Annotated in this window: 53 protein-coding genes, 2 pseudogenes and 1 riboswitch (2 of these 56 cut by a window edge); of the genes and pseudogenes, 37 read left to right on the plus strand and 18 right to left on the minus strand. The window is 51.3% G+C overall.

The genetic code is table 11. The annotated features are described in order from the left end of the window. The 6 genes from thiD to VK70_RS08350 all read right to left on the minus strand — a co-directional run. Nucleotides 1-764: the 5' portion of a bifunctional hydroxymethylpyrimidine kinase/phosphomethylpyrimidine kinase gene (gene thiD / locus VK70_RS08325; RefSeq protein WP_046723123.1), read on the minus strand. Its footprint begins 61 nt before the window's first position; 764 of the gene's 825 nt are visible here — the first part of the coding sequence; the start codon lies at nucleotides 762-764; the stop codon falls past the left edge of the window. A gap of 32 nt (nucleotides 765-796) precedes the next feature. After that, entirely contained in the window at nucleotides 797-1,588 is a 792-nt protein-coding gene (thiM, locus tag VK70_RS08330) for a hydroxyethylthiazole kinase (RefSeq protein WP_046723126.1), read from the minus strand. A 17-nt stretch (nucleotides 1,589-1,605) separates the two neighbouring features. Further along, complete coding sequence (locus VK70_RS08335; protein WP_046723128.1) at nucleotides 1,606-2,661, minus strand: ABC transporter substrate-binding protein; 1,056 nt, start codon at nucleotides 2,659-2,661, stop codon at nucleotides 1,606-1,608. Further along, nucleotides 2,661-3,434 (minus strand): ABC transporter permease, encoded by a 774-nt coding sequence (locus VK70_RS08340; RefSeq protein ID WP_046723129.1) that lies wholly within the window; start codon nucleotides 3,432-3,434, stop codon nucleotides 2,661-2,663. Before VK70_RS08340 ends, VK70_RS08335 begins: the two co-directional genes overlap by 1 nt. After that, nucleotides 3,415-4,176, minus strand: coding sequence for an ABC transporter ATP-binding protein (locus VK70_RS08345; protein WP_025700558.1), 762 nt, complete (start codon nucleotides 4,174-4,176; stop codon nucleotides 3,415-3,417). The genes VK70_RS08340 and VK70_RS08345 overlap by 20 nt, the downstream gene beginning before the upstream one ends. Nucleotides 4,177-4,291: 115 nt before the next feature. After that, a riboswitch (TPP riboswitch) is annotated at nucleotides 4,292-4,395 on the minus strand. Nucleotides 4,396-4,481: 86 nt separating this feature from the next. Next, the gene (locus VK70_RS08350; RefSeq protein WP_025700556.1) at nucleotides 4,482-5,333 is read right to left on the minus strand and encodes a pentapeptide repeat-containing protein; all 852 of its coding nucleotides are present in this window, start codon (nucleotides 5,331-5,333) and stop codon (nucleotides 4,482-4,484) included. 413 nt (nucleotides 5,334-5,746) lie between these two features. On the opposite strand from VK70_RS08350, the gene VK70_RS08355 reads away from it, so the two are divergent. The 4 genes from VK70_RS08355 to VK70_RS08370 all read left to right on the plus strand — a co-directional run bounded on the left by VK70_RS08355 (nucleotide 5,747) and on the right by VK70_RS08370 (nucleotide 10,231). Continuing rightward, nucleotides 5,747-6,697, plus strand: a complete 951-nt coding sequence (locus tag VK70_RS08355) for an alpha/beta hydrolase (protein ID WP_025700554.1) — start codon at nucleotides 5,747-5,749, stop codon at nucleotides 6,695-6,697. A gap of 155 nt (nucleotides 6,698-6,852) precedes the next feature. Beyond that, nucleotides 6,853-7,095 carry a transposase gene (locus VK70_RS29480; RefSeq protein WP_411431701.1) on the plus strand — a complete coding sequence of 81 codons (243 nt, stop codon included), beginning with the start codon at nucleotides 6,853-6,855 and terminating at the stop codon, nucleotides 7,093-7,095. 218 nt (nucleotides 7,096-7,313) lie between these two features. Then, entirely contained in the window at nucleotides 7,314-8,852 is a 1,539-nt protein-coding gene (locus tag VK70_RS08365) for a nitrogenase component 1 (RefSeq protein ID WP_025700551.1), read from the plus strand. A gap of 14 nt (nucleotides 8,853-8,866) precedes the next feature. Continuing rightward, nucleotides 8,867-10,231 carry a nitrogenase component 1 gene (locus VK70_RS08370; protein WP_025700548.1) on the plus strand — a complete coding sequence of 455 codons (1,365 nt, stop codon included), beginning with the start codon at nucleotides 8,867-8,869 and terminating at the stop codon, nucleotides 10,229-10,231. Between the two features lie 220 nt (nucleotides 10,232-10,451). On the opposite strand, the gene VK70_RS08375 is transcribed toward VK70_RS08370, so the two are convergent. The 3 genes from VK70_RS08375 to VK70_RS08385 all read right to left on the minus strand — a co-directional run bounded on the left by VK70_RS08375 (nucleotide 10,452) and on the right by VK70_RS08385 (nucleotide 12,741). Further along, the gene (locus VK70_RS08375; RefSeq protein ID WP_025700547.1) at nucleotides 10,452-11,123 is read right to left on the minus strand and encodes an S-layer homology domain-containing protein; all 672 of its coding nucleotides are present in this window, start codon (nucleotides 11,121-11,123) and stop codon (nucleotides 10,452-10,454) included. A gap of 100 nt (nucleotides 11,124-11,223) precedes the next feature. Then, complete coding sequence (locus tag VK70_RS08380) at nucleotides 11,224-11,796, minus strand: hypothetical protein (RefSeq protein WP_025700546.1); 573 nt, start codon at nucleotides 11,794-11,796, stop codon at nucleotides 11,224-11,226. A gap of 75 nt (nucleotides 11,797-11,871) precedes the next feature. After that, nucleotides 11,872-12,741, minus strand: a complete 870-nt coding sequence (locus tag VK70_RS08385; protein ID WP_025700545.1) for an AraC family transcriptional regulator — start codon at nucleotides 12,739-12,741, stop codon at nucleotides 11,872-11,874. 263 nt (nucleotides 12,742-13,004) lie between these two features. On the opposite strand from VK70_RS08385, the gene VK70_RS08390 reads away from it, so the two are divergent. Further along, nucleotides 13,005-13,478 (plus strand): Fur family transcriptional regulator, encoded by a 474-nt coding sequence (locus VK70_RS08390; RefSeq protein ID WP_025700541.1) that lies wholly within the window; start codon nucleotides 13,005-13,007, stop codon nucleotides 13,476-13,478. A 223-nt stretch (nucleotides 13,479-13,701) separates the two neighbouring features. Here the strand turns inward: VK70_RS08390 and VK70_RS08395 are convergent, their stop codons facing one another. Continuing rightward, nucleotides 13,702-14,535, minus strand: a complete 834-nt coding sequence (locus VK70_RS08395) for an AraC family transcriptional regulator (protein WP_025700539.1) — start codon at nucleotides 14,533-14,535, stop codon at nucleotides 13,702-13,704. Nucleotides 14,536-14,810: 275 nt separating this feature from the next. Between VK70_RS08395 and VK70_RS08400 the strand changes: the two genes are divergently transcribed. The 4 genes and pseudogenes from VK70_RS08400 to VK70_RS08415 all read left to right on the plus strand — a co-directional run bounded on the left by VK70_RS08400 (nucleotide 14,811) and on the right by VK70_RS08415 (nucleotide 19,448). Continuing rightward, a complete protein-coding gene (locus VK70_RS08400) occupies nucleotides 14,811-15,581 on the plus strand; it encodes a sugar phosphate isomerase/epimerase family protein (protein WP_046723132.1) in 771 nt (256 codons plus the stop codon). Continuing rightward, nucleotides 15,574-16,707, plus strand: a complete 1,134-nt coding sequence (locus VK70_RS08405) for a Gfo/Idh/MocA family protein (protein ID WP_025699985.1) — start codon at nucleotides 15,574-15,576, stop codon at nucleotides 16,705-16,707. The genes VK70_RS08400 and VK70_RS08405 overlap by 8 nt, the downstream gene beginning before the upstream one ends. Before the next feature lie 30 nt (nucleotides 16,708-16,737). Continuing rightward, nucleotides 16,738-17,706 carry a sugar phosphate isomerase/epimerase family protein gene (locus VK70_RS08410; RefSeq protein ID WP_025699983.1) on the plus strand — a complete coding sequence of 323 codons (969 nt, stop codon included), beginning with the start codon at nucleotides 16,738-16,740 and terminating at the stop codon, nucleotides 17,704-17,706. A 120-nt stretch (nucleotides 17,707-17,826) separates the two neighbouring features. After that, nucleotides 17,827-19,448, plus strand: a pseudogene (locus tag VK70_RS08415) (glycoside hydrolase family 13 protein). A 77-nt stretch (nucleotides 19,449-19,525) separates the two neighbouring features. Here the strand turns inward: VK70_RS08415 and VK70_RS08420 are convergent. Further along, on the minus strand, nucleotides 19,526-20,410 hold the full coding sequence (locus VK70_RS08420) for an ornithine carbamoyltransferase (RefSeq protein WP_233277789.1): 885 nt from the start codon (nucleotides 20,408-20,410) through the stop codon (nucleotides 19,526-19,528). A gap of 376 nt (nucleotides 20,411-20,786) precedes the next feature. On the opposite strand from VK70_RS08420, the gene VK70_RS08425 reads away from it, so the two are divergent. The 6 genes from VK70_RS08425 (at nucleotide 20,787) to mtnN (ending at nucleotide 29,245) form a co-directional block, all read left to right on the plus strand. Continuing rightward, nucleotides 20,787-21,797: a LacI family DNA-binding transcriptional regulator gene (locus VK70_RS08425; protein WP_025699980.1), complete on the plus strand. Its 1,011-nt coding sequence runs from the start codon at nucleotides 20,787-20,789 to the stop codon at nucleotides 21,795-21,797. 41 nt (nucleotides 21,798-21,838) lie between these two features. Further along, complete coding sequence (locus VK70_RS08430) at nucleotides 21,839-23,119, plus strand: sugar ABC transporter substrate-binding protein (RefSeq protein ID WP_025699979.1); 1,281 nt, start codon at nucleotides 21,839-21,841, stop codon at nucleotides 23,117-23,119. A 74-nt stretch (nucleotides 23,120-23,193) separates the two neighbouring features. Beyond that, the gene (locus VK70_RS08435; protein WP_025699977.1) at nucleotides 23,194-24,540 is read left to right on the plus strand and encodes a sugar ABC transporter permease; all 1,347 of its coding nucleotides are present in this window, start codon (nucleotides 23,194-23,196) and stop codon (nucleotides 24,538-24,540) included. Beyond that, the gene (locus VK70_RS08440; RefSeq protein WP_025699976.1) at nucleotides 24,537-25,376 is read left to right on the plus strand and encodes a sugar ABC transporter permease; all 840 of its coding nucleotides are present in this window, start codon (nucleotides 24,537-24,539) and stop codon (nucleotides 25,374-25,376) included. The genes VK70_RS08435 and VK70_RS08440 overlap by 4 nt, the downstream gene beginning before the upstream one ends. 78 nt (nucleotides 25,377-25,454) lie before the next feature. Next, a complete protein-coding gene (locus VK70_RS08445; protein WP_025699974.1) occupies nucleotides 25,455-27,917 on the plus strand; it encodes a glycoside hydrolase family 31 protein in 2,463 nt (820 codons plus the stop codon). A gap of 242 nt (nucleotides 27,918-28,159) precedes the next feature. Continuing rightward, the gene (mtnN, locus tag VK70_RS08450; protein ID WP_036642952.1) at nucleotides 28,160-29,245 is read left to right on the plus strand and encodes a 5'-methylthioadenosine/S-adenosylhomocysteine nucleosidase; all 1,086 of its coding nucleotides are present in this window, start codon (nucleotides 28,160-28,162) and stop codon (nucleotides 29,243-29,245) included. Between the two features lie 61 nt (nucleotides 29,246-29,306). Here mtnN and VK70_RS08455 read toward each other — a convergent pair whose 3' ends face one another. Beyond that, nucleotides 29,307-29,978: a DNA alkylation repair protein gene (locus tag VK70_RS08455; protein ID WP_025699970.1), complete on the minus strand. Its 672-nt coding sequence runs from the start codon at nucleotides 29,976-29,978 to the stop codon at nucleotides 29,307-29,309. A 162-nt stretch (nucleotides 29,979-30,140) separates the two neighbouring features. Here VK70_RS08455 and VK70_RS08460 point away from each other — a divergent pair, with 162 nt between their 5' ends. The 9 genes and pseudogenes from VK70_RS08460 to VK70_RS08500 all read left to right on the plus strand — a co-directional run bounded on the left by VK70_RS08460 (nucleotide 30,141) and on the right by VK70_RS08500 (nucleotide 39,036). Beyond that, a complete protein-coding gene (locus VK70_RS08460) occupies nucleotides 30,141-30,749 on the plus strand; it encodes a DUF1349 domain-containing protein (RefSeq protein WP_025699968.1) in 609 nt (202 codons plus the stop codon). Nucleotides 30,750-30,772: 23 nt separating this feature from the next. After that, the gene (locus tag VK70_RS08465) at nucleotides 30,773-31,531 is read left to right on the plus strand and encodes an exodeoxyribonuclease III (RefSeq protein WP_025699966.1); all 759 of its coding nucleotides are present in this window, start codon (nucleotides 30,773-30,775) and stop codon (nucleotides 31,529-31,531) included. Between the two features lie 44 nt (nucleotides 31,532-31,575). Further along, on the plus strand, nucleotides 31,576-32,808 hold the full coding sequence (locus VK70_RS08470; protein ID WP_046723134.1) for an aminopeptidase: 1,233 nt from the start codon (nucleotides 31,576-31,578) through the stop codon (nucleotides 32,806-32,808). 244 nt (nucleotides 32,809-33,052) lie between these two features. Continuing rightward, nucleotides 33,053-33,481, plus strand: coding sequence for a chemotaxis protein CheW (locus tag VK70_RS08475; RefSeq protein ID WP_025698693.1), 429 nt, complete (start codon nucleotides 33,053-33,055; stop codon nucleotides 33,479-33,481). 247 nt (nucleotides 33,482-33,728) lie between these two features. Beyond that, nucleotides 33,729-35,054, plus strand: a pseudogene (locus VK70_RS08480) (methyl-accepting chemotaxis protein); the annotation flags it as partial. A gap of 234 nt (nucleotides 35,055-35,288) precedes the next feature. Continuing rightward, nucleotides 35,289-35,876: a TetR/AcrR family transcriptional regulator gene (locus VK70_RS08485; protein ID WP_036642248.1), complete on the plus strand. Its 588-nt coding sequence runs from the start codon at nucleotides 35,289-35,291 to the stop codon at nucleotides 35,874-35,876. A gap of 64 nt (nucleotides 35,877-35,940) precedes the next feature. Next, nucleotides 35,941-37,074 carry a glycosyltransferase family 2 protein gene (locus VK70_RS08490; protein ID WP_036642242.1) on the plus strand — a complete coding sequence of 378 codons (1,134 nt, stop codon included), beginning with the start codon at nucleotides 35,941-35,943 and terminating at the stop codon, nucleotides 37,072-37,074. Nucleotides 37,075-37,267: 193 nt separating this feature from the next. After that, nucleotides 37,268-38,470 (plus strand): ABC transporter substrate-binding protein, encoded by a 1,203-nt coding sequence (locus VK70_RS08495; protein WP_025698687.1) that lies wholly within the window; start codon nucleotides 37,268-37,270, stop codon nucleotides 38,468-38,470. 11 nt (nucleotides 38,471-38,481) lie between these two features. Further along, entirely contained in the window at nucleotides 38,482-39,036 is a 555-nt protein-coding gene (locus VK70_RS08500; RefSeq protein WP_025698685.1) for a GNAT family N-acetyltransferase, read from the plus strand. A 69-nt stretch (nucleotides 39,037-39,105) separates the two neighbouring features. Here the strand turns inward: VK70_RS08500 and VK70_RS08505 are convergent, their stop codons facing one another. The 3 genes from VK70_RS08505 to VK70_RS08515 form a co-directional block, all read right to left on the minus strand. Continuing rightward, the gene (locus VK70_RS08505; RefSeq protein ID WP_025698683.1) at nucleotides 39,106-39,525 is read right to left on the minus strand and encodes a GNAT family N-acetyltransferase; all 420 of its coding nucleotides are present in this window, start codon (nucleotides 39,523-39,525) and stop codon (nucleotides 39,106-39,108) included. A 108-nt stretch (nucleotides 39,526-39,633) separates the two neighbouring features. Further along, nucleotides 39,634-41,319, minus strand: coding sequence for a methyl-accepting chemotaxis protein (locus tag VK70_RS08510; protein ID WP_046723136.1), 1,686 nt, complete (start codon nucleotides 41,317-41,319; stop codon nucleotides 39,634-39,636). 121 nt (nucleotides 41,320-41,440) lie between these two features. Then, nucleotides 41,441-41,992, minus strand: a complete 552-nt coding sequence (locus tag VK70_RS08515; protein ID WP_025699045.1) for a helix-turn-helix domain-containing protein — start codon at nucleotides 41,990-41,992, stop codon at nucleotides 41,441-41,443. Nucleotides 41,993-42,211: 219 nt separating this feature from the next. On the opposite strand from VK70_RS08515, the gene VK70_RS08520 reads away from it, so the two are divergent. The 3 genes from VK70_RS08520 to VK70_RS08530 all read left to right on the plus strand — a co-directional run bounded on the left by VK70_RS08520 (nucleotide 42,212) and on the right by VK70_RS08530 (nucleotide 43,934). Continuing rightward, entirely contained in the window at nucleotides 42,212-42,613 is a 402-nt protein-coding gene (locus VK70_RS08520; protein ID WP_025699044.1) for a DoxX family protein, read from the plus strand. 29 nt (nucleotides 42,614-42,642) lie between these two features. Further along, complete coding sequence (locus VK70_RS08525; RefSeq protein WP_025699042.1) at nucleotides 42,643-43,422, plus strand: DODA-type extradiol aromatic ring-opening family dioxygenase; 780 nt, start codon at nucleotides 42,643-42,645, stop codon at nucleotides 43,420-43,422. Nucleotides 43,423-43,580: 158 nt separating this feature from the next. Then, nucleotides 43,581-43,934: a YrdB family protein gene (locus VK70_RS08530; protein WP_051505200.1), complete on the plus strand. Its 354-nt coding sequence runs from the start codon at nucleotides 43,581-43,583 to the stop codon at nucleotides 43,932-43,934. Nucleotides 43,935-44,107: 173 nt separating this feature from the next. Here the strand turns inward: VK70_RS08530 and yiaY are convergent, their stop codons facing one another. Then, complete coding sequence (gene yiaY, locus VK70_RS08535) at nucleotides 44,108-45,262, minus strand: L-threonine dehydrogenase (protein ID WP_025699040.1); 1,155 nt, start codon at nucleotides 45,260-45,262, stop codon at nucleotides 44,108-44,110. A gap of 127 nt (nucleotides 45,263-45,389) precedes the next feature. Between yiaY and VK70_RS08540 the strand changes: the two genes are divergently transcribed. From VK70_RS08540 to nifH, 8 genes are all read left to right on the plus strand, one after another. Further along, on the plus strand, nucleotides 45,390-46,265 hold the full coding sequence (locus VK70_RS08540) for a helix-turn-helix transcriptional regulator (protein ID WP_025699038.1): 876 nt from the start codon (nucleotides 45,390-45,392) through the stop codon (nucleotides 46,263-46,265). Between the two features lie 239 nt (nucleotides 46,266-46,504). After that, nucleotides 46,505-46,771 (plus strand): CD3324 family protein, encoded by a 267-nt coding sequence (locus VK70_RS08545; RefSeq protein WP_025699036.1) that lies wholly within the window; start codon nucleotides 46,505-46,507, stop codon nucleotides 46,769-46,771. Nucleotides 46,772-46,903: 132 nt separating this feature from the next. Further along, nucleotides 46,904-47,809, plus strand: coding sequence for a GNAT family N-acetyltransferase (locus tag VK70_RS28885; protein ID WP_025699035.1), 906 nt, complete (start codon nucleotides 46,904-46,906; stop codon nucleotides 47,807-47,809). A gap of 415 nt (nucleotides 47,810-48,224) precedes the next feature. Then, nucleotides 48,225-49,181 (plus strand): cysteine synthase A, encoded by a 957-nt coding sequence (gene cysK / locus VK70_RS08555; RefSeq protein WP_025699033.1) that lies wholly within the window; start codon nucleotides 48,225-48,227, stop codon nucleotides 49,179-49,181. Further along, a complete protein-coding gene (locus VK70_RS08560) occupies nucleotides 49,178-50,518 on the plus strand; it encodes a nitrogenase component 1 (protein ID WP_025699031.1) in 1,341 nt (446 codons plus the stop codon). The genes cysK and VK70_RS08560 overlap by 4 nt, the downstream gene beginning before the upstream one ends. A gap of 42 nt (nucleotides 50,519-50,560) precedes the next feature. Continuing rightward, the gene (locus VK70_RS08565) at nucleotides 50,561-52,099 is read left to right on the plus strand and encodes a nitrogenase component 1 (RefSeq protein WP_025699029.1); all 1,539 of its coding nucleotides are present in this window, start codon (nucleotides 50,561-50,563) and stop codon (nucleotides 52,097-52,099) included. Nucleotides 52,100-52,117: 18 nt separating this feature from the next. Further along, a complete protein-coding gene (locus tag VK70_RS08570) occupies nucleotides 52,118-52,990 on the plus strand; it encodes an ABC transporter ATP-binding protein (RefSeq protein WP_052755988.1) in 873 nt (290 codons plus the stop codon). Between the two features lie 79 nt (nucleotides 52,991-53,069). Then, entirely contained in the window at nucleotides 53,070-53,948 is an 879-nt protein-coding gene (gene nifH / locus VK70_RS08575) for a nitrogenase iron protein (RefSeq protein WP_025697960.1), read from the plus strand. Nucleotides 53,949-53,999: 51 nt separating this feature from the next. On the opposite strand, the gene VK70_RS27795 is transcribed toward nifH, so the two are convergent. Then, nucleotides 54,000-54,164 carry a hypothetical protein gene (locus VK70_RS27795; protein WP_155986950.1) on the minus strand — a complete coding sequence of 55 codons (165 nt, stop codon included), beginning with the start codon at nucleotides 54,162-54,164 and terminating at the stop codon, nucleotides 54,000-54,002. Between the two features lie 276 nt (nucleotides 54,165-54,440). Here VK70_RS27795 and VK70_RS28890 point away from each other — a divergent pair, with 276 nt between their 5' ends. Continuing rightward, nucleotides 54,441-55,109, plus strand: a complete 669-nt coding sequence (locus tag VK70_RS28890; protein WP_233277790.1) for a GNAT family N-acetyltransferase — start codon at nucleotides 54,441-54,443, stop codon at nucleotides 55,107-55,109. Beyond that, nucleotides 55,090-55,659 (plus strand): tetratricopeptide repeat protein, encoded by a 570-nt coding sequence (locus VK70_RS28895; protein ID WP_233277791.1) that lies wholly within the window; start codon nucleotides 55,090-55,092, stop codon nucleotides 55,657-55,659. The genes VK70_RS28890 and VK70_RS28895 overlap by 20 nt, the downstream gene beginning before the upstream one ends. Before the next feature lie 244 nt (nucleotides 55,660-55,903). Here the strand turns inward: VK70_RS28895 and VK70_RS08590 are convergent, their stop codons facing one another. Next, nucleotides 55,904-57,251, minus strand: partial view of a hypothetical protein gene (locus VK70_RS08590; RefSeq protein ID WP_025697959.1) — the 3' portion only. 314 nt of this gene lie beyond the right edge of the window; the window shows 1,348 of its 1,662 coding nt (coding positions 315-1,662); the start codon falls outside the window, past its right edge; the stop codon is at nucleotides 55,904-55,906.

The following is a 57,251-nucleotide window of genomic DNA, read 5'->3' on the forward strand; positions in this document are numbered from 1 at the left end:
CCGTGTCCCGCCCCGATGCCAAGGCCGTCCTCGATCGCCGCCCGGATAAACGCCTTGGCAGTTCGGGCGGCTTCCTCCGCCGAATGGCCCTTCGCCAGCTCCGCCGTCAGCGCGGCTGAATAGGTGCAGCCCGTTCCGTGCGTATGCCGGGTATCGATGCGGGGACTTTCCAAGTAAATAAAATTCTTGCCGTCATACAACACATCCGTGACGATGCCGTCCCCGCTGCCGTGGCCTCCTTTAACGACAACATAACGCGAACCCATCTGCGCGATTCTTCTTGCCGCTTCCTCGCAGTCTGCCAGGCTGGCGATTGTCATATCGGCAATGATTTCCGCTTCCGGAATATTCGGCGTCGTTACAAGCGCGAGTGGAAGTAGATGCCGGATCAGAGACTGCACCGCTTCCTGTTGAAGAAGAGAGGAACCTCCTTTGGCTACCATCACCGGATCTACCACCAGATTGCCCCATTCGTATTGGCGGATTTTCTCGGCGGCGGTCCGAATAATTTCCCCGCTGAACAGCATGCCGGTCTTAACGGCATCCGGGGTCAGATCCTCGCCAATGGAATCGAGCTGCCGGGCCACGGCTTCCGGATCGAGCGGATACACGCCCTGAACCCCGAGCGTATTCTGTGCCGTCACCGCGGTCAGCGCCGACATACCGTAAACGCCCAGCTCCTGAAACGTCTTAAGGTCGGCCTGAATGCCCGCGCCTCCGCCGCTGTCCGAGCCGGCGATTGTTAGCGCCTTGTGTACGTTCATATTTTTCATCTCCCTTGCTGGAAAATTCCTGTTTAAACTTCCCGGATTCTCGACAACTTTCCGTATTCCTCCGGCGTCAGAAGCGCCAGCTGATTCAGGAGTTCGATCTGGAAGCTGCCTGGACCCTGCTCAGTCGTCTTGGCTGCGGCGATTTCGGCGGCAACTCCGTAGAAGGAGAGGGCTTCGGCCGCCGCTTCCAGCGGGGAATCCCCGGCAACCGCCAGAAAAGCGGCTACGACAGAGCTGAGCAGGCAGCCGGTTCCGGTTACTTTGGTCAGAATGGGGTGACCGTTCGCTGCGATATACGTTTTATTACCGTCGGTGATAATATCCTCTTTACCGGTAACAATGGCGATGCATCCGAGCTTTTTTGCCGCTTTTTGGGCCACAGCAACATGGTCGCCGTCGCCTGCGCCCGCGTCAACGCCTTTAATGGACCATTTCTCCCCGATGACATTGGCAACCTCGGCCACATTGCCCCGCAGCGCCGTAATCTTCATTTCGGAAACAAGCCGATGCGTCACTTCCGTCCGGTAAGCGGTAGCGCCCGCTCCCACCGGATCGAGCACGACCGGGACTCCATGCTTGTTGGCCGACTGGCCTGCCAGCAGCATGGCCTTGATGGCGTGTTCGTTTAGCGTGCCGATGTTGATCAGGACCGCGCCGGACATTGCGGCGACATCCGCCACTTCTTCATGCGCATCCGCCATAAACGGCGAAGCTCCCAGCGCCAGCAGGCCGTTGGCGGTAAAGTTGGTGACAACAATATTTGTGATGTTGTGGATGAGCGGGTTATTTTCCCGAAGCTTGGTTATGAAAGACATTTGGAATTCCTCCTGAATTATAAATTTATAAAAGCGTCCCCAGCCTTAATATCCGCAGGCAGCAGTCCGTTCTCCGACAGCCATTGACGTACTTTATCCCAGCTTTCCGCATCCTGAACTCCGAAATCCTTGTCACCCGCGTCCATCAGCGGCAGCAGAACCTTCAGGCTCTGCTTCTCAATCACCTGGTCGAGCGGAGCAGTTCCGTCCTCATGCGCCAGCAGGATGGACAGCGCCTCATCGGGATGCTCTTTTACATAGGCTTGGCCTTCCCGCATCGCCGCCAGAAACTTGATGAAATCGTCTTTATGCTGGCCAATTCCCTCGTCGCTGGCAACAAGCACAAGCTCGGAATAATCGGGCACGCCATATTTCGCCGGGTCGATGGAGTTGACGGGATGGCCTTCTTTTTGCAAAATAAGCTGCTCATGGTTGATGAAACCGCCCATTATGGCATCGGTCTGTCCGGTCGATATGGCCGGAATCAAGTCATAACCCACATCCACGAAATTAACTTTCTCCGGATCTCCGCCGTCGGCCTTGACCATTGTCTTAACCATCGCCTCATACAGCGGAATGGAGGAATAGCCCACCGATTTACCGGCCAAATCCTTGGGGGTATGTACGGAACTGTCCGCAGGCACCATCAGGTGAGTCAGCGGATGACGGACAATGGAGGCCAGCGATTTCACGGGGATTTTTTCCCCCCGGGCCATCAGCACCTGCGGCTGGTAGCTCAAAGCTAAGTTGACTTTTCCTGCCGCGACGAGCTTCAGCGCGTCATTTGTGTCTGCCGGCATCTGGATTTCCACATCGAGTCCCTGCTTGGCGAAAAAGCCCTTTTCCTGAGCGGTATACAAAAAAGAATGCACGGCGTTCGGGTACCAGTCGAGCATGAGCGTCAGCTTGTGCGCAGGCTCCGCCGGACTTGCGGTTTGCGAGGCAGCGGGCGAAGGAGAGGCGGGAGCCGTGGAATCGCCGGATGACGCGGAGCCGCCGCAAGCGGCCGTTAACAGAAGAAGCGAGATGGAAGGGAGAAGCAATAAAGTTTTAATACGGGTGAAAAATTTCATTAATAAGTACCTCTTTTCTTAAGAATCTGATGCTCCAGCAGCCGGACGGTCAGGAATAGCGCGATACCGAGCGCCGAGAGCAGTGCAATCGCGGCGAACATCTCTGCGCTGTGCAGGTTTCCTGCCATCCGGCGGCTGTAATAACCAAGTCCGCGTGTTCCCCCAAGCCATTCTCCGATAGTTGCGCCGATGACGCAGTACACCACCGACAGCTTGAGTCCCGAGAAAAAGGAGGGGAGCGCTAGCGGAATGCCGATCTTGACCAGCAGCTGCCTGCGGCTTGCGCCCATGGTCAGCAGCAGCTCCTTATACGCGCCGCCGCTTTTGGCGAGTCCGTCGTACACGCCGACGACGACCGGAAAGAACGCGGTCAGAAAGACGACGGCGACCTTGCTCCACAAGGAATAACCGAACCACATAATAAAAATGGGGGAGAGCGCAATCAGCGGAATCGTCTGGCTGATGATAATAAAGGGATAGAGCGCCTTCTCCAGTGCCTTGGACAGATGCATTCCGATCCCGAGCAGGATGCCGCCAGCCAGCGACATCAGGCAGCCTACCGCTACTTCTTCGAGGGTGGCGGGTAGATGCGTACCCAGCAGCAGTCCGGCGTTCTCTACCAGTGCGGTCCAGATTGAAGAGGGCGCTGGGAGGATAAAGGACGGAACATATCCTAAACGGACGGCGGCTTCCCACACGGCGAGAATGAGCAGCAGCAGAAGGAGGAAGGCCCCGTAGCGGCGCGATCCTTCCTTAAACAATGCGCGTTTCATACAACCTCCGCTCCAGCTCGGCCCGCAGAGAGACAAAGCCGGGCTCGTAATTCATTTGCAGCCGCCGGGGTCTCGGCAATCCCACGTTCAGCTCCTGAAGGGGCCCGACGCTGCAAGGCGGCATCAGAAAGATGCGGTCACTGAGCAGAATGGCCTCCTCCAGATCATGCGTGATGAACATAACGGTTCGCCCCAGCTCTCCCCACAACTCCAGCAGCCAGCGGTGCATCTCCCGCTTCGTCATGGCGTCAAGCGCGCCGAACGGCTCATCGAGCAGCATGAGCTGTCCACCGGTCATCAGTGTCCGGAGAAAGGCGGCCCGCTGCCGCATCCCGCCAGACAGCTCATGCGGATAGGCAAACTCATACCCGGCGAGTCCGAAGCGCTCCAGCATGTCTAGGGCCGAAGCCGCTTTGTCCTTGCCGGCCCGGCCCTTGATCTCCAGCGGCAGCAGACAATTGTCCAGCACCGTCCGCCAGGGCAGCAGCAGGTCCTGCTGAGGCATGTAGGCGATTTGGCCAAGCCGGTTTTTACCCGGGGCGCAGCCTTGCAGCGAGATTTCCCCCTGAATCGGCGCAAGCAGTCCGGCTATCGCTTTGAACAGCGTGCTTTTGCCGCAGCCGCTGGCGCCGATAACGCTGACGAATTCACCCTTGTGGACCGTAAGTGATAGATCTGCAAATACAGGCTTTTGCCGCGGAAATGAGAAAGTAAGTCGGCGGAGAGATAAAAGCTCTTCGATAGTCGGTCAACCCTCCTTAACATGAATAAAAGACCCGTCCATTTCCGTCAGAGAAATGAACGGGCCTCCAAGATATCCGCCGTACAAGCGCTGGCCTTGCGCGGCGTAGATAGGTAAGCTCCAGGTTCCACTTCCCTCCGCTGGTATAATCCAGATCAGGTTCCAAGGGTCCGAAGCTCGCGGCTTCGTCTCAGTCGAATGACTCCCCTAGTGAAATTGCGGTCTTTATTCGGTTATAAGCTTATTTACTATATCATATTCCGGGCCAATCCCTCAATGTACCATTTGGGTCTTACGACTCGAAGTCACCAATGATCGGGAATGCGTACAGAAGGCGGCAGCTTGGTATTCCTATCGCCTTTAGCCGAATTAACTTGCGCCTGAGTGAGAAAAATGCTTCCTGTGAGATCGGCGCCGCTTAAATCGGTATCTCTGAAGTCGGCGCCAATCAGATCAGTCATTCTCAGGTCTGAATTTCTCAGGTCGGATGCAATGAGCAAAGCGCCTCTCAAGTTAGCTCCTCTAAGGTCGGCTCCTCTTAGATTTGCGCCTATAAGATCGCTTCCCTTGCGGATTTTGTTCTGTAATTTTTGATTTTTATTAGGCATTGGCGCAGCTTTGGCCCGTACCTGTTCACTTGCTTGCAGAAGCAGGTCATTGACAATCGCCCGGTGGGCGGGGACGTTAAGCTCCAGAATCGAGCGCGGATTCAGACGGGTGAGCTCTTCCGTTTGTTCAAGAACATTCTGCAAATCTTTATGAATCGGCCGAGTCTCTTCGAAACCAAGCGCTTCATCCAAGTAATTTAGCATTTCATGCAGCTGCTGCATAATCGGGAATACCTCAAACATTTCCTGTGTCAACGCCGGATGATCCCGCCAGTTGTTTCCCGCGTAGGTGATTTGGGACACCTTTTGACCTGCACCAAAGCATTCATATACGGCGCACCCCCGAAAGCCTTTTGTTCGAAGGTCTTTATGAATGCTGCAGCGAAAATCAGTCTGCAAGTTTGGGCAGGGAGTACCCCCGGCTTTATCCATGGCAAAGTCGGCTGATTTGGCATACGGCAAAGCTGCGCAGCACAAACCGAAGCATTGCTCGCAGTCCGCGCTGAATGGATTAATCCCGCTGTCATTGTTGATTCCTGGATTGGACATTTTCTGCACTTCCTTTATGTAAAACTACTTCTATATTCTATAAAGGAATCATGCAGGAAGTAAACCTTCTGTCAATTATTCTCTTAACAACTCCGTACTTGTACGTTTCTGATGGTCTGATTCAAAAAAAGAAAGGAAGTTTAAACATGAACAGTAACAGATACAAGGGATTAGCGTTAATCCTGCCCGCTGTTTCCGAGTTAATGTGGCACTTGATCATACGATCATTTTTGTCGCATTGCCTTCGCTCGCGGAAGACCTCGGATCAGTACACTGTACTTTCTCTCTTGCCTCCATTGGGTTCGCAAAATGACAGCCACCGGAATGGGACTTGGTGCCATTGGGATTGGCTCGGAACATCCATCAAGAAGTCAGTTAGCCCAAATAAAATGATAGAGGGAGAATGAAAAAACATGGAGAAAAAACTTATTCTTGAACCGGAAGCACAAAATTTTGTTGAGGCTACAGCCAATCCGCCATTCTTATTTGATCTAGGACCGGAACAGGGGCGGATTGCGGTCGACGAAGCCCAGGCGGGCGAGGTACAAAAGCCGGATGTGGACATTGAAGATATCAGTATTACAGGTGGTCCAAGCGGCCGCGTATCCATTCGGATTTTACGTCCGAAGCACGTTGCTGAGAAGAATCTGGCTGTCATTTTGTATATACACGGTGCAGGTTGGGTCTTTGGCAACGCACACACCCATGATCGGTTGATCCGTGAACTGGCCGTGAAGAGTGGAGCTGCTCTTGTATTTCCAAATTACAGTCTGTCCCCTGAAGCGAAGTATCCTACGGCCATTGAAGAAATCTATGCTGTGCTGCTGTGGATCGCAGAGTACGGCAAAGAACACGGGCTTGACGCGGATCACTTGGCTGTAGCCGGTGATAGTGTTGGCGGCAACATGACTGCGGCAATCACGCTGATGGCCAAAGAGCGCAGTGGTCCTGCTATTGGACAACAGCTCCTTTTCTACCCGGTTACGGATGCTTCATTTGATACGGAATCCTATCATCAATTCGCGGAAGGATATTTTTTGCGCCGGGACGGGATGAAGTGGTTCTGGGATCAGTATACAAGCGATTCTGAGGAAAGAAACCAGATTACGGCCTCCCCGCTGAGGGCAACTACCGAGCAGCTTCGCGGTCTTCCGCCGGCTTTGATCATTACAGCCGAAGCTGATGTCCTGCGGGACGAGGGTGAAGCTTATGCGAATAAACTTCGAGAGGCTGGTGTTGATGTCACTGCGGTACGTTATCAAGGAATAATCCATGACTTTGTTATGTTGAATGCATTATCGGACACTGCCGCGGCCAAAAGTGCAATATCTCTGGCCAGCGCTTGGCTAAAAGCCGGGTTTTAACACAGTGTTATTTGGGTGCGCAGGTAAACTATGATTCTTAAAAATCTGTGATAACCATGTGATAACCAATGGGAAAAAATCAAGGACCTGCTGCACCGGAACGAAAACCCCAAGGAGGGAGCATCCCCAAAGACCATCACCAGATGCTGAATGCCATGCTGTGGGCGGGGCAAACGGGTGCTCCTTGGCGAGATTTACTGGAAACCTACGGCTCCTGGTCCACCGTCTACAGCCGGTTTCGCCGTTGGCAAATCGCTGGCGTGCAACAGAGCCCGGTATTTTTCCGCTGCCCGTTTGAAGGTCAGGGGGAATTTGGCTGTCACGCCGAAAACCTTCACCGCCTGGATGCCCCGCACATACTCCATGCCCGTCGCGTTCATTTCCTCCAGAAAAGATGAACTTCTCCATTTTCCTGATACTGACCCTCGATAATTTTCTTCAATTCGCTTGTCGCCAGCAGCTTGTTGGCGGCGATTTTGCTTTACAAAATAAGCCATAGAATATATTGACAGAATATGAACGTAAATATATACTTTGGTCATTGTATATAATTCCTAGCTATTTAGTATGAAATATTGCTGTGACGTCATATGGGATAAGAGAGGATGGGTAGCGAATGGGCAAGATCAATTTGAGGATGGTTGAAGTTCAGAATCGCGAGCGGCGGCTCGGCACAATTATCGCCTGGAACGGAACAGCATCGGATCTGCACACGCAATCAGGCTATCAACGAAGAGGAAGCGGATGTAAAAGTAATAAGGATGGATGCCGGCTGTGTGAAGCCAAAGGACCTTTCACTCAAGGCTCGGTGTGCAGTGAGCAAATGGTTGAATGTCAGGCAGGCAATGTCAGAGATGCGGTGCTGATCCAGCATTCACCGATCGGCTGCGGCGCCGGACAAGTTCCCTACAATTCAATCTACCGGAATGGATTGGCCATGAGAGGCCATAAAGTCGAGAATATTAGAATTATCAATACGAACCTGCAGGAGACGGATATGGTGTTTGGCGCGCTTGGCAAACTCAAGCAATCCATTGACGATGCTTGGGAAAGGTATTCACCCAAAGCCATTTTTATAGGAACCTCTTGCCCTACCGGGATCATTGGCGAAGATATTGAAAGTGTTGCAAGGAAGAAAGAAGAGGAGCTGGGGATTCCCGTAATTCCTCTTTTCTGTGAAGGATTCAGATCGAAGCATTGGAGTACCGGTTTTGACGCGACCCAGCATGGCATTTTGCGACAGATTGTGAAAAAAAGCACGAAAAAGCAAGAGGATCTCGTTAATGTCATCAGTCTTTGGGGTTCGGATATCTTTACCCCTATGTTCAAAGAGTTTAACTTAAGAGTCAATTATGTTGTGGATATGGCATCCGTCTCCGATCTCGAGCAATTGTCTGAAGCGGCGGCAACCGTGGGCTTCTGCTATACGCTCTCTTCGTATATGGCAGCGGCGCTGGAGCAGGAATTTGGCGTGCCCGAAGTCAAAGCTCCGATGCCCTACGGATTCGCCGGAACCGATGCATGGCTTCGTGAGCTCGGCAAAGTCACCCATCGGGAAGAGCTTGTAGAGCAGTACATCGCGAAGGAACACGCCAGAGTGAAGCCGAAGATCGCCGAGCTCAAAAAGAAGCTTCAGGGCTTAAAAGGATACGTTGCTACAGGCTCCGCTTACGCCCACGGACTGATTCAAGTACTAAGAGAACTGGATATTCAGGTAGACGGCTCGCTGGTGTTCCACCATGATCCCGTTTATGACAGCGGCGATGCCAGGGAGGATTCGTTGGGGCACCTGATTGAAAATTACGGCGAGGTCCCGTCGTTTAATGTGAGCAACAGGCAGCAGTATCAATTTTACGGTTTGCTGCAGGAGGTCAAGCCGGATTTTATCCTGATCAGACATAACGGTCTTGCGCCGCTGGCTTCCAAGCTCGGCATCCCCGCAGCCCCGCTGGGCGATGAGCATATCGCGATCGGCTACGAAGGCATCGTTAATCTGGGTGAAGCTATTCTGGACATTCTCGCCCATAAAAAATTTCACGATGATCTGAAAAAGCACGCAAAGCTCCCCTACAAGCAGTGGTGGCTTGAACAAAAAGACCCCTACATTCTCGCCAAACACCCGGAATTGATCGATGCGCAACCAACGATTTCATAAAAAAGGAGACTACCATGGCTGTTACTAAAAATGAGCACGGGCAGACCAATTCAATCAATCAAGTGCGCTACGGCTGTGCCGTCGGAGCCCTGTACAGCGTCGTATCCATTCCGGGCGCCGTTCCCATCGGCCACTGCGGACCGGGCTGCATGGACAAGCAATATACCAGCCTGGCCTTTTACAACGGCTTTCAGGGCAGCGGGTATTCGGGAGGCTCGGTCTCTCCAAGCGTCAATGCCGGTGAGAAAGAAGTGGTGTTCGGCGGCGAGAAGCGCTTGGACGAATTAATTAAATCCACTCTCAAGATCATAGAGGGCGATTTGTTTGTTGTACTGAACGGGTGCATCGGAGAATTGGTCGGGGATGATGTCGGAGCGGTCGTCAGTAAATATCAGAAGCAGGGAGTTCCTATTGTGTATGCCGAAACCGGCGGCTTTAAGGGTAATAACTTCGTCGGCCATGAGATCATAACGACAGCCATCATTGATCAATACGTTGATAAATATGCGCTTAACAAGGACCACAGGGAAAAAGGGCTGATTAATGTCTGGTCGGAACTGCCGTATCAGAATACATTCTGGCGCGGGGACCTGTCCGAGCTGAAGCGAATTCTTGAGGGCGCCGGTTTCAGGGTCAATATTTTGTTTGGCGGCAAATCGGCCGGAGTCGAGGAATGGAAGACGATCCCTCATGCCCAGTTTAATCTGGTCGTCTCGCCATGGCTCGGGCTGAAAACGGCCAAGCATTTGGAAGAAAAGTACAATCAGCCGTATTTGCACATCCCTGTGTTACCGATCGGCGCGCAGCAAACCGCTGCATTTATTAGACAGGTCGTTGAGTACGCGGGCATTGACCCTGCAACAGCCGAGTCGTTTATCGAGCAGGAAGAACAAGAATACTACTATTACCTGGAGCATTTCAATGATTTCTACTCCGAATATTGGTGGGGGCTGCCGGCAACCTATGCCGTAGTCGGGGACAGCACGTATAATCTGGCCTTAAACAAGTTTCTGGTGAATCAGCTCGGGTTAATTCCTAAACGACAAATCATCACCGATAATGCGCCGGAAAAATATAGAGAAGCCATCGCTCAAGAATATCAAAAGCTCGCTCATGATGTCGCCACCACTGTCGATTTTGTTGAGGATGGCTATATCGTTGGCAAATTATTGAAAGAGACTGATTTCGGGCACAAGCCTCCGATTATTTTTGGAACAACATGGGAAAGAGACACGGTCAAGGAACTGAAGGGCAAAATTGTCGAAGTCGGATTTCCGGCGTCCTATGAAGTGGTTCTGAACAAAAGCTACATCGGATATAGAGGCGCACTGCAGCTTATTGAGAAAATATTCACTGCCGCTATAAGCGCCAGCGCATAGCTCTCGTCATGGCGCTGCTGATGGAACCAGCCAGGCAATGCTTGCGGAGTGTTCGGTTCTCCCGAAGCCCGCAGGCTCTTACGCTTATTGACTTGCATCATTCATAAAACAATAGACCTGATGAGGAAACTCCTTATCAGGTCTATTTGTATCCGTTTTTTTGCATCCTAATTGAACTATTACAAATGACCCGTTTTCACGGTTCCCCGAACCGTAATGGCTATGAGGGTAACTCACTTCCGTGAGCCTTTAAATATTCCAGCGCATTATACAGCATTACGGCCGCCTCGGCCCGTGTCAGCTTGCTTCGCGGATTGAAATTCCCATCCTTGTCCAACGTGTTGATCTTATATATGAGGGATCGCTGAATAGCGCCTTGGCTCGCAGGGTTGATTTGGGCCTCATCGGCGATATTCGCCGGAGCAATCTTGATCATCGGCAGAATGTTACCTTTTTCGAGCCCTTGAACGAGAAGAACAGTGAACTGCTCTTTGGTCATCGGTTCCTTGGGATCGATATCCGGAGGGATTTCAACGCCGTTATAGTACGCGTTAATAAAAGCCTCGGCGTACCACGCATCATCCTTGACCTTGCTAAAAATATCGCTTGCCACGGGAGCCTTAACGAATCTAATGGCGTCAAGATTAAGCTCCAGACCGCCCGAAATAAACTGGATGCCTTCCGCCGAGCTTATGACGGACTTCGGCATAAAACGCGATCCGTATACTCCCTTAACGAGTCCGCGCTCTTTCAGACTTACGATCTTCTCCTTACCCTGAACGGAACCGATATCAGTGAATTCGCTGCCGGCGGCAAAGCTTAGGCTTCCTGCCGAGAGCATCATTACTGCGCTGATTGAAAAGGCTGCCAAAGACTTTTTAGTTGATATCATACTGCTGCACCTCCTGCTGAGTACGGCTTGGGAAACCGCCATATTCTTTTAAACGGAGGACAGGCTGGAAAGGTTGCGGGAGGGAGGACGGAAAGGTTAATTAATCCAATTCACGGAACAATAGATTACGGTAAGGATAAGGGGAATCGCTGTATTTGAACAGGAGAGCAATTCCCGACTCCTCAATCTTTACCGATCGCAGCCCTCGGGCCCGGACCAAGTCGCGGACCATGGATGCAACTGCCTTGCGGTCACCCCGGCGAATGCCCCGGGCAAGAGCATCGGCGAAATTCCGGTTAAAGGCAAGCTCACGGTACAGCGGCAGAACAGCGCGGGCAATCCGGCGGTGTACCTGCGTACTGAACGTAAACTGCACCAATCCCGGCGGGATGGTAGTACCGTTGGTATAGGACGCAACAGGCAGCGGAAATGTATAGGTAATAAAATAACCGATGGCGTTCGTGCCGTATCCTTGCCGGGCGGCCTGAGGGGCCGCGAGCTTCAGCAGGGAACGCATTAGCTCCAGGTCGGCAACGACGACCGCACGGGACCAAGCGCTCGCATAGCTCTGGCTTCCGGCGATTGCCCGGTAGAACGGCAGCATGCCTCTCGCTACTTTGACCAGCACGTCCGCTGTAACGACTGCATCACTTTTGTTAGACTTCTTAAGCATCCGGTAATCCTCCTTACAGATAAGGTATCTGTTATAAGGTATGGGCTCCGGGCACATATTCGTATGGGTGTTTGCTTAAGCAAGCGGAATAAATATTTTGATCCTCATGTCGTCTGGGAACGTGGAATTCCGCACATCGGTCACTTCAAAATCTGGCCCTTCCCCGCGATCGTAATTTGAATGGGGGAGCCATACGCCGTAAATGAAATCCCGTATCTTCTGAATATGCCTCGCTGGGCCATAGGCTTTGAATTCGGCGTATTTTCCTTCCGGCAGATCGAATTTAATGTACTGACCGTCCGGCGCTTCCGCGCATTCCCCTGCTTCCTCACCTACGATAAAGGAGAATCCGCCATCATCCTGAAAGCGGCAGGAAACGCCGTAGACCATATCTGGCGCCAGTCTATGCGGGATATGCAGATAGCGGCCGTTCCTTCCGAATTCGTCGTAAAAACCGGGAATTTCCCGGTAATGCCGCCCTTCATTCAGATTTGTCTGATATTCACAGCCGATGATCCGTATACGGTTCAAATAGACAATTTCCGGTTTGCCCATCTCGAATTCCTGGTCATTCCTTTCCCGAGCATCGAGGAAACTGATCGGAGGCTGCCCCTCAAAGGCCGGATTCATCTTCCGGTATTTCCCTGGCGTCATCCCGGCGTAACTCTCGAAGGCGCGTGTAAAGGCCTCCTGGGAATGATACTGATAGGCCAGGGCAACCTTGAGAATGCCTTCATCCGAACCCGATAGAAGACGGGCCGCTTCGGTGAGCCTGCGTTTGCGGATGTACTCCTGCACGGTAAAGCCCGATATAGCGAGAAACAGCCGCTGAAAGTGGAAAGGGGAGAAGGAGGCGGATGCAGCGATGTCGCGCATTCCGATCTCCTTTTGTAAATTCCCCTCAATATAATCCACGGCTTTTTGAATCTGCTGATAATATTGCATGGCGGCAGTCCTTTCTGCGATTTTATAGGTCCATTATAAGCGGATCGCTTCCGGTTTTTTTGACTTGAAATGCGGTCCTTCGGCGCGGCGGTCACGGCTTGCCTCTTTCTTTTTTGCTGTGCATTTGATATGCTTATTATAATAATTCTTATCTAGGAAGCTTTACGATTAATCATCCGGTAATCATCCGGGTATTGAACTAGAGAAAGACATGCTTCGCCGGGAGCGAGCAAGACTTTACGTCCGAAAGGGAGGAATTTGGCATGAATCCTATGGATACGATCACCCAGCAGTTTGCCGCGCATAACTATAAGCTGACCTCGCAGCGCGAAGCCATTGTCAAGGTGCTTCTCGACAACGAGAAGGATCACTTAAGTGTCGAAGAGGTATATATGCTCGTCAAGGGAAGCTTCCCGCAGCTTGGACTAGCGACAGTATACCGGACGCTTGAACTGTTATGCGAACTTCATCTTGTTGAGAAAATGAACTTCGGCGACGGTGTATCCCGTTACGACCTGCGCAGCGAAGAGCATGAACATATGCATCATCATCTGATCTGCGATTCCTGCGGCAAAGTGGCTGAAATCAAGGACGACTGGCTTGCGGAGCTGGAGGAGAAACTGGAGAAGGAATACGGCTTCACTGTAACTGACCACCGTCTTGATTTCAAAGGCTCTTACCGGATCTGCACGGGGAGCGGGTGCAAACGGGCGAAGGAAGGCCAGGCGATATCGTAAGCAGGCATAACCGGGAGAAGCCATCATTCGATATTTGGACATTACAAGAAGAAACGGCTGCGCCGTCCTGTTAGGGACGGTATCGTTTCTCGTAGAAATATAAGGCAAATGATAAGCGCGAAGCTTATACTTTCTTATATTTTAAGAAAAAGGGAGTGTTCCGCCGGAATGGCAGGACGCTCCCTTTTTGCCCTATTTTTAAAATCCGCTGGCCCGTCCTGACCTATATAAGCGCAGGCGCGTCCATCTCCCTGCTGTGCGTGCGGAACTGTTTTGGCGACATGCCGTACCGTTTGCGGAACTGCCGGTGGAAATACGTATAGTTCACGAAGCCGCAGGCTTCCGCGATATGCTCTAATGGCATCGGACTGTATACGATCCGCTCACGGGCCATTTCCAGGCGGACTTCATTTACATATTTGACGATGGTTGTGCCAAAGGCCTCCTTGAACAGATGGACGGCGCGCGAGACGGAGATGCCGACATAGGCCGCGACGTCTTCCAGACGGAAAGAAAGCGCCGCATTTTCCTCTACAAACTGCTTCATCCGGTAAGCCAAATATCCCCTCGTAGAGACGGAGGGACGATCCACGGTAAGACGGTCGATTTCCATGCACAGAATCTGCAGGTAGCAGCTTGAAATTTCCGGGGAAAAATCGGACAGGCGGCGCTGCTCCAGCACGAGCTGGCGAAATAGACCGACTAATGCGTCATTAAGCGGGATATGCATTAGCGACGGCCGCAGACGGCTGTTCCACCACCGGTCAATCCACTCCCCCCGGCAAAAAATATGATAATCCCCGCTTTCGACGCGCGGCTCGCCCAGCGGATATTTTTCCTTGTCAATAATAAGGTTGTATGGAACGCCCGGAGCAATGAGCATCAGGCCGCCGCTCTCGACACGCGTGATCTCGCCGTCTATCAAAGCGCTGCAGCTTCCTTCGGTCTGCAGGCGAATGAGATAGTGGGGGAAGCCTTCCGTTTCAGACATTTGGAAAGGTTTATGATGGAAGGAGAATCCGGCGGTTAAAATAGTACAAGGCGCTTCGCTTGGCATATGTCCTCCTCAGGTAGCTAAAAGATAAGCAGATTGTTCATGTTTTAATCATATTATTCATTTTATTATATTTGCTTTCAGATTACGATGATACTAGTTCTCGGGCAGCGAAAAAAAATCAAAAAACGCAAAAACTGCCCAAAAATTCAAGGGAACTTGCGTACATTGGCGTTCTAATCCCGGGAGGATCAAGGTGCAGCTGATGTATAGATAAGCTCTTTTTGTTCAGGTAGACAACAATGCTCAATTCCATGCTGCGGGAGGGATTACAAAAAATGGTGAAGATCGGTTTGCAGCTCTACACGCTTAGAGAAGAACTGGAAAGGGACTTCGAAGGGACTCTGCGCAAGGTGGCTGAACTCGGCTATAGCGGCGTTGAATTTTTTAATTATTTCGGCCGGAGCGCCGAAGAAGTTATGGCGTTGCTTGAAGAAACCGGGTTAACCGCTATAGGAGCGCACAGACCCTATGATGTTCTGCTGGAGAATGCCGATGCCGAGATCGACTACATACTGAAGATCGGCAGTCCATATCTGATCGTGCCTTATCTCACTGAGGAGCAGCGGAGCGATTGGAGCAGCGTTGCGGCCAATTTACGGATTCTTGGAGAGAAATGCCGGGAGAAAGGCGCCGTGCTGCTCTATCACAACCATGATTTTGAGCTTCGGGAGAAGAGCGGCGGGCTGACGGCATTCGACTATCTGTACCGGGAGGTTCCGGCAGATCTTCTCCAGGTTGAAATGGATACCTGCTGGGTGTATTACGGCGGTTATGATCCCGTGCAGTATATCGGCAGTTACGCGGGACGTCTGCCGCTGATTCATCTGAAAGATATGAAGCGCTTGGTGGACGGCTCGGCGGAAACGGTGGTGCTTGGCGAAGGTGAAGTGGATCTAGCCGCCATTCTGAAGGCGGCGGAACAGGCAGGCGTCAAGTGGGCCATTGTGGAGCAGGACTATTGCAGCCGGCCGCCGCTGGACAGCGTGGCGGATAGTATAAAGTGGCTTGAAACAAACTATAAACAAGGAGGCAATATTCATGTTTAAGACACTTAAAATCGCAATTATCGGCTGCGGGGGCATCGCAAACGGCAAGCACCTGCCAAGTCTCTCGCGTCAAAAGAACGCCGAATTGGTCGCTTTCTGCGATATTAACGAAGAACGGGCGCAGGAAGCCGCGGAAAAATATGGCGCAGAAGGCGCTAAGGTATATACGGACTACCAGAAGCTGCTGAAAGACGGCGGCATCGACGTGGTGCATGTATGTACGCCGAATGACAGCCACTCGGCAATTACGGTTGCCGCGCTCGAAGCCGATTGCCACGTAATGTGCGAGAAACCGATGGCGAAGACGACGGCTCAGGCGCAGGAAATGCTGGACGCTGCCCGCCGGACCGGCAAGAAGCTGTCCATCGCCTACCAGAACCGTTTCCGCAACGATAGCCAGTATTTGAAGGAATTGTGCGAGAAGGGAGAGCTGGGCGAAGTTTACTATGCCAAAGCGATCGCGCTGCGCCGCCGCGCGGTGCCGACTTGGGGCGTATTCCTGGACGAAGAGAAGCAGGGCGGAGGTCCGCTGATCGACATCGGTACGCATGCGCTGGATTTAACGCTGTGGATGATGGACAACTACAAGCCGCGCAGCGTAACCGGCTCGGTGTTCCATAAGCTCGGACAGCGGGAGAATGCCGCCAACGCGTTCGGTCCATGGGACCCGGAACAGTTCAAGGTGGAGGATTCCGCATTCGGCTTCATTACGATGGAGAACGGAGCGACGATTGCGCTGGAATCGAGCTGGGCGCTGAACGTCGCCGAGTACGGCGAAGCGAAGACGCTGCTGTGCGGAACGGAAGCCGGTGCCGATATGACCAGCGGACTTCGCATTAACGGTGAACGCTATGGCCGTCTGTATGAGACGAATATCGAGCTTACTCCGGGCGGAGTCGCCTTCTATTCGGGAGATGAAGAGAGCGAGGCGGACCGTGAAGCGCGTCTGTGGCTTGAGGCGGTGAGCGAAGACAAGGAACCGCTGGTCAAACCGGAGCAGGCGCTTGTGGTTACGCAGATTCTGGAGGCCATTTACGAATCCGCACGTACCGGCAAGACGATTTATTTTGACGGAACACAAGATAGCGCAACCAAAGACTCGGCTCAAGCGGTACTGAATAAATAAGACGATAAACGGAGAGGGGAAACACAATCCATGAAACTTGGCGTATTTATGGTATTGTTCGGCGGCCGCAAGCTGGAGGATGCGCTGGACTATGTGGCGGAAAAAGGAGTTAAAGCGGTGGAGATCGGCACGGGAGGTAATCCTGGAAAAAGCCACTGCGATCCGCAGCTGCTGCTTGAAGACGAGCGCGCGCTGAAAGAGTTCAAGCATGCGGTAGAGTCGAGAGGGCTGATTATCAGTGCGCTCAGCTGCCACGGCAACCCGCTGCACCCGCAAAAGGCGCTGGCGCAGAAGGACCACGAGGACTTCCAAAATTCGGTCAGATTAGCGGAGAAGCTGGGCGTTTCGGTTGTCAATACGTTCTCCGGCTGCCCTGGAGACCATGAGGATGCGAAGTACCCGAACTGGCCGGTCGCTCCCTGGCCGAATGATTTTCAGGAAGTGCTGAAATGGCAGTGGGAGAATAAAGTCATTCCTTACTGGATAGAGGCGGGAGCTTTTGCGGCGGATCATGGCGTCAAGGTGGGACTTGAGCTGCATGGCGGCTTCTCGGTGCATACACCGGCAACGCTGCTCCGTCTGAGAGAAGCGGCGGGCGAAGTCATCGGCGCCAATCTGGACCCCAGCCATATGTGGTGGCAGGGAATCGACCCAGTGCAGGCTATTCATATCCTGGGCCGGGCCGGAGCGATTCATCACTTCCATGCCAAGGATACGGTCATAGATCCGGTTAACGTGAACAAGTATGGCCTGACCGATATGCAGACCTATGACAACATGCTGGACCGCGCCTGGCAGTTCCGCACCGTCGGCTACGGCCATGACCTGAAGACCTGGGCGGATATTGTCAGCGCGCTTCGCCTGGTTGGTTATGATTATGTCGTCAGCATTGAGCATGAAGACGGGCTGATGTCGATCAATGAAGGCTTCTCCAAAGCGGTCGACAATCTGAATCAGGTGCTGATCCAAGAGCAGCTTGGCGAAATGTGGTGGCTGTAAGGAGTAAATCCTGACAGTGCTGATTTAGCCGGGAGGCGTAGACGAGCACACCGGGGCCAGGAAGAGTCGGCACCGGTGTGCTTTTTGTTTCGTGAGCTTCAGGTGAAGAGGAGGATTACAATGGAAAATAATAAATGGTGGAAAGAAACGGTAGTCTATCAAATCTATCCCCGCAGCTTTCAGGATACGAACGGAGACGGCATCGGGGACTTGAAGGGAATTATCTCCAGACTGGATTATTTGGCGGAGCTTGGAATCGGGGCTATCTGGCTTTCTCCGGTATGCAAATCGCCCCAGGATGACAATGGCTACGATATTTCCGATTACCGGGACATCGATCCGATGTTCGGCTCTTTGGAGGACATGGAGCTGCTGATTGAGGAAGCCCGCAAGCGGAACATTCGCATTGTCATGGATCTGGTGCTGAACCACTCATCCGACGAGCACCCTTGGTTTCTGGAAGGAAAGAAAGGTAAAGACAATCCATATTATGATTACTACGTATGGAGAGATGGTGTGGAGGGATCGCCTCCCAACGATTTGCGAAGCTGCTTTGGCGGGTCCGCGTGGGAGTGGGTGCCGGAGCTGGGGCAATATTATTTGCATCTGTTCTCTGTGAGGCAGCCGGACCTCAACTGGGATAATCCCAAAGTCCGGCAGGAGATTTACGACATGATCAACTGGTGGATGGACAAGGGAGTGGGCGGCTTCCGGCTCGATGTGATCGATCTGATCGCCAAGGAGCCCGACCGGAAAATCACCGCCAACGGCTCGAATCTCCACAAGTATATTCAAGAGCTCAGCAGGGAAACTTTTCAAAAGGGAGATCTGTTGACCGTAGGCGAAACCTGGGGCGCAACTCCGGAAATCGCCAAGCTGTTCAGCAATCCCGATGGCAGTGAATTTTCCATGGTGTTCCAGTTCGAGCATATCATGTGGATGAACAGGAAGGGAAAGGGAAATGGGATCTTGCGCCGCTGGATTTCTTGAAACTAAAGCAGGTGCTATCCAAATGGCAGACGGATCTGAAGGGCGAAGCTTGGAACAGCCTGTTCTGGAACAACCACGATCTACCGCGTATCGTCTCCCGCTGGGGAAATGACGGAGAATACCGCGTGGAATCTGCTAAAATGCTGGCCACCCTACTTCATGGAATGCAAGGCACTCCTTACATCTATCAGGGTGAAGAGCTGGGCATGACGAATGTGCGCTATCCTCTTGAGGATTTCCGCGACATCGAGCTGCTGAACCTGTACAAAGAGCGAATCGAAGGCGGATACGCCCACGAAGATATCATGGAATCGATTTACGCCAAAGGCCGCGACAATGCGCGTACGCCGATGCAGTGGGATGCTTCCGAACATGCGGGATTTACAGCGGGCCAGCCTTGGATTCGGGTCAATCCGAATTACACGGAGATCAATGCGGCGGGCGAATTAGAGAATCCGGACTCCATATTTCATTACTATAAGAAGCTGATTCGGCTCCGCAAGGAATATAACGTAATCGTTTACGGTGACTACAAGCTGCTGTTCCCTGAAGATAAGGACTTGTTCGGTTATACCCGTACGCTGGGAGAGACCACGCTGTTAGTGCTGTGCAATTTTTACGGAAATACCGTTTCGTTTGATATGCCCGAAGAGTTGGCTGGAGACAAGGAACTGCTGATCTCCAACTATAGTGATGAAGCTTCCGGAGGATCGCTGCGTCCTTATGAGGCAAGAATGTACCTGTTGAAATAAGTTGGAAGAGGATTTTAGGAAACGCCGTACAGCGGAACAAGCGCCGAGCCTCATTTGAGGACCGGCGCTTGTTAGCGTTAAGAAGCCGTATGTCTGGAGTGAAAAAGGCAGTACAGCATAATGGCCTGCTGGACATACAGAAGACATTTTTTGAAATCATATCCGACAAAATAATCCGATTCTATGATATCCGCCGAGACCTCTTCCTCTCTGAAAAAGGGCGGGCACGGATTGAGCAGTGCGCCGGGCTTAGCCGAACGCATCCGCTGTAAATTTAACTGGTACTTCCCTATGTATTCGGCATTCCGGTATTCCTCCGGCAAAGAATCGGTCAGCAGGACGTCGCTGTCCGGTATTATCCCGTCCAGACGGGTATGAAACGAATAATTGGCGGTTTCCGGCCCAAGCGCATTGCCCTTAGTAGAGACGTGATGGAAGTTTAAATTCATCCTCTTCGCCATGCTCATCCATGTTCGGCTGATGTTGCCTCCCGGGCCCACAAAGGTATAGACCAGGTCCTTATAATCCGGTCTCCGCCTGCTGATTGCATAGAGGTCGGACATGATTTCGCACGGATGATTTTCCGAAGTCATGGCATTGATGACAGGAATCGAAGCATTACGCGACAGCTCCCGAAGCTTATTGAGGTCCGGATGCCGGACTACGGCCGCGTCGGCCCAGTTCTCCATATAGCCTATGACATCGGCAAGGTCTTCTCTCTTATTCAGAGCTTCCGGTGACATGCAAATACATTCACCCCGCAGATCGCGGATGCCTTTCTCAAAGCTTACTCTCGTGCGAAGACTGGTCTCGGGAAATAATAAAACGAACGTTTTTCCTTGAAGCAGGGGCTGCTCCCGGTTCTGGCAAAGCCGGTCGGTCAGGCTAAAAATTTCTTCAATCTGTTCCGGCTTACACTCCTCAATATCCAGAAAATTCAGGGCGATCACGTCCTTATACAAGAGATGGGTAAGTCTGAATAGCGAAAAAATATAGTAAAATATGTATTAGTATACACTAACTATTATGAATAGTGATATGAAAAACGTTCTAAACTCTCTCAGTGCGGGGGAGTATTTTAACATAAAATACCTATCAATATATGTTATATAAGATGACAAAACTAAAAATTTAATGAAAGTGTGTCATTTATATTGACATTCATTTATGCACGATAGTATTATTATCGCAAATAACAGCTGTAACGAAGATGAAAGGTTCAGAAAGGTTGTTTTCATTTGTGGGAAAAGGTTTTCCTCGCATTGCTTAACAAAGGTTCTCTCTTTTTTTTGAGACTGAGGAAAAGGTTTTCCTGATTATGACAAAGGGGGTGAAAGCATGTCATTTACAATCAAGGATGTGGCAAGGCTAGCGAATGTCTCCATTGCCACGGTGTCGCGGGTGCTGAACCGGAGCAAGCCTGTTAGTCCCGAAGTGCGTGAGAAAGTGATGAAAGTGGTGGACGAGCTCGGATACAATCCAAATCCCGTGGCCCGAACGCTGATTATGAAGGAGAGTATGCTGGTCGGTGTGCTGATTTCGGATGTCGCCAATACCTTTATTTCGATGTTTGTCCGCGGCATTGAAAAAGAACTCTTCCAGCATGGCTATACGACTCTGCTCTGCAATACGAACGGGGATACGGATGTTGAACTCCATTATTTAAATCTGCTTCGTGATAAGTATGTGGATGGCGTTGTACTGTTAACCTCCGCTCCGAAACAGGAGCAAATCGATTTCTTCGATAAGAACGATATTCCCGTTATATTCTCCAGTCACACGGACAAGGACGGCCGGTTCTCTTGCATCAACATCGATGATTACCAGGCCACCTATGATGCCGCAAAGTATCTGATCGGGCTGGGTCACCGCAGCATCGCTTTTTTCAGCGGACCGATGGAGTATTACCAAACGGTTGAGCGGTATAACGGCTATATGCAGGCTCTGGCCGATCACGGCATTGAATACCAAGAAGGATGGCTTTTTGATAAGGATTATGACCTTGATTCGGGTTACAAGAGCGGGATGGAACTGTTCGCGCGGGAGGATCGGCCGACAGCTGTCTGCTGTGTCAGTGATATGGTTGCCATCGGGGCGATCCGGGCGGCGGAGGACAGTGGTCTGCGGGTCCCAGAGGATATATCGATCATGGGATTTGACGATATTCCGATTGCCGGAGCTTATCGTCCCAAAATAACGACCGTACGCCAGCCGGTGTACGAGCTGGGCTCCGGGTCCGCGCAAATGCTGCTTAAACAAATTCGGGAAAAAGGAACCGGAAGCTGTGAATCCATGGTACTTCCCCATGAAATTATCGTAAGAGAAAGCTGCCGGGCACTGACTGACTAAAGTCTTTCTTATTCATTTACAAACTAAAGGAGAGATTTGAAATGACAAAGAAATTGGGACTTCTCACACTTTGTATGATGTTGATATTTGTGCTCTCGGCCTGCGGCGGCAAGCCGGGTTCCGGGGCAGAGAATTCGGGAAATGCCGCCGCTGATTCCGGCGGGGAAGCGACAGCCGAGGGAACGGAGGAATTAACGCCGGAACCGGGAGCGGAGTTGACCTTCTGGACGATCAAGGATGGTTTCAGCGATTACGCCGTTCAAGAGTTTGAAAAGAAATATAACATTAAAGTAACGGTAGAAGACGTTGCTTACTGGGACAGCGTAGCCCGTATGACAACGGATGGACCGTCCGGTACGGGTGCCGATGTATTCGGGATGACGAACGATTTCCTTGGAGGGGCTGTCAATGCCGGCCTTGTATTGCCGAACGATTATTTTGAAGAAGATACCAAAACCATCAATCGTAAGCTGGCTGTTGACGCATCGACATATGAGGGGATTCTGTATGGTTATCCTCGTTCAGTTTATACGTATGGGCTTTATGTCAATAAAGATCTGGTGAAGGACGCCAAGCTGGATACATGGGACGATGTCATTGCGTTTTCGAAGAAATTTAATGACGTTAAAAGCAATAAATACGGCTTCATGTTTGACAGTGGTTCCTTTTATCTCTTTAGCTTTCTGACCGGTTACGGCGGTTATATATTTGGCAGCAATGAAACGGACCCGACGGATATCGGCGTTAACAATGAAGGGTCGGTTAAAGGCATGACATTCTTAAAATCGCTAAAAGACATTTTACCGTTCAAATTGACCGACATGACCAGAGACGCGAAGAATGGACTTTGGGAACAAGGCAAATTGGCCATGAATATGGATGGCAGCTGGGAAATTGGCAAATACAGCAAGCTTCCGTTTCAAGTAGCCGTTATCCCGCTGCCGGCCATGCCGGAAGGGAAAGCTCCGGTTACACTGGCGGGAACCACTTCGTATTATGTAAGCACGTATTCGAAATATCCGAATGCGGCGAAGCTGTTCGCCAATTTTATTACCTCAAAGGATATGCAGATTAAAGATAACGAATTAATCGGCTCCATTCCGGCTGCCGAAGGAATTGACGACAGCATTAGAAAAGATGAAATCATGCAGGGCTTCTTAAAACAGATAGAAAGCAGCCGCATGTGGTCAAGTCTTCCGGAAATGCAATACTTTGGGCAATACATGGACCCGGCATTTGATGCGGTCTGGAACGGCGCCGATGTCAAGGCGACCCTCGACAAAGCAGCGGAAGGCATGAAGACAAGCATAGGGATGAAATAAGCGGAGATAAAAAAAGGGGGTCATCCGGGGCTTTCCGGGTGATCCCCCCTAACTTAGATGGGAGTTGAAAGGAGATGCAGCAGCTGGCGATTGGATCTAAGTATCCCGAACCTTCCAAAAAGTTCAGAAAAAAGGCCGCCCTGTTATCCGTTATCGCTATGGGACTGGGCCAGATCTATAACCGGCAGTATGTCAAGGGGTTCCTTCTGCTCGCCTTTTACGTGTACGGCATATTTACAGCAGTGACAAGTCTGCCCCATGCGCTTTGGGCGCTCATCACGCTTGGCGAGACGGAGACTCACCTGCAGAAAGTCGGAAGATTATACAAGCAGGTCATGGGCGACCATTCGATCTTTCTAATGGTCGAGAGTTTGATCACGGTGTTCATCATGCTTGTGCTGATTTGGCTGTATATAGCCGGCATCAAGGACGCTTACCGGACCGGCAAGCTGCGGGAAGAAGGCGTTAGGCCCAATACGTTCAAGCAGACGCTTAGCTTTGTGGCGGCATACCGCTTCCCGCACATCGTGCTGGCCATTCCGTTGCTCGGTGTCGTGTTCTTCACGGTGATGCCGATTATTTTTATGATCCTGGTCGCCTTTACCGACTTCACCCGGGAAACTATGCCGCCTGCCCATCTGATCAACTGGGAAGGACTTCAGGCATTCAAGGAGCTTTTGCGCACCAAGGCATGGAGCCACACCTTTTACAGTGTGACGTTATGGACGTTTATCTGGGCGTTTTTTGCAACAATCACGGGCTATTTCGGCGGATTCGCGGCGGCGCTGCTTGTGCAGTCTAAGGGAATTCGGTTCAGATCGTTCTGGCGGACGGCTTTCATTCTGCCCTTTGCCATCCCGATGTTCGTCTCCACCCTGATCATGCGCAATATTTTTAACGGCCAATTCGGACCCGTCAACCAATATTTGGGGATGCTCGGGATCGCCAAGGCTCCCTGGCTGTCCGATCCGCTCTGGGCAAAAATCACGCTAATCTTAGTCAATTTCTGGCTGAGCTTCCCGGTCTCCATGCTGATGATTATCGGAATCCTGTCCACCATACCAAGGGATATGTATGAAGCGGCGGATATCGACGGTGCGAGCGGCTCCCAGAAGACGCGGCTGATCACTTTTCCGATGGTAATGTATTCGATGGCGCCGCTGATTATTATGCAATTCGTAGCCAATATCAATAACTTCAATATCGTATATCTGCTAACGAACGGCAAGCCGCTTAACGGAGACTTTCAGTTCGCCGGGCATACCGATATTCTGATCACCTGGCTGTTCAAGCTGTCGATGGAGCAGGGGAAATATAACTACGCCTCGGTAATCGGGATTTTCATCTTCATTGTGCTCTCCGTATTCGCCATATGGAATGTTCGCCGCACCAAAGCGTTCAAGGAGGAGGATGCTTCATGAGACCCGGAAACCAAGCGAGAACGAGAATCCGGCTGTCGCTCAGCTATACCGCGCTTATTCTTCTTACAGCCTTCTGCGCCTATCCGGCCCTGTGGGTGCTGATGTCTTCTTTTCGTACCGGGGACGCGCTATTTAGCGATACAATCCTGCCGACCTCTTACACCTTCAGCCATTATACCGAACTGTTCGCCAAGCATCCGTTCGGCGTCTGGTACATGAATACGCTGAAAATCGCGGTCTCCAGCATGATTCTCGGCACGATTCTTACGCTGCTCACGGGTTACGCCTTCTCGGTATTCCGTTTCACCGGGCGCAAAAATCTGATGAGCATCCTGCTGGTGCTCGGATTGTTTCCCGGATTTATGAGTATGATCGCAATTTATATTTTGCTCAATCAGATGAATCTGCTGAATACGCACACCGCCGTGGTCATCGTATATGCGGCGGGAGCGCCGCTGTATTTTCTGTTCGCCAAAAGCTATTTCGACACGATTCCGAGGAGTCTTGTCGAAGCCGCGCGGATTGACGGAGCCGGGCATATGCCGATATTCTTTCGGATCGTGCTTCCGCTGTCGACCCCGCTCATTGTGTATACCGCGCTTATGACATTCACGGGGGCGTTCACGGATTTCATCTTCGCCAAGCTGGTACTGCGTTCGCCGGACAAGAAGACGCTTGCGGTCGGCCTGTTCGACATGATTGGCGACCGCTTCTCGAATGAATTTACGATGTTCGCCGCAGGCTGCGTATTGGCTGCCGTTCCGGTCACCATCTTGTTCATCCTGATGCAGCGCTTCCTGGTAGACGGATTAACGGCTGGGGCCGATAAGGGATAAGCGAACGCTCCAGATACAAATTTTGAATTAGATACTCAAGAGTATTAACGCTCAACTAACGTTCAGGAGGATTAAGACATGTTAACCAGCGAACAGATCAGTCCCGATAAAATGCAGGCCGATTACGCAGCCGGGTTCACCCGGACTTTGGGACGCGTTCAGGCCGTTACTGCGGAGGTCGGGCTTATCCTTTTTTCGTGTGAAAATGGCAAACTCGCCGTCAGCAGGGTTCGTACAGGAATCATCCGGATCAAGCTGTTCGCCGGAGCCGAGCCTGGAGACCCGATTCATCTGCGCACCACGGAGGCGGTCATCGGGTACGAGGAGAATCCCGGCGGGAAAGAAGCGGAACTGCAGGTAAGCGACACCGAGTCCGCCTATAGGATTGAAACGGACGGCATAACGGTTGAAGTCGCCAAGCAGGACAGCAGTCTCCGGTTCATAAATGAGTCCGGACAGATTCTGGCTCATAATCCGCTGCTTGCCTGGAATGAAGACAAGGCGGCGGCCGCTCTGTTCCAGGCAACGGAGCATACGCATTATTACGGGCTGGGGGAGAAGACGGGCTTTCTGGACAAACGGGGAGAGCGCTACGAAATGTGGAACTCCGATAACTTTTCCCCGCATGTGCCGGAAATTGAAGCGCTGTACCAGTCGATTCCTTTCTTAATCGTAAACGAGCCGGGGAATGCCTATGGGATTTTTCTGGATAATCCGGGGAGATCGGTATTTGACATGCGCGGCTCGGAGCAGGCGTTCACGATTCATGCGGAAACGGGCGGGGTGGATTATTACTTCATCGCCGGACCGAAACTCAAGGATGTGGTAGGGCGCTATACCGCTCTTACCGGACGGATTCAGCTTCCGCCAAGGTGGTCCATCGGGTATCACCAGTCCCGCTACAGCTACATGGATCAGGAGGAAGTGCTGGAGCTGGCCCGCACTTTTCGCGAAAAAGAAATTCCGTGCGACGTCATCCACCTGGACATTCATTATATGAACGAATACCGTGTCTTTACGTTTGATCCGGTGCGGTTCCCCGATCCGAAAGCGATGATTGCGGAATTGAAAAATCTTGGCATCCGGATTGTGCCCATCATTGATCCGGGCGTCAAGTTCGATCCGGACTACCACGTCTATCAAGAAGGCGCGGAGTCGAATTACTTCTGCTTGAAGCCGGATGGCACTCCCTTTATCGGTCCGGTCTGGCCGGGTCAAAGCGTGTTTCCCGACTTCACGGAGGCGAAGGTGCGCGAATGGTGGGGAGGGCTTCACCGGTTCTTTACGGAGATGGGGATCGAAGGCATTTGGAACGACATGAACGAACCCTCCGTCTTCAACGAATGCAAGACAATTGAACCGGATACGCTCCACGGCAATGACGGCCATCCGGCAACGCATCAGGAGATTCATAATCTGTACGGCATGATGATGTCCAAAGCGACCGCTGAAGGGATGACAAGTCATTTAGGGGGCCGTCCATTTGTCCTGTCGCGGGCGGGCTACGCCGGAATCCAGCGCTATGCGGCTGTCTGGACGGGCGATAACCGCAGCTACTGGGAGCATATGGCGCTCGCAATGCCGATGGTGCTCAATCTGGGGCTGTCGGGCGTAGCCTTCGCGGGTCCCGATATAGGGGGATTCGGTCACCACACGACCGGAGAACTGCTGGCGAGATGGACGCAGATGGGAGCGCTGTTCCCTTTTTGCCGGAATCACAGCATGCTGGACACCATTCGCCAGGAGCCTTGGTCCTTCGGAACCGATGTGGAGAACATTTGCCGGGATTACATCAGCCTCCGCTACTCCTTGATGCCGCTGCTGTACTCCGTGTTCCGGGAGGCTGCCGAGACGGGGATGCCGGTCATAAGGCCGCTGCTGCTGGAGTACCCGGACGACCCCAATACGGTGAACCTGTGCGATCAATTCCTGCTGGGAGATCAGCTGCTGGCGGCTCCCGTCTATCGCCCCAATACGTATCACCGTGTCGTCTACTTGCCTGAAGGAAACTGGTTCGATTACTGGACGGGCGAAAGAAGACGAGGGGGCGGCCACTTTATGGCGCATGCTCCATTAGATACGCTGCCGTTGTACGTTAAGGAAGGGGCAATGATCCCCCGTACCGAACCGGCCGCATCAACCGAATTTCAACGCTCGCGGGAGCTGCTGCTGCTGGATATTTATACACCTGAGAATGGCGCCAGCGCCTTTGACCTGTACGATGACGACGGAACGACTTATGCCTTTAAGGACAATTTCTACAACCTGCACCGGTTGACGGTGGAAGAGGCTGAGGGAAGGGTCAAATTCCGTATTCAACCTGCATGTATCGGCTATGACGAAGGCTGGAAGAGATGGACCGTAACGTTCAAGCATCTCCGGTTTGCCGGGTGCCGTCTGGATTTCGGGACAGAAGTACCTAGCCGGGAAGAACTGGAGACTCTCGCCAAGGGATGGCATTTCGACCGAGCCGCCGGAGAACTGACCGTGGTTATGAATCAGCCTTTGGAGGATATGGAACTGCTCATTCAAGCTCTGTAGAAAGCCGGTATAACCACTGCCAGCGCTGATCGGACTTGTTAACTTTTGTACATTGACGCGTGAATAAAAATTACATGAAAATAATAATAATCCATAAGTTTACAAGAAAGTTTAGACCGGATAACAAAATATACCTGTTTTTTTGTGCGGCTTAACATAAATCATGTTATGTAATTGACGATAAAGCTGACGTGCGATTAACTTCTAGATGATGAAACTATAACTCGATGAGGTGATCGCAGATGAAAAAATGGTTGTTATTCAGTTTCGCATTTCTTTTGATTCTTATGCCACTGCAAGTCCAAGCCGCGAGCAGTCAAGTGGTCCGGCCAATCGCCGTGCAAGGCGCAATGGACATGGAAGTCGCTTATTTCCTGAAGCAAATGGGCGATTATAAGACGGAAACCTTCGGTTCATATCATTTTTATTCCGGCAAAATCGCAGGCGTTCCGGTTGTCGTCTCCCAAACGAATATCGGTATGGTGAATGCCGCCGCCTCGACGACGCTCTTAATCGAGAAATATCACCCGAAAGCAATCATTAACCAGGGAACGGCAGGCGGTCACGACCCGGCACTCCACAAGTTTGACATCGTGATTGGCGAAAAATCCATTAATTACGGCTGGTTCCAATCCGCACACCGGGACGCCGGGGCGGGAGTTGACACCGGTAGCTGGAAGGTGCTTACAGAGCCGGTTGAGCCGGACCCTGTACTGTATAAGACGGCAATGAGCGTGGCGAACCGGTATCAGCACGGTAAAGTGGTCTCTGGAGTAATCGGCACATCGGACGCATGGAACAGAGAACTCGACCGCATCAAGGAACTGCATGATACTTTGGGCACAAGCGCGGAAGAAATGGAGACCGGATCGGTTGCCGAGGTAGCCAAGACGTTCAATGTTCCTTTTCTGGGTATCCGGATCTTGTCGAATTCCGAATTGTATGCAGAGGATTTCGATCCGAAGTCGGCGGACTACTGCTCCGAGTTCGTCATTGAAGTGATCAAAGAAATCGAGAGCGGCGTGGCCTTCTCGGACAAGCTGCAGGTGTACGCAGATGGTAAAGAAGTGGTTGGGCTTCTCGGACAATATGTGAACGGTCAAGCGCTAGTTCCGCTGCGCGGCGCACTGGAAAGCCTTGGATCGGAAGTGAGCTGGGACATCGCCAAGAAGCAAATCCATGTTGTTCACGGCGGCAAGCACATTATGGTCAAAGCCGGCGAGACGATGGTCAGCCAGGGCACAGCATGGATCGAAGCGGACTCGCTGCAAAAGATATTCGGAGTGAAAACGGATGTCCTTGGCTCGAGTGTATACATTTATGAATAACTGATACTCACACCCTAACCGTTCTGCGGTTTATGAAGAGCTCTCCCTTGCCGGGAGGGCTCTACTGCGTTATATCGGCTCTTATCAGCCATTTCAGCCCTTCCCGCCGGCTCAGCGGCTTCAGTTCCTCTTGCTCGATAAACGCCTTGACCGAATCTGGATTGCTCTTGGAATATTCCCTCAAAGCCCAGCCGATCGCCTTTTGAATGAAAAATTCATTGGACGCCGCATGCTCGCGGATATAGCGGTACAGCAGCTCTTCGTCCGTCGCTTCCTTATAATGAAGCTGAAACAGGAGTGCCGTGCGGTTGAGCCACATATTATCGGAACGCAGCCATTTCTCGCCATACTCCGGCTGAAGCTCGGGGTATTTGCGCAGCAGAAACCCGGCGGCGTTTGAAGCAAGCAAGTCGACGGTATCCCACCAGGAGTGCCGGGTGATGCAGGTTTCGATCATGGGGAGGTCGGCGGGTTTCAGCTTTTTCCGCAGGGTTTGCGCGATATCTACCCCGCAGTATTGATACTCGCGCTCAGGCATTTCCCACAGCAGAGGAATCCATTCCTTTTTCGGCGGATGTGCCGCCAGGAAGGTCTTAAGAACTTGTCTCCGCAGGGGCGTTCGGACGCCCAAAAAAGGAAATTGATTCCGCTGATACGCGCTCATGGCCGCCGCCGCGTCCGGGTCCCGCAATTCCTCCAGTCCCCGGGCCAGCAGCTTAAGGTCTTCGCTCATATTTATTCGTTCCTTTCTTCATAGAAGAGTTCAGTAAGGTCCTCGTTGGCATAGTTCAATCATTGTATCATGAGCGGATGTATTGCCATACTCAGCATTGCACAGATGTTGGAAGTGAAAACGGAAAACTGCTATTCTTAATAACGTCAGGAGGAATGCGAAATGACGATTCAAACGATAAACTGGCTGGACGGAATCTGGACGAACCGGCCTGTATCCAGCAGCGTTGACCGCGAAAGACTGATTGTCGAAGCCGCAGAGCAGAGCGACTATTGGCAGCAAACGATGTATGGCTTTCAGCACGACAGCGGCCATGCCCTGCTGCATTCATGGGAACGGCGATATGCTGCCGAGGTCAGCTTCAGGCTGGATCATTTCACCGAATTATATGATCAGGCGGGACTAATGTTATGGCATGGCCCTTCCCAGTGGATTAAATCGGGGATTGAAATTAACGATGGCGTTCCCCATATTGGGGCCGTTGTCACCGATACATACTCGGACTGGTCTTTGTCCCCTGTGCCTGAGTGGGCTGGAAAAGAGATCACCATTCGCGCGTCGCGGCTTAATGATGCCGTAATCATCCGCGCAAAAGCGGAGCAGGATGCCTGGCGAACGGTCAGAGTTGCCCGTTTTCCGTATCCGGCTGATGTGCAGGCCGGTCCTTTTTTATGCGCGCCCACCAGATCAGGTTTTCAGGTTACATTTACCCGCTGGGTGCTCACGAGTCCCGACGAGGACATCCATACCGATCCGCCCGCAGAAGCATGAGAAAGTAAGGAGCTTAAGAAATCATGAAACTGATATCTTGGAATGTCAACGGGCTGAGAGCCTGTGTGAACAAAGGATTTAACGAGTATTTTGCGGAAGAAGACGCGGATATCTTCTGCTTGCAGGAAACGAAGCTTCAGGAAGGGCAGATCACCCTGGACCACGGGGAGAAATATAGGCAGTACTGGAACTATGCCGTGAAGAAAGGATACTCCGGAACCGCTGTTTTCACCAAAAAAGAACCTCTCTCAGTGTCCATCGGCATTGAGGGAGAAGAGGAGACCGAGGGGAGAGTCATCACGCTCGAATTTGAGGGCTTCTATCTCGTGAACGCCTACAGCCCCAATGCCCGGCGCGACCTTTCGCGGCTGGCCTACCGGCTGGAATGGGAAGACCGTTTCCGCGCCCACCTGCAGCGTCTCGACAAGCAAAAGCCGGTTGTCATATGCGGGGATCTGAACGTTGCGCATCAGGAAATCGATCTGAAAAATCCGAAGTCCAACAATGGGAATTCCGGATTTACGCTTGAGGAACGCGGGAAGATGACCGAGCTTCTGGCCTCGGGATTTGTTGATTCGTTCCGGTATCTGTATCCCGATAAAAAGGACGTCTATTCCTGGTGGTCTTATATGCCGAAGGTGCGGGAGCGGAATGTAGGCTGGCGGATTGACTATTTTCTCGTATCGGAAAGGCTGGCTCCCGCTATTGCCGATGCCAGGATCGAATGCGCGGTTATGGGCAGCGACCATTGTCCGGTCGTGCTGGAGCTGAACGGATTTTAAGGAACTTTGCTTTAAAACACAGAATAATCGGAGGATGAGAGGGCATGACTTCATTTGAACAGATGCTGGATAAATACGCGAATTTGGTTATCAAAGTGGGGGTGAACATTCAGCCCGGGCAGGTGCTGATGGTCCATGCTCCGCTGGAGACCGCCGAGCTGACCCGGCTGATTGTAGCCAAGGCTTATGAAGCGGGCGCCAAATACGTCATTGTGGATTGGGACGACGAAGCGGTATCCCGAATCCGTTACGAGAAAGCACCGGAGGATTCTTTCGGCTACTACCCGCAGTGGTATGCGGATATGCTGGAGAAATTCGCTGAAGAGGGCGGCGCGATCCTGCATATTAAAGTACCCGATCCGGAGCTGCTGCGCGGCATCGATTCGGCCAAAGTGTCCACAGCGGTCAAAGCGGCGGCGGTCACCCGTCAGAAATATCAGGCTTATACCCGAAACAGCCGGATCAGCTGGTCGCTGGTCAAGGCGCCGACCCGGGCCTGGGCCGACAAAGTGTTCGCCGATCTGCCGGAGGAACAGCGCATTGACGCCATGTGGGAGGCGATCTTCCAGATGAACCGGGTCGAAGCGGAAGGCGATCCCGTCGCCGCCTGGCAGAAGCATATCGCCAATCTGAAAGAAAGCCAGGAGAAGCTGAACGCCAAGCGTTACAAAAGTCTGCATTACCGCGCTCCGGGAACCGATCTGCGCGTCGAGCTGCCGGAAGGCCATTTATGGCGGGCCGCAGGCGGGGAGAATGAACAAGGCGTCTATTTTGTCGCCAATATGCCGACAGAAGAAGTGTACACGATGCCGCACCGTACCGGCGTGAACGGAACCGTGAGCAGTACAATGCCGCTTAATCTGAACGGACGGCTTGTGGACGGTATTAAATTGACCTTCAAGGAAGGCAAGGTAACGGAGTTTGACGCCAGGGCCGGACGCGAGCATTTGGCTTCGCTGCTGGAGACGGACGAAGGCGCGTCCTATCTGGGCGAGATGGCGCTTGTCCCGTACGATTCGCCGATATCGCGGCTGAACCGGGTTTTTTACAATACGGGCATCGACGAGAACGCCTCCTGCCACTTCGCGCTCGGCAGCGCTTATCCCGTCAATATTGAGGGAGGAACGAAGCTTAAGCAGGAGGAGCTGTTGGCGAAGGGGGCTAATGTCAGCCTGACCCATGTAGACTTTATGATCGGGTCGGCGGAGCTGGACATTGACGGCGAGCTGCCGGACGGAACGGTAGAGCCGGTGTTCAGACAAGGAAACTGGGCGTAAGCGAACAGGATAGACATAAGATCAGCGAACGGATTAGAATGTAAACTTAACAAAGGGCAAGCCGTATACGGACTGTTATGTCTGGTATGAACGGCTTGCCTTTTTCGGTTTGGCGGCACGGCCGCTCGACCCGCTAACGAATCTTTCAAGGCTTCATTGATGTTTCCTTCACAAATTCATCGCCTAAATCATATTTTAGGGCTGGAGGGCTGAGGAAGGTCCTGATAAAAAGGAGGGAGAGGTCATAGCCACTGCAAAAAGCGAACAGTTTGTTGAGCTTACCGCCGGATCAGAAACATGCGCATTAAGTATTAAAGACATCCACGAGATTATCAGGATGCAGGACATTACGGATATACCATTCAGCAAACCCGCGGTTAAAGGCATAATCAATCATCGGGGCAGGGTTGTTCCCGTAATGAGTCTAAGGAATCTGCTTGGGCTGCCGGATGAGTCTTACACTAAGACAACGCGAATAATCATTGTAAGCCGTAATGAAGAGCTCATTGGATTCATTGTCGACAAAGTCAGCCACATGACGGCATATGATAAGATTCATTCTCCATTGGGCGCGGCATATGAAGACAGCCGAGATGGAGTATTTCTTGGAATTGCCAGCAAAGGAGAACGGCTTATTGGCATTCTGAAGCTGGAAGGGCTGTTAGACAGCTAAGGGAGAGCGGGCAATAACAATGGAGCGGTGGATGAAATTGCAGACAGCCAGGAGGTGGTAGTTAAGTCACGGGGAGCTTTCCTTGAACCAGGGTCCCATGTAGCCGGAGCAGCAATTCCCGGCAGCGGACAACTTGCGCTTATTTTGGAGGCTTCTTTTCTGGCTGGTTGATGATTTGCTCAATGTAATACATTAATAAGTGTTTGGTCTGGGAGGACAGCTTATGAAATGGTTCTATAATTTAAAGACCGCTGTGAAGCTACTGCTGGCTTTTTCCGTTCTTGGCATTATGGTATTGATCACAGGTCTAGCCGGGATAAAGCAGCTAGGGGAAATGAACAACCGGCTCAATGACATGTATCAGAATCATTTCTTGGCAATTAAGCCGCTCATAGAAACAACAGATATTTTCAACCAATCGAGAAATGAAATACGAAAATTATATACGGGGAGCGCAAGCGAGCGTTCATTAACCATCAAAGCACTTAGAGACGACATGACCGCTGCCGGCAAAAAGCTTGAGGAATTCAAGAATACAGAGCTTTCAGCGGAATCCCAGGAACAATTGCGCGTCTTGGAAACGGCTCTGGACAGCTACAAACAGACTGTTGATGAGATCATTCAAATGGCCGCCGCTAACCCAAACAACCAGCTGCTTCAACTGCTTAACGATGTTAATGGAGTGTATTCTCAAGGAAGAGATGATACCGTAGCCGTACTCGATAAGCTGATTGATATAAACGCAAGCGAAGCACAGCGGGCCGAACAGGCAGGGAAAGAGGCGTTTGCCTCAGGCCGAGAGCTTGTTTATTGGATTATTGCAGCGGTGGTGGCTGTCACAATCGTTATGGGTATTTTTCTGTCCAGCATAATATCAAGACCTCTTCGAAAAATAGGCGGCGCTGTCAAGCAAGCTGCTGAGGGAGACCTGGAGATCGTATCGGGCATTAGCACAAAGGACGAGATTGGTGTGCTGGCAAACGCCGTGGATGTAATGATCCTGAACCTGCGAAAAGTAGTGGACAGTGTTCTTCATAGCGCCGAAAGCTTGGTAACCACTTCACAGCAAATCTCCGCCGCGAGTGGGGAAATTGCCGGAAGCGATAGCAATCAGGCCGAGCTTTCCGGACAAAGCGTAAGCATAACCGATAAGGGCAAGGAAGTAGTCAATTCCTCGATAAACAGCATGAATGATGTTTGCGGCCATATGGCGGAGCTTGAAAAAGACTCGCTTGTGATCGGCGGCATTGTTGAAGTGATCGAGGATATCGCCGACCGGTCGAACCTGCTTGCCTTAAGTGCGGCTATCGAAGCCGCCCGCGCCGGAGAACAGGGACGAGGCTTTGCTGTGGTTGCCGATGAGGTTCGGAAGCTGGCGGAAAGCAGCAGTTCGGCTGTGAAAGAGATTACCGGCATGATCAAGGGCATTCAGGAGAATATACATCTAGCAGTAATTACCGTACAGCAAAGCGTGACATATGCCCATAAGACCGCCGAGTCTTTTGGAGAGATTCAAAAAATGGTCAGTGCATCGGAAGCGAAGGCAACGAAAGAAACGGCAGCGGCTAGTGAAAAAATGACGGCGACCGCTCAAGCTTTAGCTCAAATGGCGGATGAATTGCAGAAATCGGTCAGTATTTTCAAGATTGACCGGAATGAAGGGACCGGGAGGGAATCGGAGTAAAGATAATGGACGGGATGGGAGGCGTATCGCCTCCCGGCTGCTTCCCGCTTGTCAAAAAACGGAATTTAATTTATCATCAGATTAGTACAATCGTTCTATATTAAAGGAAAGTAGTGAGGAATAGTGTCCAAGAGAAGCTACGACAGCGAACGGGTCCGGCAGGATGTGCTGAAGGAAGCCGAAGGGCTATTCTCGCGAAAAGGGTATACCGCCACCTCGATCGCGGATATTTCCAAGGCAACTGGACACAGCAAGGGTCATATTTATTATCACTTTAAGAGCAAAGAGGAGCTGTTCGTCGCTCTGGCGCAGCAGACGATGCGAAGGTGGGGGGAGCGATGGCTGGAGCTCGCAGCAACTTGTTCCTCGCCTTCGGATAAGCTGTACGCCATTGCCGATTTCGTGATGAACAACTATAAGCAGGATCTGCTGAAAGCGGGCCAGGAGCTGGCGGCGCTTCCCGATGTGCAGATGTCCACCTTGCAGGCGCTGTATGGTTTGGCGAGCACGCCGATAGGGGCTTACCACGAAATCATTAGCGAAGGAATGGCAAGCGGCGACTTCAGGCAAGGGGACGCGGAGCGGCTCAGCCTGCTGTTCAGCGGATGGCTCGGCGGGCTTAACGCGTTCGTGCACACGCTGGACAAGGAGACGCTGCAAGATTTGTACCGGGAGACGGTGTCCTTGTTTCTACGGGCGATTTCCGAGTAGGAAACCCGTATTTTTTTCAGAAGATTAGAACGATCGTACAATTTGAGAAAAAGGGTGATGCCGCATGGAATGGTTGTATTGGCTGCTTTCGGGTGTAAACGCGCTGATGTGGGGAGGCGTGGCGTTATTGTATACGGCCAAGGCGGGACAGATCGGCCAACTGTACAAGACGGAAGTGATGCCCCTGGAAGAACCGCCGCTGATCTCGGTGATCATTGCCGCCAGAAATGAGCATAAAGCCTTGGAACGCTGCATACGCTCGCTTGCCGGTCAGACCTATTCAAACCTTGAAATTATCGCTGTTGACGACCGTTCTACGGACAGCACCCGGGCGATTATCGAAGAGATGGCTGCCAAGTACCTAAGTGTATCCGGAGTATATATAGAGGAGTTGCCGGAGGGCTGGATGGGAAAAAGCCATGCTTTGTACGAGGGAGTGAAGCGGGCGAACGGAGAGTGGCTGCTTTTTACGGATGGGGATACCCTATTTCAACCGGAATGTGTATCCAAGGCGGAGGCCTACTGCCGGAAGGGGCGGCTTGATCATTTAACGCTTATTCCCGATTTCCACGGCAGTCATTTGTTCTCGAAATGGTACGGCGCATTTATCTTTCTCAGCGCGTCGTCCTTCGGGATGCTCTGGAAGGTGAAGAATCCGAAAGCACCGCAATCGCTCGGTGTTGGAGCTTTTAATCTGGTCAAGCGCAGCGCCTATGAAAGAATCGGCACGCACGCGGCTTTCTCTTATAACACAACAGACGACGCCACGCTCGGCAAAAGAATCAAACAGGCGGGCTGCCGCCAGGATGCCGTATACGGTACCCGAATGATTGCCGTCTGGAACTGGTATGAGAGTCTGGGACAATTAATCGGAAGTGTGGAAAAGTCGGTGTTCAGCTTTCGAAACGCGCTGACCATAACCTTTTCCTGTCTGCTGACAATGCTGTATCCTTGGGCAGGTCTCTTTATCGGTCCGATGGCTCCGAGAATACTCTGCGCGGTGAGCCTGCTGTCGGTATTCTGGCTGTACTATGTTTACGCGCGCCATGCCGGCGGCGGCCGATGGTACGGCATTGCCCACCCGCTAGTCGGGCTTTGCCTTATATTTGGCGGGCTCCGGGGCGCTGTCCGGGCTTCCCGAAGAGGCGGCATGACCTGGCGCGGTACCACTTATGATCTGAAAAATTTGAAGTCCTGAAGGGGGCAATAAGGGGTATCCCATTCTAAGCGGGTGCCCTTTTTCGGTAGAACCAAGAAATTCAACCAATCGTTCCGCTTACAAAGTGATAAGTATGACATTGATCACGCCATTTTTGTGAAATTTTTTAGAAAATTTAATGAAACATGAAAAGTCATCATAGAGGAGGCATAACAAGCTAAAGGAGGCCAAAATGGGCGCAATCAGAACGTATTTGAAGCTTGGCGAGTTGTTGGAACGTTATCCGGATAAAGAGGGTGTGCTCAAGGAGTTTTTTGATGCGGGCTCGTCAGAGGAGCTGCTTCGCCGTTACGGAGCGGACGCTTACCTGAACCGGATGCTGAAGAGCGAAGCGAAACCGGCGGACACCCTGCTGTCGCTGCTTAATGAGGGAGAGGAACATCAGCCGCTGCCCGCAGCGGGAGACCTGGACTTTCTGGGAATGACCATCTGTTTGATGCGCCAGCGGTTTCAGGCTTGCTTCGATGATTGGATGACGGATTACCGGGAAGAGACAGGCGGAATCTTCAATTGTTACCTGCCCCGAAATTGCGGCAGCGGCAACCCGTACCGGAATGTCTGGCTGGCTGAGAACGTCCGTGACTTCCCGGGCATTGTGAGCGGCTGCGGGTTTAGCGATTTTTTCCGTACCGAGTTCCGGGACAATCTGCTTACGAAAAATGTGTTTCAATCTGTCGACATGCCGATCAATGCTTCGCTTTCCCAGGAACTGCTTGATCCCTTTGGCGCTTATACGCTGTATGGAATCTATCCCTATGTGATGATGATCGACGAGACCCGAATCGGTTCGCTGCCGCGTCCGAGGGAATGGGCTGATTTGATGAATCCCGTCTACGAAAATAATGTCATTGTCATCGGTTCCACCGAAAAAGTATCGGAGCTGCTGCTGATGTACACGCATAAAGAGCATGGCGACGAAGGAATACGCCGGCTCGGCGTGACAATCAAGGACGGCTGGCACGGTTCCAAAATGGCTAAACACGCAGGCAGCGGTCTAACGGAAGGCGCGGCGATTTATGTGCTGCCTTATGCTTTTGCCCGGTATAGTCCGAGACCGGATAAAGTATCCGTCGTGTGGCCGGAGGACGGAGCGATCGCGAATCCGCTGTTCATGCTGGTCCGTAAGGATCGGTACCGCGATCTGGAGCCGATTGCGCGCTATATGACCGGTCCGCAGCTTGGCCGCGAGGTGGCCGCCTGCTCCTTCCCGGCGCTTAATGCCGAGGTGGACAACGGACTGCCGGCGCATGCCAAGATGAAATGGCTGGGCTGGGAATACCTGCGTTCCATCGATCTTCAGCAGCTGAAAGGCCATACCCAATCGCTGTTTCAGCAGAATTGGAAGAGAAACTCCCATGTGGAGGTTTCCAAATAAGGAGAAATGAAATGCAGATTAACCCACAGGAGTTCAGCGTAAATGGGCTAGGCTATACGATTAGATCCGCAGTTGCCTATGACGCGCCAGCTTTATCTGAAATCAGAGTGCGGATTGACGGAGAGACTGAAAATTTGGACAGAGAGCCGGGGGAGGCGTTCATAGATACACCCGGTTTTGAACAGATGATTAGAACGGATACGGAAAGTAGGAGAAACCTGTTCTTAGTTGCAGCAGTTGATGACAGGATCGTCGGATTTTCAAGATGCGAAGGAAATCCATTGAAACGGTTCTCCCATAAAGTGGAATTTGGAATATGCGTATTAAAAGATTATTGGGGATATGGCATTGGGAAAAATCTGTTGCAAGAATCTATCTCTTGGGCAGATTCAAACGGTATTAAAAAAATAGCTTTAAATGGTGTGCTGGAAACAAATCATAAAGCCATAGAGCTATATAAAAAGCTTGGATTTGAAATAGAAGGGGTTTTAAAAAAGGACAAAGTCCTTGCTGACGGCACGTACTATAACACCATTGTTATGGGAAGATTTAATGATCAACTTTAGACCCAAACCGTTCGCAATGGCTTCAACATCGGAACTTTGGGATGGACGAAGAGAATAGCCTCGTCAGTCTCAAGGTTCCAGCCTCATATAAACGCTTCTCTCTCTAAATCCGAGCGACTTCCAAAATGCATAGGCTCGTTCATTCCAGAACATCACCTCGATATCCAGCTTGTCCGTTTCAAGACACTCCCTAAGCTTACGGAAAGCAACCAGGCCGTAGCCCTGTCTTCTGCTATTCCGGCAAATAAAAAAATGCCTTACATACAGCGGGCTGCGGCCATGATCGACAAGCGCGTAACCTTTGACCTCTCCGGCTGCCGAAAACAGGTATGCTCTATATTCTCCCCCCAAAAAGTTCTTCATCCGTTCCTTCAATTGTTCCGTATCCATTGTATTATCATGCTGTTCGTCTTCGATCAACTGCCGGTTCAGTTCTACCAACAGCTCCAAATCGGTCTCTCCACAGGTCTTAATGACCAAGTTATTCATGTATGTTTCCTCCCAAAGCAGAATCCTGCATATTGATATGACCGCGTTAGAGAAATCTAACGCGGCGCAGCCTATTTCGCTTGTAATCTTTAACCGAGGGGGGCGTCATCAGATTTTAAAGCGGGAGATCAGCGACTGGAGGTTTCCTGCCATGGTGCTTAGCGATTCGGCTGCGGAATGCATTTCTTCGCCGGAAGCCAACTGCTCCTCGGTTGCTGCGGCAATTTCTTGCGTGCCCGCTGAAATGTCGCTTGTTCCTATTCCTACGGATTCCATCGTTTGCGATACGACAGTGAACTGGCTGTGCACAAGCTGCGCCGAGCCGGAGATTTCCGACGTTTTACCGGAGACCTCGCTTATAGAACGCAAGATCTCTTGGAACTGATCCAAGCTAAGGCTCGTGATTTCGTTCCCTTCGGCGGTTCTGGCTTTGACGTCCGTCATGCTGCTGAGCGCCAGATTGGCGTTCTCGCGAATGTTTGCGATGAGTGTACTGATTTCTTTGGCCGACTCGGCGGAATAGCCCGCCAGCTTTTTCACTTCCCCGGCCACTACGTTAAATCCGCGGCCCGCTTCGCCCGCTCTTGCCGCTTCGATTGAAGCGTTGAGCGCAAGCAGGTGGGTGTGCTCGGAAATTTCGTTGATCAGCGAGGTAATCTCCGCGATCTTCACCGTTTGCCCGGAGAGCAGGGTTAATCTCGAATCCGCCTCGTCAACCGCCCGCTTGATATCGTTCATTTTTTCTCCCATTCGGGCAATCGTCTGCTCGCCGGCACCGGCCCGCTCACGCATGCTGAGCGAAGCGGCGGCCATGCCGGAGGAGTAATGAGAGATGGATTCGATCCTTGCCAGCGATTCGCGGGTCTCTTTTGCATTAACTTCAGTAAGTCTATTTTGCTCGGAAGCTCTGTCGGCAATGGTCTGCATGGACCCGGCAATAAGCTGTGATGTGGAGCTGGACTGCTCGACGCTTGCGAAGAATTGCTGCGATACGGCAGAAAGATGGTTGGTGGCTTCGCCGACTTTACCGATGATATCCCTTAAGGATGTGACAAAAGCATTGAAACTTCCCGCCAGCATGCCAAATTCATCATTTTGAGCAATATGTATTGTTCTTGTAAGGTCGGCTTCCCCGGCCGCGATTTCATTCATCTGCTCATTAAGCAGTCTTAAAGGCTTCAAAATAATTCGCAGAAGCAGGATGGAGGCGGCCGTTCCGAGAATTACACTTAAAATAGCGACTGTCAGTAAAATCGTTTGAGAGCGGGCTGAGTTTTCTTTAATATGATTCTCAACCGGAGCAGCCTCCTCCGCAAGCAGCTTAACCACTTTTTCAACGGCCGGATTTACATTTTGCTTCCGCAGGCTTCGCTCTTGCTCGAAATGTATATTTTCGGCCTGCTGCACAGAGCCGCTCCCGCGCAGGCGAACCATTCCGCCGTTCAATTGGAACAGCTTCGTCAAAGCGCTTTCGATCTCTTGCATCGCTGAGCCATACTTGCTCTTAAGAACCGGGGCCATGGGTTGCAGCAGTTTGTTAATATTGTCGATCTTCGTTTGCATTTCCCCTGTGAATTCCGTCTGGCCGGTAAGTAGGTATCCTCGCTCGTCATTTGCCAGCCCGGCCAGCAGATATTGAACCTGCTTCATGTCCCGCTGCAGTTCATTCAGTTCGCGCAGCTCCTGCGCTTCTTCCGCTATTCCACGGATTGATGTTACAGCCAAAATACTGCTGCCGGCAAGCGCTGCAATCAGCAGCGACACCAGCACGATTAATTTACTTCTGACTTTCATTTCCATTCCTCCAGGACTTTATACTCTTATTTATATCGGGAGGTGTTACCTGCTTTGTTACACCACAGTGCCGAAAGATTAGTCAGAACTCCGCAGTGTACTGTCCCGCTTCAGGCGTACGCTACATCAGCTTCCAGTCTTCCTGTTCCTCGGTATACACGGCGACGAGCACAAGGGCGGTATCTTCCCCTATATTTTGGACCTTGTGGGGAGTGCAGGCATTCCAGCTAAAAGAGTCGCCTTCCTCCAGCACCGCCGCATCCTCCCCCTGCTCGGCAAGAATCCTGCCCCGGATAACCAGATGCGTCTCCTCGCCTTCGTGGGCGCGGGGAGCTGCGCCGGTGGATGACCCGGGAGGGAACTCGACGAGCACCATCCGCATATTTTTCGTTCTGCTCAAATGGAATACTTTTAATTGCTCGGGTCCGCTGGTAGTTTGCGGGCGTTCCTGGCTCCGGACGATATGCATTTTTTCTTCTTTTCGGAGCAGCAGGTAGGCCAGCGGCACACCTAGTGCTTGGGCGATGCTTTCAAGTGTTGCGATGGACGGTGAGGTTTTATTCGTCTCAACTTGGCTCATGAATCCTTGCGACAGCCCGGTCAGCTCGCATATTTGGGCGATTGTAATATTTTTGCGTTTACGTATGGAGCGGATCGTGGAACCGATATCCACAGGCAGTCACCTCGCTTGAAGTTATGTAGGGATTCCAATATTTTAGCATTTTCGGCGGCGGAAAGACCAATCCAATTGAATAGGTATTAAAAAATTGGTTAATAAATAACAATTAGTAAGAAACTATATTTATTATTGACAAAACGCACTTTTTTGATTATGTTTATTTACACAAAATAAAAATTTATATTGCTTATATTTTAGGAGGAGAAATGAATAATGAAAAACACAGTAACGATTTTGATGAGAGTGGTACTCGGCGTCTTATTCCTGGCTCACGGGATCAGCAAAGTGCAAATGGGTCTCGGCAATGTCGCGGGATGGTTTGACAGTATCGGTCTTCCCGGATTTTTAGCTTATGTCGTAGCGGCAATTGAGCTCATTGGCGGGATTATGCTGATCTTAGGTCTGCTCACGCGCTACGTATCGGTGCTGCTGATTATTGTGCTTCTTGGCGCAGTCTTTACCGTAAAGCTGTCTGCCGGCCTGCTCGGCAATGGACAATCCGGGGGATATGAGCTTGATTTGACCTATATCTTGATCGCTCTGTACCTGGCTGTTGCGGGCTCATCCGGCTTGTCACTGGATCGCGTACTCTTTCGCAAAGGCGAACAAGGTTGATGGATACCCCATAAGAGGAGTGAACCGATATGATGCCGTCTTACTTTGTTGCGCACGGAGCGCCGTCGCTTGTGATTGAAGATCATGAGTATACCTCTTTCCTGAAAAATATGGCCGCTACGCTTCCGTACAAGCCGAAGGCCATTGTCATCTTTTCCGCCCACTGGGAGCATAACGTCCAGCAGGTCAGTGCGGTTAACACCCACGGCACCATCTACGATTTCTCCGGGTTTCCGGAGGAAATGTACCGGATGACGTACCCGGCTTCCGGGGACGCTTCGCTTAGCGAGCAGGTATTGTTGCTGCTGAAAGAGGCAGGGATTCCAGCCGTGCCGGACACAAGCCGGGGGCTCGATCACGGGTCCTGGGCGGTGCTTAAGCTGATCTATCCGGATGCGGACATTCCCGTCGTGGCGCTGTCGGTGAATCGGTATCTGGACAATGCGAAGCAGTATGAAATTGGAAAAGCGCTGGCGAAGCTGCGGGAGCAGGACGTTCTCATCATCGGCAGCGGCGGAATCGTCCACAATCTGCGGCAGATCAAATGGGGCGCTGGAGCCGAATCCGTAGATGCATGGGCGCTTGAGTTCGATACCTGGATAGAGAAGCGTCTGGAGGACTGGAATGTGGAAGAATTATTCCGTTACCGGGAGCTTGCGCCATACGCAGAACAGGCTGTGCCGACAAATGAGCATTTCATTCCGCTGCTGCTGGCGATGGGAAGCGGGGATGCGGTCCGGCAAGCGGAGCTTCTTCACCGAAGCTACCAGTGGGGGAGCCTGAGCCTGACGGCTTGGCGGTTCAACTAAAGCGGGGAAGGAGGACAGAGGCCGTCTCGCCTTCCGCCCAGCGATAGCCTTCACCCAAAAAATAAACTTGAAAAACTAATGTCATTAGTTTATATTTAAACTAACGATATTAGTTTTTTGTTTTTTGCGGGGAATTTGCATGAATAAGAGGGCAGGAGATGAATGAGATCATGATTGAGATGCTGAAGATGTTCAACCTCGGGCTTCGCTTTATGCTGGAACTGATTGTCTTGACTGTTTACGGGTTCTGGGGTTACCGGATCGGGTGGGGGGCATGGAGCCGATGGGTTCTTTCCATCGGTCTGCCGCTGGCTGCGGCTGTTCTCTGGGGAATGCTGGGCGCTCCCAAGGCGGATTTTGCTTTGCCGGTCCCGCTGCATTCATTGCTGGAACTTCTGATGTTCGGTCTGCCGGTCGTTCTGCTGCTGCGAATGAACCACACTGCACTCGCAGTGTTATACGGAGCAGTGGTCCTCGCCAATAAGCTGCTGATGATATTTTGGAACCAGTGAAGGTTGACAGTGGAAATTCGGCATTGATGTCCGTGACTCAGGCGCTCATCTTCATACCGGCCAGCTGCTCCAACAAAGTTATCGAAAAAAACCCATCCTCCATTTGCAGAAGGATGGGTTCGTCCATATATAGTAGAGAGGAGGACGAGCGGGATTAAGTACTGCTTACATCGTTACATGGCGTGTTCGAAAATTTCCATGATTTCATCTTGCGAGCCTTGGACCGGATTGGTCACGCCGCATGCATCCTTCAGCGCGTTTGCCGCAAGCACCGGGAAGTCTTCCCGCTTCACGCCCAGCGCCGACAGCCCGGACGGGATGCCGACACGCTCCGCCATCACCTCAATGGCCTCTAGCGCAAGCGCCGCACCTTTTTCCGCAGCGACGCCCTCGACATTCCGGCCGAGCGCCTGCGCCACATCCTTCAGCCGCGCTGCGGCTTTGGCCGAATTATACCGCTCCACATGCGGCAGCAGAATGGCGTTACAGACCCCGTGCGGCAAATTGTAGAAGCCTCCGAGCTGATGCGCCATCGCGTGGACATAGCCAAGGCCCGCGTTGTTGAACGCCATGCCGGCTAGGAATTCGGCATACGCCATCTGCTCGCGCGCTTCCTTGTCCGATCCGTCATCTACGGCCCGGACAAGATAATCCCGGATAAGATTAATCGCCTTAAGAGCGCAGGCATCGGTAATCGGCGTCGCGTTGATTGAGACGTACGCTTCGATCGCATGCGTCAGCGCATCCATGCCCGTGGCGGCGGTCAGGGATTTCGGCATTGCCATCATCAGGTCGGGATCGTTGACCGCGATCAGCGGCGTCGTATGCTTGTCAACTATCGCCATCTTGATATGGCGTACCTCATCAGTGATGATACAGAACATCGTCATCTCACTGGCCGTTCCGGCCGTCGTGTTAATGGCGATGAGCGGAGCGGCGGGCTGTGCGGACTTGTCTACGCCCTCGTAATCTCCGATTTCTCCGCCGTTTCCGGCTAGCAGCGCGATTCCTTTGGCACAGTCATGCGGCGAACCGCCTCCGAGCGAGACGACGCAGTCACACGAAGAATCCTTGTAGAGCTGCAGACCCTCGCGCACGTTCGTCACCGTGGGATTCGGCTGCGTTCCGCTGTATACAGCGGAGCCGATTCCGTTTTGATTCAGCATATCCGTGACTTTGGCGGCAATTCCGATGTCCACGAGCGGCTTGTCGGTAACGACAAGCGCTTTTTTGTAACCGAGCTTACTGATTTCTTCACCAGCGTCCGAGAGCGCTCCAGATCCCATCAGACTCATTCCCGGCATCATAAATTTTGCTTTACCTGACATTTCGGCACCTCGCTATTTGTTGGTTGGAAAATAATGTGATATCCTTGCTTTAATATTAAAATAAGGCTTTAAACATCAAAAAACTAACCGTAACTGCGGTAAAATACACGAAACTTCTGGAGGACGCATGGAAAAGCTTTTAAAGAACTTTAGCCGGTACGATGAACTGCACTACGGGTTTCAAACCGATTTGATCCGGATTTTATATTATGATCTGCCTGAGCATTACTACGAGCAGTACTCTTCTTATGAATACTCCAAGCTGTGTACGATTTTGGATGGGGAGAAGAAAGTGCGGATTAATAAAACGGAGAGCTTTCATTATAGGTCTGATGAAATGATTCTGCTTCCGCCGCACTCCTCAGTCGAAATGTCGATAGAGCGCCAGACGAAAGCGCTTGTATTCGAGCTGGGCGATGAACTGATTGAGCGCCTTGAACCAGTGGTAGGCGAAGAATTCGGACTTGCGGAGAAAGCGACGGTCGGGGATGTTGTACGGTGCGGATTGAAGAGCGATGAGATGGACCCTGTCGTAAAGGCAATCAGCCGGATGAAGACCTACATGGCTTACCCGGGAGACAGCAAAATCTTTCTGGTCGACCTTGCGGCGCAGGAACTGGCATATCATCTGCTGCGCATCCGGGCCTTCCGGCTGAGCCTGCATAACGAGAGCAAACATCCTGTGTTCCGCGCCATCCGCGACATTCACTCACAATTGTTAACGCTTGCATCTGTGAAAGAGCTGGCAGGCAGCTATAATATATCGCACACTCATTTCACCCATCTGTTCAAAAGGATAACAGGTCTCGCCCCGCTCGAATACATCACCCGCGAAAAAATGAAACTCGCCAGTAAGCTGCTTCAGGAGCGCACGGTTACGGAGACGGCAATGCATCTGAATTACGACAACATTTCACACTTCATTGCTTTGTTTAAAAAACAGTTTGGCGTGACGCCTAAGCAGTATCAGCTCAGCCGCACGCCGCAGGATAGCCGCATTTAATGCATCAAGTATGTGCCGCGTATCCGAGAGCGATTACCGGAGATTCGCCGTCAAGGAGGTGAGGGAAATGAACCAAATTATCGACTTCGTACTCATTTATGCTCCATGCAAAGTCTGCGGTATAAACAAAGCGAAGCTTGCATGGAGCGGTTATTGTTCGCTTGCAGGATCGTGACAGCGGTTTATACCCGCCGGCTTTGCCCTTAAAATATCAATTTATTTTAAGGAGCGGGAGCCGCATGAAATATTTGAAGGCCGATGAAATTCTTCCGAAGGAACTGCTGAAAGAGATTCAGCGGTATGTGGAGGGAGGCATTCTCTATATCCCCAAGTGCCATGGACCGAGGAAAAAATGGGGAGAAAACTCGGGAGGGGCTGCTTACTATCGGGCACGCAACGAGGAGATTCGCGACCGTTTTCATCACGGGATATCCATTACCCGATTGTCAGAGCTGTATGGGCTGTCCCTGGAAACGATCAGAAAAATTGTTTACGCCAAAAATTAATTTCGGGCGAGCGGCGGAAAGCCGCTCTCTTTATTTTTCATAAGGCAGGACAAGAACAATTATACCCATTGTCGGAATTTACGTCCGCTCAGGCTGGCGGTATGATGGGAACCAGAGAGGAGGGGAATTTGCATGAAGATTAAATACCGCGGCTACCAGCGGGGAGATATGATGAAGGTGCGCCGATTTCTGATGGACAGTTACTCCAATTTAAAACAGCCGAACAGCTGGTTGATCGACCGTTGGGAGTTCGAGATTTTTTTCGGGGAAGCAAGGAAGGGACAGCTTGAGGACTGGGAACGGCAGGTTGGATTATGGGAGGATGAAAGCGGTAAACTTGCCGGTGTCGCTTGTATGGATGGCGATATGTATTTTCAACTGAATACTCTTCATCCTACAGAGAGCCTGATGAGCGGATTGCTGGATTTTTACGAGGAACTGGCGGATAAAAATTATTCATATAACAACGTAATTCATTTGGTTATTCCGGAGTTTATGACAAGCCTGAAGGCGCTGGCCAAGAACAGGGGATATGTGCAGGCGGATGGAGGCGATACGGTCGTTTCGATTGAGCTGGATCGAGATTTTCCGGTGGAATTGCCGCCGGGCATCACTCTCCGTAACGGACAGAGGCTGAGCGACCGGGATAAAGCTGTCGGCCATATTATGGCCTTTAACTATCCGAATACGGAAGAGGCAAAATGGACACTTGAATATTATGGGGAGCTGCGGAAGGCGCCGGGCTACCGCCCCGAACTGGATTTGGCTGCGGTTAACGGACGGGGAGAGGTGGTGTCATTTTGCAACATATTTTGGGATGACCGGAACAGGATAGGTATGCTTGAGCCTGTAGGCACTCATATCGATTACCGGCGGCTCGGACTGGGCCGGGCGGTCATCTATGAAGGCTTGAATCGGCTGAGAGCAATGGGAGCGGTCAAAGTATATACGGGTCCGACGCAGCCTTTCTATGAAGCAATCGGATTCAGAACGGAAGTGACGATGAAGCGCTGGTCCAAGAACAGTTCAGGAACTTAATGGGAAGCATATTTGCATTTTTGAGAAACCGGAATTGAAAAAATTTGAAAAAAGTTCATTGACAGCGCGGGAAATCTTCTCTATAATCCACATTATCCATTAATTCACATTGAAATAATATGATTTAGCAATTAGCTGACCGGACCCCCGGAAGCTGAGCCTCCTAATGTATTTGGAGCGCTTGGCTTCCTTTTTTTATCCGCCGGATTGTGATTATTATCACATATATTGCTGCTTTATTTATACTCGTATGCCAACCAGTTCACTGGAGGCTTGATCTTGACCATTCATGGCGGGGACAAGTCTCTTTTTTAGATTAAAGAGGGATTCGGCAACTTCATCGAAAAGACTCCAATAGGAGTTTTTCTCATAACCTGCATCTTCTGCAGTTCAAATTGAAATGGAGGAACAAGGTATGACAAGAATCGCTAGTAAACTGACGGACCTTATTGGCAACACTCCGCTATTGGAGCTTAAGGCCTTCAACGAAGAGAAAAATCTGGGTGCGCCGGTAATAGCAAAGCTGGAATACTTCAATCCGGCAGGAAGCGTAAAGGACCGGATCGGTTATGCGATGATCAAGGATGCGGAGGATCAGGGCCTGATCGGTCCTGGGACTGTTCTAATAGAGCCTACAAGCGGTAATACCGGAATTGCGCTTGCTTTTGTAGCTGCGGCCCGCGGATACCGGCTGATCTTGACGATGCCTGACACGATGAGCATAGAGCGCCGCAATCTGCTGAAGGCGCTGGGCGCTGAGCTGGTGCTGACTCCTGGCGCGGAGGGTATCAAGGGTTCTGTCCGCAAGGCGGAAGCGCTGGCGGCGGTTACCCCGAATTCGTTCATTCTGCAGCAGTTCAACAATTCGGCCAATCCTAAAATCCACCGTCAGACAACCGCCGAGGAAATCTGGCGGGATACAGACGGGAAAGTAGATATCTTCGTCAGCGGCGTCGGAACCGGGGGAACGATAACCGGAGTTGGAGAAGTTCTGAAAGAACGGAACCCGGATGTGCAGATTGTGGCTGTGGAGCCGTTTGATTCTCCAGTTCTTTCGGGCGGAAATCCCGGTCCGCATAAAATCCAGGGTCTTGGCGCCGGATTCGTTCCGCTCATTCTGAACCGGGAAATCATCGACGAGGTGTACAAGGTACGGAACGAAGAAGCACTGGAAACGGCGCGGGAATTGGCGAGCACGGAAGGGCTGCTGGTTGGCATCTCCTCGGGCGCAGCCGTCTTTGCAGCCTCTCAGCTGGCTAAACGAAAAGAGAATAGAGGCAAAAATATTGTCGTGCTGCTGCCGGATACCGGCGAACGCTACTTATCCACCGTATTGTTTCAGGAACCGGCGCAAACAGGAGGTTTATCATGAGCAAAGTAATTGAAAGACCGCGTTATGTATGCGCCCTTGGCGGTGCGATCGGCACTATCCAGTCCCTGCCCCGGGCGATTCCGATTCTTCATTCTTCCTCGGGCTGCGGCGGGAATCTGGCGGGCGCCCTAAGCGGAGCTTCCGGGTATAACGGCGGCAATTATTGCGGCGGGCAGGCGCTCCCAAGCTCGAACGTATCCGAGCGGGACATTGTGTTCGGCGGCGAAGGACGGCTGTACGAACAAATCGAGAATACCCTGAAGGTAATGGACGGGGATCTGTATTTTGTAGTCACGGGCTGCATGGTTGAAATGATCGGCGACAATGTTCATGCGGTAACCAAACGCTTCAAGGGCGGAGAATTACCGGTACTGGCGGCGGAAACGGTCAGCTTCAAAGGAAACTCCTATTACGGTTATGAGCTGGTTCTTGAGACTTTATTCCGCGATTTTGTCGAAAAGACTGAGGAAAAAGACGCCAAGACGGTCAACTTGTGGGGCGTTGTTCCGATGCAGGACGTGTTCTGGAAAGGCAATCTCGGTGTGCTGAAAAATTTGCTTAAGAAGCTGGGCTTCGAGGCCAATACGTTCTTCGGCCAAGGCGAGACTTTGGACAACCTGAAAAATGCCGCCAAAGCAAGCCTCAACATCGTGGTGTCGGACGCATACGGGATCGAAGCGGCCAAAGTATTCGAAGAAGTACACGGTGTTCCCTATCTGACGGTTCAATTGCCGGTTGGCGATCACGGCACTTCGCGTTTCCTTCGTACAGTGGGCAAGGCTCTCGGCGTCGATGACATTAAGATCGAGAGATTGATCCAGGAAGAAAGAAAGGCGTACTATCCTTACCTGGAACGTCTGGCCGATGTGTACAATGACCTCGATTTCCAGCGTTATGCCACCGTGGTTGGCGATCCTAATTACACGCAGGCGCTGACGCGGTTTCTTGCCGACGATCTGGGCTGGCTGCCGGAACTGGTTGTTATTACCGACATATTGGCGGAGGAACAGAAGGAACGGGTTCTTGCCACGTTCAGCGATTATGAATCCGGGCTGCGCCCGGAAATTGTATTCGATGAGGATGCCTCAAGTGTCGGCGGATACATCAACCGTCACTGGCCGCAGAACCAGGGGCAGAAATATTATAAAGGGTTTGCGCCCGGCGTTATTCTGGGAAGCGTCATGGAACGCGATACGGCGGAGCAATTCAAAGTACCGCTTCTGCCGGTCACGTATCCCATCTCCAACCGTGTAGTGCTGAACCGGGCCTACGCCGGATATACGGGCGGGCTTACTCTAGCCGAGGATGTGCTGAGTCTGGTTGTCGCTCATCGTTAAAAGGTATCTTTTTTACATCATACATTTAGGAGGTTTGCGAAAGTGGATTATATCAAACATAAAGTACCGCCGGTGCGTGAAGATCGCCTGATGGCTTGCCAAGCCTATGGAGGAACTTGCGGTGATCTGTCCAAAGATTCCAAGAAAGGCTGCCTTTATGCCAGCAAGCGCACCTTCTCCCAGACCCAAGGCTGCCAGCTTAACCTAAGTCTTGGCATGATCAGCTCGATGCGCGACGCGGTTATGGTCATTCACAGTCCGATAGGCTGCGGCGGCAATCTGATCCAGAACGCCGGGATTAATAAAGTATTTCAGAAGCTGCGTCAGGAATCGGCGATTGGCTTACGCTGGATTAACACGAATCTCAGCGAAGTGGATGTAATCAGCGGAGGCGAAGCCAAGCTGCGTCAGGCCGTGCTCAAAGCCGAGCGGGAATTCCGTCCGAGCGCCATTCTTGTATTTAACAGCTGCGTGCCGGCCTTGATCGGCGATGATATTGACGGTATCCTGGATGATCTGCAGAAGCAGGTATCGGCCAAGATCGTCCCTATTCACTGCGAAGGCTTCAAGACCAAAATTCAGGCAACCGCCTATGATTCCGTCTATCACGGTCTGATCCGCAACCTTGTCGGCGAAGACAAAGATACGAAACCGGCGGTCGTTCGCACACCGGAGGAGGAAGCCGAACACCAGGCTATAATCAGCAAGACGGTTAATCTGCTCAATGTCGGCTCGATGAGCCGCATAGATGAGGAGGAATTGGTTCGCCTGCTCAAGGCGCTTGATCTCAATGTACGGATTTTGCCTTCTTATTCGCATCCCGATGATTTTGTCTATGCCCATGAAGCGGCTCTTAATGTGAGCATCTGCGCAACGCATGATGACTATTTCGTCGAGCATTTCCAGCAATTGTACGGTATCCCTTATGTGCTGCGGACGATTCCAATCGGCATCGCCAATACGAACAAATGGCTGCGCGATATCGCTTCCTTCTTCGGAATCGAAGAACAGGCCGAGAAGCTGATTGCCGCGGAGACGGCGGAGCTTAAGCAAGCGATTGAACCGTTTAAAGCTGAGTTCAAAGGCAAGACGGCGTTTCTTACCGGCGGTGAGGTTCGGATATTGACTACAGCAGAGCTGCTGCATAATCTCGGGTTTGAGATCCTGGGTCTGCGGGGATATCATTTCGACAAATACGGCGAGATTCTTCTGGATGAATATATGGAGGATGTTCCGAATTCGGAAAAAGCGATCTTTAATATCGGTTCGGGCCAAGTGTTCGAGCAGGCCAATCTGCTCAGCAAAATCACCCCCGACTTATTCGTCGGCCATATCGGAGTTAACGGCTCCGCAGCCAAGCAGGGATACCCGATCTTCCCGCTATTTGGACAAAGTGACGATTACCTGGGATACAAGGGCGTATATGAAGTAGCTGAACGGGTCAGCCGCATTTTGAAAAATCCTTCTTTTAACAAAAATCTTGGCAGCAATACGAGACTGCCTTACCGGGATAGCTGGTACGAGCAGGACCCGTTCACGTATATTGACGATTCGGCTAGTATAGCCGCCCAAATTGGATAACAGAGAGGAGAATGGGAAGTGGCCACTGAAGCGAAAATTAAGGTGAGCGGGGTTACCCGCAGATATTCGATCCGGCTGAATAAAGATGAGGAGAAGAAGCAGTTTACCGCGTTGCAGGACGTGGATCTGGAAGTACGACCCGGTGAATTCTTGACCATCGTGGGACCCAGCGGCTGCGGAAAATCAACCCTGCTGGATCTTATAGCCGGGCTTGCAACGCCGACCGAAGGCGAACTGTATATTGATGGCAAAAAAATTACCGGCCCCGCTCTGGATCGGGGAATCGTTATGCAGGGCTACGCCTTATTTCCTTGGCGGACGGTTCGCCGCAATGTCGAGTTTGGTCTTGAAATTAAGAAGGTTCCGAAAAAAGACCGGAAAGCCATCAGCGACCGGTTTCTGGAGCTTGTCGGGTTAAGCAATTATGCGGACCGTTACCCGTATGAACTGTCGGGCGGGATGAAACAGCGGGTAGCTATTGCCCGGGCTCTGGCCTATGATCCTGAAGTGCTGCTTATGGACGAGCCGTTTGCGGCGGTGGATGCCCAGACCCGCGAGACGCTGCAGGATGAACTGCTGCGGATCTGGGAGCAGACCGGAAAAACGATTATTTTTGTTACCCACAGTATCGATGAAGCTGTCGCTCTTGCCGATCGGGTCGTGGTGATGTCTCCGAATCCCGGCAAGGTTCGCGAAATTGTTCCCGTTTCTCTGCCTCGTCCGAGGAGTGTAGGGGATGTCCAGTCCACCGCAGATTTCAGCTGGATTCGGCATCGGGTATGGGAGCTGCTGCAAGGCGAGACGGCCGCGGCCAAACCGCCAGCCCAGCCGGCCGCAGCCAAAGCGCCGCTTGAGCTTGCCGAACAGCTATCCTCATCGGCGGCGTTATGATTCTGCCAAGGGGATAACCGTTAGACGTTGTCCGTATACCAATGTTAAAATGCGTATAACAGCGAAGGAGTGCTTTTTAATGGCTAAAAAAATAAAACAAATCGCAATCTACGGCAAAGGGGGGATAGGCAAGTCAACGACAACTTCCAACATTAGCGCGGCTCTGTCTGTGGCTGGCTACAAGGTAATGCAGTTCGGCTGCGATCCAAAGAGTGATTCGACCAACACACTGCGCGGCGGCGAATATATTCCCACTGTGCTAGATACGTTAAGGGATAAGCAGATTGTGAGAGCGCATGACGTTATTTTTGAAGGCTTCAATGGAATTTACTGCGTGGAAGCGGGCGGACCGGCTCCGGGTGTCGGCTGCGCGGGAAGAGGGATCATTACCTCCGTCTCTCTGCTGAAGCAGCAGAAAGTCTTTGAAGAGCTTGATCTGGACTATGTCATTTATGATGTCCTTGGGGACGTAGTCTGCGGGGGATTTGCCGTTCCTGTACGGGAAGGCATTGCCGAGCATGTATTTACGGTTACCTCCGCCGATTTCATGGCGCTTTATGCGGCTAACAACCTTTTTAAAGGGATTCATAAATACTCTACCGAGGGCGGCGCCTTGCTTGGCGGGGTTATTGCCAACTCGATCAACGCTCCTTACGCCAAGGAGATCGTTGATGATTTCGTTGCCCGTACGCATACGCAGGTGATGGAGTATGTTCCGCGTTCGGTATCCGTGACGCAGGCTGAGCTGCAAGGGAAGACGACCATTGAAGCGGACCCTAACTCCAAACAGGCGCAGATCTATAAATCGCTGGCGCAGAAAATCGTGGACCATACCGAGTCTAAAGTTCCGGTTCCTCTGGAAACGAGCGAACTCCGGGAGTGGGCTTCCAATTGGGGCAAACAGCTGGTGGAATTGGAAGCCGGTGTGTTATCTCCAGCGGCGGCAGGGAATTTGTAATAAAAGATGAGGGACGTCCCAGAATCGGGGCGTCCCTTTTGTATATCCCAGTTACTGATTTAAATCCTCGATATCCTCGTGCTCTGCAATGAATGTACGTAAACGCCCGCTAACGTCAGCCATCATCCGGTCCAGTTCTTCAATACTTTTGCCATCTGTTTCAGCCGCCAGCTGATCTGTCGACTCTTTCAAAGATGCGAAGTATTCTGCCGACATGTCGGTAACACCACTCTCAGATAAAAACATTAACCAATTGCGGTCAATCGTTTATGCAAATAGAAGGTAATCTATATCCAATATCGACCTTGCTTAAATTGTATTATTTATCCATAATTGAATGGGGCATAGAACTAATAGCTCCTTAGAGCATAGCCCTCTACTACGTTTAAAGGAGTGATAATGTGAATAAGAACAAACAAATTGATAAGCATGTGAGGGGTTTATATTTATAGTGGATAAATCCTCTCATAGGCTCATGGGAGGCAAACGGGCATGGCGTATTCTCATAAATTGCTTCATGGAGTGGAACTCACTAGTCAAAACTTCTGCAAGGCATCAGGGCTGTTTGACGATTTAAACCAACATTTATCGATAAAGGGTGTCATTTCAGGCGTTGTACCCGGTCGAGTTTTCCTGTCTAATGACTGTAAAACAGCAGTATTAATGAGTCCTCAAGGTTTTTTCCTGGGAGGCAGTCCAGAGAACACCTCTTTTTTCGAAGAAGTGAACAAACTGCTCTCAAAGGAACTATTACCAAAGCTTGCATCCAGTGGAAAGTTAGATTATGTAGTGTTTTATCCGTCGGATGAGACATGGGAGAATGTTCTCAAGCTGGTTATGAAAGATTTATTGCCTCTCCGCAGTGGGAGAATGACTTTTACTCACGATTTGAATGGTGTGGATACCTCCCACGATGATTGCATTATTCCGGTGAATGCCAGCTTGTTAAAGCGACAAGATTTAGTGGGTCTTAATGAATTAATTGGTGAAATTCAAGAGGGTTGGCCTTCATTAGAAGCTTACGAGGACAGAGGATTTGGATGTGTTGCTATACAAAATACCGATGAAGATCCGACTATTATTAGCTGGTGCCTTACAGATTGGGTAGTTGGAAATGAATGCGAGTTGGGAATTCAAACCGGTGAAAAGATATCGAGGTAATGGATGGGCACGCAAGACAGCGTTAGGAGCACTTTCGCTCGCCAAACAGCGGGGGATTACCAGAGTTGGATGGCAATGCTGGTCCAACAACATCGGTTCACAAAGAACAGCTATGTCTGCGGGTTTCAAGCTGCTTGCTGATTTCCCCGTTCTGTTTGGATGGAATCTCCCATTAAATAATTTCCTTGTCAACGGAAACCATTATATGCGCGGCGATACGAAGTATGGTGTGAATAAAGACTACTCCCGTGCTGCTTGGAGCTACGCACAAGCCCTTGATAGAGGCTGGGACTGGAACAGGGATGCCGCGCTGTATTGGAACGCAGCCTGTTTGTTTTATTTGACTGGTGAAAAGGAACGTGCAATATATTATTATCAAAAGGCTATCGAATACGGATGGATAGACATCCACCAACCCCATTATCACGAGCATGTTTATAGAGAAGAGGACAGCGAACAGATCGCAACTATTCTTGCTGAAGCATCAATAAGCAATCCAGTTAATACCTTGGAACTGTCCCATAAAGTAGTTTCTCCTACTGATGGATAACTCCTTTTCATAAATCCTGTTGTTATTTTAAAAAAAGGGTCGAGAAGGGTTTACAACTATTCCCTTTCTTGACCTTTTTGCTCCAAAGTCCGGCTCTTCGCCGGATAATTTCTCGACCCGCTCTATTTTCTGCTGCTTCAGGTTGACTTCGGATATTTTAGTCGAGATATGGAAGTAATATATCACCCATAGTCGTACATAGTAAAGCCCGCGTACGGCACGGGCTGTTTGCATTTATTATCAGCTAATTCCGTATCTTGGAAGATGACCGATCATATGTCGGGATAGAAATGGATTTTAAGGCTTCATTCCGTTCAATTATAGGCAGCTCAAAACCCCAATCCACATCGGTGTATCTCTTGTCCGTGATGGTGCGAGTGAGCGAAAGCTTCTCCGGAAATGTTGTCATTCCTTTAGCGATTAGATAGCTGGGACTTGTTCCCCCATTCGGTCCGTCAATCGTAACAGTTACACCATCGGTAAGTGCTCCTCTAAAAATAACATTGTACTCCTTGCCATCTCCGTCACGGGCGACCCAATGATCGCTATTGAACTTGTTGGCAAATTTTCCGCTGACCGTCATCCAACCAGACATACCCGGTTCATCAGGAATTTCCTTAATCTCCATGTCATGTATCTTCAGGCTGTCGCCTTGATTATTAAAAATAGCGGGCTGTCGTTTGATTTCCTTCGGCCGGAAAGTAATGGAGTCATTGGATTCCACGGGTATATAGTAACCATCCAGTATAAAGCGTACCTTCATGCTGTCATAGGGGAGGAAGTAGAAATAATAGGTCCAGTGCTGTTTTCCATCCTGAGCATCCTCTTCCATGGAGTAGCTTATGGTTGTGTCGATGCGCCCTCCATCGTCGTTGGAACTGTTGATTCTGGAAAGTTCGTGTTTGTTCTCATCCTCGAAGTGGAACATCACGCCAAGAAGATTTCTGAGGTTCTCCGGCGTACGGGCTGCCGCTTCAGCGGTGAGCGATGTGCTAAATTTCAGTTGGACTCCGGCGGGGGTACGAACAAGCTGTTCCATCTCCACATTTAGTCCTTCAGGAGTGGTATATGACTCATTTAAATTTGAGGTTACCGATAAATCCCGGGCTTTGGTCATGTCGGCTTTATAACTGAAACTCCAGTCCCCGGAAAGGGCCTTCCCTTTACCGTCGCCGTTCTCAAGCTCATGAACATCTCCCTGAATGACTATCGAGTCACCGGGCTTTTCATTAGGAAAAATGTAAGTCAACATTACATACTTTTGGGCAGATTTCCCGGATACAGCGGGGTTGTCGATTGGCATGGTGGATCTGAGTTCTCCGATATCGGCCCCGGCTTCATTCTTGATGTGCAATTGATTGAAATCGAACCTGTTCATCGCTGCATCCGCCGGTTTTCCCGCGCTGTCGGTAATCCGTATGGTTAGCACCGTTCGCGTAGGATCGGCTACAACAGTTTGCAACGAAAAGACAAAACCGTGATCGCTTACCTGAATATTCGGCTGCTGAACCACACCGAGTTCTTGGGCTTCCTGCAGTCCGACATCCGGCCATTCGTTGGTGTATGCGGGTAGCTCATTGGTCAGTTTTGAC

Source organism: Paenibacillus durus ATCC 35681, from assembly GCF_000993825.1.
Classification (GTDB): Bacteria; Bacillota; Bacilli; order Paenibacillales; family Paenibacillaceae; genus Paenibacillus_AQ; species Paenibacillus_AQ durus_B.

What these genes read in the sequence shown, in the direction of transcription:
- VK70_RS08365 (WP_025700551.1), top strand. Translation starts at nt 7,314, where the DNA reads ATGGGCAAGATCAATTTGAGGATGGTTGAAGTTCAGAATCGCGAGCGG.
- VK70_RS28890 (WP_233277790.1), top strand. Translation starts at nt 54,441, where the DNA reads ATGGCGTATTCTCATAAATTGCTTCATGGAGTGGAACTCACTAGTCAA.
- VK70_RS08335 (WP_046723128.1), bottom strand. Translation starts at nt 2,661, where the DNA reads ATGAAATTTTTCACCCGTATTAAAACTTTATTGCTTCTCCCTTCCATC.
- VK70_RS08470 (WP_046723134.1), top strand. Translation starts at nt 31,576, where the DNA reads ATGACTTCATTTGAACAGATGCTGGATAAATACGCGAATTTGGTTATC.
- VK70_RS08505 (WP_025698683.1), bottom strand. Translation starts at nt 39,525, where the DNA reads ATGAATAACTTGGTCATTAAGACCTGTGGAGAGACCGATTTGGAGCTG.
- VK70_RS08530 (WP_051505200.1), top strand. Translation starts at nt 43,581, where the DNA reads ATGAATGAGATCATGATTGAGATGCTGAAGATGTTCAACCTCGGGCTT.
- VK70_RS08460 (WP_025699968.1), top strand. Translation starts at nt 30,141, where the DNA reads ATGACGATTCAAACGATAAACTGGCTGGACGGAATCTGGACGAACCGG.
- VK70_RS08340 (WP_046723129.1), bottom strand. Translation starts at nt 3,434, where the DNA reads ATGAAACGCGCATTGTTTAAGGAAGGATCGCGCCGCTACGGGGCCTTC.
- VK70_RS08375 (WP_025700547.1), bottom strand. Translation starts at nt 11,123, where the DNA reads ATGATATCAACTAAAAAGTCTTTGGCAGCCTTTTCAATCAGCGCAGTA.
- VK70_RS08380 (WP_025700546.1), bottom strand. Translation starts at nt 11,796, where the DNA reads ATGCTTAAGAAGTCTAACAAAAGTGATGCAGTCGTTACAGCGGACGTG.
- thiM (WP_046723126.1), bottom strand. Translation starts at nt 1,588, where the DNA reads ATGTCTTTCATAACCAAGCTTCGGGAAAATAACCCGCTCATCCACAAC.
- VK70_RS08445 (WP_025699974.1), top strand. Translation starts at nt 25,455, where the DNA reads ATGTTAACCAGCGAACAGATCAGTCCCGATAAAATGCAGGCCGATTAC.
- cysK (WP_025699033.1), top strand. Translation starts at nt 48,225, where the DNA reads ATGACAAGAATCGCTAGTAAACTGACGGACCTTATTGGCAACACTCCG.
- VK70_RS08430 (WP_025699979.1), top strand. Translation starts at nt 21,839, where the DNA reads ATGACAAAGAAATTGGGACTTCTCACACTTTGTATGATGTTGATATTT.
- nifH (WP_025697960.1), top strand. Translation starts at nt 53,070, where the DNA reads ATGGCTAAAAAAATAAAACAAATCGCAATCTACGGCAAAGGGGGGATA.
- VK70_RS08495 (WP_025698687.1), top strand. Translation starts at nt 37,268, where the DNA reads ATGGGCGCAATCAGAACGTATTTGAAGCTTGGCGAGTTGTTGGAACGT.
- VK70_RS08540 (WP_025699038.1), top strand. Translation starts at nt 45,390, where the DNA reads ATGGAAAAGCTTTTAAAGAACTTTAGCCGGTACGATGAACTGCACTAC.
- VK70_RS08435 (WP_025699977.1), top strand. Translation starts at nt 23,194, where the DNA reads ATGCAGCAGCTGGCGATTGGATCTAAGTATCCCGAACCTTCCAAAAAG.
- VK70_RS08490 (WP_036642242.1), top strand. Translation starts at nt 35,941, where the DNA reads ATGGAATGGTTGTATTGGCTGCTTTCGGGTGTAAACGCGCTGATGTGG.
- VK70_RS08455 (WP_025699970.1), bottom strand. Translation starts at nt 29,978, where the DNA reads ATGAGCGAAGACCTTAAGCTGCTGGCCCGGGGACTGGAGGAATTGCGG.
- yiaY (WP_025699040.1), bottom strand. Translation starts at nt 45,262, where the DNA reads ATGTCAGGTAAAGCAAAATTTATGATGCCGGGAATGAGTCTGATGGGA.
- VK70_RS08500 (WP_025698685.1), top strand. Translation starts at nt 38,482, where the DNA reads ATGCAGATTAACCCACAGGAGTTCAGCGTAAATGGGCTAGGCTATACG.
- VK70_RS08545 (WP_025699036.1), top strand. Translation starts at nt 46,505, where the DNA reads ATGAAATATTTGAAGGCCGATGAAATTCTTCCGAAGGAACTGCTGAAA.
- VK70_RS08425 (WP_025699980.1), top strand. Translation starts at nt 20,787, where the DNA reads ATGTCATTTACAATCAAGGATGTGGCAAGGCTAGCGAATGTCTCCATT.
- VK70_RS08400 (WP_046723132.1), top strand. Translation starts at nt 14,811, where the DNA reads ATGGTGAAGATCGGTTTGCAGCTCTACACGCTTAGAGAAGAACTGGAA.
- VK70_RS08440 (WP_025699976.1), top strand. Translation starts at nt 24,537, where the DNA reads ATGAGACCCGGAAACCAAGCGAGAACGAGAATCCGGCTGTCGCTCAGC.
- VK70_RS27795 (WP_155986950.1), bottom strand. Translation starts at nt 54,164, where the DNA reads ATGTCGGCAGAATACTTCGCATCTTTGAAAGAGTCGACAGATCAGCTG.
- VK70_RS08350 (WP_025700556.1), bottom strand. Translation starts at nt 5,333, where the DNA reads ATGTCCAATCCAGGAATCAACAATGACAGCGGGATTAATCCATTCAGC.
- VK70_RS08355 (WP_025700554.1), top strand. Translation starts at nt 5,747, where the DNA reads ATGGAGAAAAAACTTATTCTTGAACCGGAAGCACAAAATTTTGTTGAG.
- VK70_RS08510 (WP_046723136.1), bottom strand. Translation starts at nt 41,319, where the DNA reads ATGAAAGTCAGAAGTAAATTAATCGTGCTGGTGTCGCTGCTGATTGCA.
- VK70_RS08525 (WP_025699042.1), top strand. Translation starts at nt 42,643, where the DNA reads ATGATGCCGTCTTACTTTGTTGCGCACGGAGCGCCGTCGCTTGTGATT.
- VK70_RS08370 (WP_025700548.1), top strand. Translation starts at nt 8,867, where the DNA reads ATGGCTGTTACTAAAAATGAGCACGGGCAGACCAATTCAATCAATCAA.
- VK70_RS08560 (WP_025699031.1), top strand. Translation starts at nt 49,178, where the DNA reads ATGAGCAAAGTAATTGAAAGACCGCGTTATGTATGCGCCCTTGGCGGT.
- VK70_RS08410 (WP_025699983.1), top strand. Translation starts at nt 16,738, where the DNA reads ATGAAACTTGGCGTATTTATGGTATTGTTCGGCGGCCGCAAGCTGGAG.
- VK70_RS08465 (WP_025699966.1), top strand. Translation starts at nt 30,773, where the DNA reads ATGAAACTGATATCTTGGAATGTCAACGGGCTGAGAGCCTGTGTGAAC.
- VK70_RS08390 (WP_025700541.1), top strand. Translation starts at nt 13,005, where the DNA reads ATGAATCCTATGGATACGATCACCCAGCAGTTTGCCGCGCATAACTAT.
- VK70_RS29480 (WP_411431701.1), top strand. Translation starts at nt 6,853, where the DNA reads ATGCTGTGGGCGGGGCAAACGGGTGCTCCTTGGCGAGATTTACTGGAA.
- VK70_RS28885 (WP_025699035.1), top strand. Translation starts at nt 46,904, where the DNA reads ATGAAGATTAAATACCGCGGCTACCAGCGGGGAGATATGATGAAGGTG.
- mtnN (WP_036642952.1), top strand. Translation starts at nt 28,160, where the DNA reads ATGAAAAAATGGTTGTTATTCAGTTTCGCATTTCTTTTGATTCTTATG.
- VK70_RS08385 (WP_025700545.1), bottom strand. Translation starts at nt 12,741, where the DNA reads ATGCAATATTATCAGCAGATTCAAAAAGCCGTGGATTATATTGAGGGG.
- VK70_RS08395 (WP_025700539.1), bottom strand. Translation starts at nt 14,535, where the DNA reads ATGCCAAGCGAAGCGCCTTGTACTATTTTAACCGCCGGATTCTCCTTC.
- VK70_RS08405 (WP_025699985.1), top strand. Translation starts at nt 15,574, where the DNA reads ATGTTTAAGACACTTAAAATCGCAATTATCGGCTGCGGGGGCATCGCA.
- VK70_RS08520 (WP_025699044.1), top strand. Translation starts at nt 42,212, where the DNA reads ATGAAAAACACAGTAACGATTTTGATGAGAGTGGTACTCGGCGTCTTA.